Annotated in this window: 12 protein-coding genes (2 of these 12 running past the window's edge); all 12 read right to left on the reverse strand. The window is 68.1% G+C overall.

Annotated elements, in window-relative coordinates; genetic code table 11:
* A protein-coding gene (locus QCE88_RS26980; protein WP_309907938.1) for a cyclic peptide export ABC transporter crosses the window boundary here: on the reverse strand, window positions 1-1,645 show its 5' portion. 50 nt of this gene lie to the left of the window's left edge; 1,645 of the gene's 1,695 nt are visible here — the first part of the coding sequence; it begins with the start codon at window positions 1,643-1,645; the stop codon falls past the left edge of the window.
* A gap of 10 nt (window positions 1,646-1,655) precedes the next feature.
* Window positions 1,656-2,423 (reverse strand): ATP-binding cassette domain-containing protein, encoded by a 768-nt coding sequence (locus tag QCE88_RS26985; protein ID WP_309908785.1) that lies wholly within the window; start codon window positions 2,421-2,423, stop codon window positions 1,656-1,658.
* A gap of 103 nt (window positions 2,424-2,526) precedes the next feature.
* On the reverse strand, window positions 2,527-4,536 hold the full coding sequence (fhuB, locus tag QCE88_RS26990; protein ID WP_309907939.1) for a Fe(3+)-hydroxamate ABC transporter permease FhuB: 2,010 nt from the start codon (window positions 4,534-4,536) through the stop codon (window positions 2,527-2,529).
* The gene (locus QCE88_RS26995) at window positions 4,529-5,452 is read right to left on the reverse strand and encodes an ABC transporter substrate-binding protein (protein WP_309907940.1); all 924 of its coding nucleotides are present in this window, start codon (window positions 5,450-5,452) and stop codon (window positions 4,529-4,531) included. The genes fhuB and QCE88_RS26995 overlap by 8 nt, the downstream gene beginning before the upstream one ends.
* Window positions 5,449-9,015, reverse strand: coding sequence for a penicillin acylase family protein (locus QCE88_RS27000; RefSeq protein ID WP_309907941.1), 3,567 nt, complete (start codon window positions 9,013-9,015; stop codon window positions 5,449-5,451). Before QCE88_RS27000 ends, QCE88_RS26995 begins: the two co-directional genes overlap by 4 nt.
* Window positions 9,016-9,031: 16 nt before the next feature.
* Window positions 9,032-10,303: a diaminobutyrate--2-oxoglutarate transaminase gene (gene ectB, locus QCE88_RS27005; RefSeq protein WP_309907942.1), complete on the reverse strand. Its 1,272-nt coding sequence runs from the start codon at window positions 10,301-10,303 to the stop codon at window positions 9,032-9,034.
* Between the two features lie 35 nt (window positions 10,304-10,338).
* The gene (locus QCE88_RS27010; RefSeq protein ID WP_309907943.1) at window positions 10,339-23,694 is read right to left on the reverse strand and encodes a non-ribosomal peptide synthetase; all 13,356 of its coding nucleotides are present in this window, start codon (window positions 23,692-23,694) and stop codon (window positions 10,339-10,341) included.
* 89 nt (window positions 23,695-23,783) lie between these two features.
* Entirely contained in the window at window positions 23,784-26,045 is a 2,262-nt protein-coding gene (locus QCE88_RS27015) for a TonB-dependent siderophore receptor (RefSeq protein ID WP_309907944.1), read from the reverse strand.
* 181 nt (window positions 26,046-26,226) lie between these two features.
* Window positions 26,227-29,331, reverse strand: coding sequence for an AMP-binding protein (locus QCE88_RS27020; protein ID WP_309907945.1), 3,105 nt, complete (start codon window positions 29,329-29,331; stop codon window positions 26,227-26,229).
* Window positions 29,324-55,543 carry a non-ribosomal peptide synthase/polyketide synthase gene (locus QCE88_RS27025; protein WP_309907946.1) on the reverse strand — a complete coding sequence of 8,740 codons (26,220 nt, stop codon included), beginning with the start codon at window positions 55,541-55,543 and terminating at the stop codon, window positions 29,324-29,326. Before QCE88_RS27025 ends, QCE88_RS27020 begins: the two co-directional genes overlap by 8 nt.
* Window positions 55,544-55,621: 78 nt before the next feature.
* Complete coding sequence (locus tag QCE88_RS27030; protein WP_309907947.1) at window positions 55,622-56,512, reverse strand: YqcI/YcgG family protein; 891 nt, start codon at window positions 56,510-56,512, stop codon at window positions 55,622-55,624.
* Window positions 56,513-56,723: 211 nt separating this feature from the next.
* Window positions 56,724-57,671, reverse strand: partial view of a peptide synthetase gene (locus QCE88_RS27035; RefSeq protein WP_309907948.1) — the 3' portion only. Its footprint extends 486 nt past the window's final position; only the last 948 of its 1,434 coding nucleotides appear in the window; its start codon lies beyond the right edge, outside the window; it ends in the stop codon at window positions 56,724-56,726.

Genomic DNA, 57,671 nt, shown 5'->3' on the forward strand with positions numbered 1-57,671 from the left:
CCTGTTCCAGCCGGATAACCCGATCGGCCTGCTCGAAGTATCGATCGTCGTGCGAGATGACGATCAGCGTCTTACCCTGCCGCTTCAAATCCGGCAGCATTTCCGTGTAGAAGAAGCGGCGAAACGTCGGGTCCTGATCGGCGGCCCATTCGTCCAGCACCATCCACGGCCGGTTCTCGAGATAAGCGTGCACCAGCGCGAGCCGCTTGCGCTGCCCGGCCGACAGGTCGATGGTCGAGAACGCGCCGCCCTCGATGCGTACCTTGTGAGCCAGTTCCAGCTTCTCGAGATAGCCCTGCGCGCGCCTGACCGTGTCCGGATCGCTCGCAACGAGATCGTCGAAAAGGTGGTAGTCGGAAAAGACCGCGGAAAATTGCTGGCGATAATCGTCGAGCCGGTCGTCGGGAATCGGCCGGCCATCGGCAAGCAACTGACCTCGGCCCGGCGTATAGAGCGACAACAGCAGCTTCACCAGCGTGGTCTTGCCGCAGCCGTTCTCACCGACGATGAACAGCGTTTCTCCGCGACGAATCTCCAGGTCGACCGGCCCCAGTTGAAACGGCGCGGCATCGCCGACAGCCGGAAACGCATGAACCGCCCCACGCAGCGCAATGCTCTGCAGCGGCGCGACGGATGAAGCAGGCGACGCGATGTCGCGATCCAGCAGGCGCGGTTCGCGATTCTCGAACTGGGAAGACAACTCGGCGATGCGCCGGAACGACACGCGCGCCTGAATCAGCGCGGGCACGCCGCCTGCAATCTGTTCGATGGGCCCGCGAATGTAGAGCAACACGATCACGAAGCCGCTCACCACTTTGGAATCCACGCCGAGCCGGTCTTGCAAGACAAGAATGATCCCGATCACCATGAAGAACAGCGTCGTGCCGACCGCGCCCGTCGCATAAAAAAGCCGCATCGCGCGAATCTTCAGATCCGCGATGGTGTCCGCCGCCCCCGACAACTGCTCGCCATACACGCGCGCGCGCCGTTCGCGGCTCAGCCGCAATTCCTTCGCGCCTTCGGTGATCGCCCGGTACTGCTTCTGCAGCGCATCCTGCGCGCCGCGCACGCCCTGATAATGATGATCCCAGCGCAACGACGCGTAATGGTTGATGCCCAGTCCCCCGAGGATCGCTGCCAGCGCCAGCAGGAACAACAACGGCGACAGCACCAGCATGTACACGATGCAGCCCATCGCGATTGCCAGCGCCACTGCGAAGCTCGGAAAGTTGAAGGTGAACGCGCTCACGGTATCGACATCGCTGTTGAGCGTGGCCAGCAGCCGGTGCACCCGATAGCGTTCCACTGCCGCAATTGGCGCGCACACGATGCGCGCGGAAATATCCTTGCGCAAGGACGCGATGATCTTCTGTCCGATCATGCTGTTGCCCACGCCGGAAATCGCGTTTCCCGCCAGCGCAATCGCACACAAGCCGATAAAGGTCGCGACGGTGCGCCCGGAGATACCGCCCGGCGCGTGCAGGCCGTCGTTGATGGCGGCCAGCAGCCAGGCCGTCGCCAGACCCGCGAGGCCGCCCATCGTCGTGGCGAACAGGCTCAGGTGCCAGAACGGACGGAACAGCCGGAACAGCTCCCGTCCGAAGTGAACCTCGGGCTTGTCTTCGTGTTGCAAAGTGTCGCTCATGTAGAACCCTTTATCGGACCATGCACACCGGCTCGCCGGTATGCGGATGTGGCATGACTTCCATCGCGATGCCGTAAATTTCTTCGAGACGCGCCGCCGTCATGATCTCGGCCGGCGTGCCGCGCGCGCACAGCTTGCCGCCGCGCAGCGCGATGATTTCGTCGCAAAAGCGCACCGCTATGTTGATGTCGTGCAGCACGACCACCACGCCCAGCCCCCGCGCTCGCGACAACTCGCGCACTAGCGACATGACCTCGACCTGATGCGCGACATCCAGCGCCGAGATCGGCTCGTCGAGCAGCAGACAGTCCGCGTTCTGCGCGACCAGCATTGCCAGCCAGACACGCTGGCGCTCGCCGCCTGACAGCGTATCGACGAGACGGCCCGCGAAACGATCGACGCCGGTGAGCGCCATGGCCTCCTCCACCTTCTCGCGGTCTTCCCGCGAGAAACGGCCTAGCGCGCCATGCCAGGGATGGCGGCCGAAGCGCACCAGCTCGTGGACCAGAATGCCCGCGGCCGAAGGCGTGTACTGCGGCAGATAGGCAAGTCTGCGCGCGAGCGCGCGTCCCGGCCACCGGTCGAGGCGCTCGTGCTCGAAGCGGATCTCGCCCTGCGCCGGTTCATGCTGCCGCGCGAGCAGTTTGACGAGGGTCGACTTGCCCGAACCGTTGTGGCCGATCAGTCCGATCACGCGATGCGCCTCCAATGCGAGCGACAACGGATGCAGCAGCACGCGCCCCGGCACGGCGAAGCTGACATCGCGCAGCTCGAACATCGGCGACGGCGGCGGCGCACCGGGCGGCGCGGCGTCGTGGCGAGACGGGTCGTCGAGGACGGAAAGTAAAGTCATGAATGATCCGGATCATGTGAAAGGCGCATCAGGCGCGCTCTCGCCAGAGCAGCAGCAGAAAGTACGGACCGCCGACGAAAGTCGCGAGCAGCCCGGCGGGGATCTGATACGGAAACAGCAGGTTGCGGCCCAGCCAGTCGGCGACGACCAGCATCGCGCCGCCCAGCAGCGCCGCGCCGCTCACCTGGGCGACAGGCCGGCGCAGGCCGAGCAGCCGCGCGATGTGCGGCGCCATCAGGCCGATGAACGAGATCGGCCCGATGATGAGCGTGGCCGCGGCCGTCAGCATCGCCGCGAGCAGCAGCAGGGCCAGGCGTGTGCGCCCCACGTCGATGCCCAGGCTGCGCGACAGCGGCTCGCCCAGCGGCAAAATATCCAGCGCGCGAGCCGCGAGCAGCACCGCGGGCAACACGATCGCGCCAGCGCCGAGCGCCGCGAGGGCGTCGTGCATTTGCACGCGGTAGGTGGAACCGGCCATCCACACCATCAGGATCGACATGCGAGGGTCGCCGCTCGCCATCAGCAGCGACGTCAGCCCGCTGAACACCGTGCCAATCGCGATGCCCGTCAGCACCAGCCGCTCCGGCGAAAATCCGCTGCGACGCGACTGCATGAACAACGCGGCAAGTGCCAGCAGCGCGCCCGCCGAGGCGGCAGCGAACTGCATCGCGGCGCTCGGCGCGGCAACCGCGAACAACAGCACGATCAAGCCGAGCGACGCGCCCGACGAAATGCCGAGAATCTCCGGACTGGCCATCGGATTCGACGTCAGGCGCTGAATCACGATGCCCGCCACGGCGAGCATCGCCCCGGCGGCGAGCGCGCCGAGCACGCGCGGTGCGCGCAAGGCGGCGAGCGGTCCGAGCGTGTCGAAGGCATCGACATGCCAGCCGTCGAGTCCGCGCGATATCAGCAGCGCACCGGCAATCACCACGGCCAGGCCGAGCAACATCGCGGCGATGCGTCCGGCCGGCAGCGTGGCGCGCGTGCCCTGCGGGGGCGCATCGTTGCGAATGTCGTGCGGCGTGTCGTGCAGTTGGGGCAACAGCCATAACAGCAGCGGCGCCCCCAGCAGCGCGGTGGCCACTCCGGTCGGAATCTCGGTGAAGCGATGCGCGACGATCTGCACGGCCTGATCCGCCACCCACAGCAGCAGCCCGCCGACCAGCGCGCCCCAGCTGAGCCGCGCGCCCAGCGTGCGCGCCCCGGATAGCCGCGCCAGCGCGGGTCCGGCCAGCCCGATGAAGCCGATCACACCGAGCGCGCTGACCACCCACGCCGACAGCGCCGTACCCAATGCGAGCGCGCCCAGCCGCAGGCCTCGCAGCGAGACGCCCAGCCCGCGTGCGGCCGAATCGCCTACCGCGAGGACCGACAAGGGCCGCGCGAGCAGCATGATCGCCACGCAGGACAGTGCGACGCGCGGCAGCAGATGCAGCACGATCGACCAGCTATTTTGATTGAGCGCGCCCGATTGCCAGACGAACACGCTGATCAACCCGTCCGAGAAAACCAGCGACAGGACCGACCCCACCGCGCCGGCGCACAGCGTGATGACCAACCCCGCCAGAATCAGCACGAGCGGCGAAAGCGTATGCCTCCAGGCGATCGCGAATACCACGGCAAAGGCCGCCGCTGCGCCGCCCATGGCCACGGCGTCGCGGCCGTCGAGCAACAGCGACGGAAACCATATCGCCGCGGCCGTCACCGCGACGCTTGCGCCTGCGGCGACGCCGAGTGTCGTCGGCTCGGCGAGCGGATTGCGCAGCACATGCTGGAACAGCGCGCCCGCCAGCGCCAGCGCCGCGCCCGCCAGCAGCGACACCGCCAGACGCGGCAGAAACGAATACAGGATCACGACGCGATGCATGTCGTCGGCATCGGCGGAAGGCAGGAGACCGGCCCATCCTGCAGCGGGCAGCGCGGCGTGCAGATTCGCCCATGTCAGCGCGAGCGCCAGCGCGAGCAGCGCCAGCACGAGCGGCCATGGCGAGCGGGCGTGCCTGCGCGGCATCGTGGTGGCCGCCGTGCTAGACATGCCGATACTCCGGTCGTCGTGCGAGGCCCTGCAATCCCTGCAGAAAAGTATGGGCCGCCGGATACGAACTATAGAGATCGACCAGCGGAATGCGGAATACCCGCCCCCTGCGCACCATCGGCAGGCGATTCCAGAACGGGCTCGCCGCAAGCTCGGCGAGCGCGGCCGTGGTGCCCGCGCCGAAGTCGACGACGATGACATCGGCGTCCGGCGCTTCAGCGAGCGCTTCGACGCCCGTCACCGCGAAACCATAGGTGTTGGTCGGACGCGTCCACGCGTTCGGCAGGCCGAGGCGACGCATCACGTCGAACATCATGCTGTTGCGTCCGTACACGACCATCGAGCGTCCACCGCCATTCAGCGTCACCAGAAACGCCGGCCGCAGCGGTGCGCCTGCCGCGCCCAGCGCCGCGGCGGTGCGCTCTGTCAACGCATCGACGTCCGCCATGTAGGCCGTGGCCTGCGGCTCGCGTCCGGTTAATGCGGCTGCGCGTCGGAAGCCCGCTGCAGCGCGCTCGAACGCACCGGTCTCGCCGTTGTAGATCTCGAGATGCAGCACCGGCGCGATCGAGGCGATACGCTCACGCGCTGACGGCAGCGTCGTCACCGTCACACATTGATTGATCCGGAGCGCGAGCATCAGTTCGAGATTCGGTTCGTTGGGATCGCCGCAGTCGGCGATGCCCGGCGGCATGGGCGGCTGGCCGCCCATCGCGTCGTAGAACGACTTGTCGACGCCCGCCACCGGCTGCACGCCGAGCGCCAGCAACGTCGACGTGGCCGCGCGGTCTGGCGCCAGGATCCGCAGCGGCCCGACGCCGTTGAATACCCGCGCGATGGCGGGCGAAGGAACCGGCAAGGCCGAGCCGAGCGCCGCCGCGCACAGCAGGCGGCGTCTGGTCCGGGAAAGAGTCATTCGGTACGGCATGAAGCAGGCATTCCGTTGGTGTCGGTGAGTGTCGATGCGAGCCGTGCGCGCCAGACGCCGCGCTCCCGCACCGTGGCCTGCGGGGCCGGTGCAAAGCGCGCGAGCGCCACGCCCGCACGGTCGCTGAAGGTGATGGCATCGTCCGCGCCGGCCTGAGCCAGCACGATATCCGAGACCCGCAGATGCAGTGCGAAGTCGCGCGATTGCACGCTCAGCCAGCCGTCGCCGATATCGTGGACACGCGTGAGCCGCGCCGCATGCGACTGCACGGCGCCGTCGTTGGCGACACGGCTGGCGAGCGGCAGATGCGCGTCCAGCGCTGCAGTCAACAATGCCAGCGCCGCCAGCCGGGCATCCGGACCGCGTGCCTGCGCCGTGCAGCCGAGCACCGCACTACGCAACGCCACGCTCTGCAAGGCGGGAAGCGCCGCGTGTTCCCTATGCTCCGGCGTCGCGTCCGGATGAAATTCGGCCGATTGATCGTCGGCGCGATAAGTCGACACGAATGCGGCATACGCACCGGCGCGCGCGTCATCGACGACATGGATCTTGGCGACGTTGTGCCCCGCACCATCGAAGAACTGCAATTGGCGGTACGGTTCGCGGGTTGGGCCATAGTAACGCGTCACCGCGAACGCCTCCTTCCAGACGCCGGGATCGGGGCGCAAGTCGAGTTGCTGCGGATCGCGCGCGGCAACATGCAGCGGCCGGCCGCGCCGGTCGAAATACGGTGTCGTGGCATCGACCGTACGCTCGCTGATGCCGCTGTCGGTACGCACCATCACTTCCAGTTTGCCGAGCGTTTGCACATGGGCGAGCAGCGCGTCGATGTCGCGCGGCGACGCCCGCAGCCGCACGACGTCCCGCCCCACTTCAGTCGCGACCAGCGCGGCCTCGGGCGTGTCCAGCCACTGCGCCGCCTCGCGCGACGGCAGCCGCCCGCGCAGCGCCGCCCAGCGTTCGGCGAGCGACGCCGGCGCCACGGCGGAGGGCGCCGAACGCGCATCGACGATCAGCGGCGCGCCCGCATCCGATGCAGCGAACGACTGCGTGCTCCATTCCTGATCGGCGTAGCGCAAGAGCCCGTCGCCGTAACGCGGTGACGCCGGATCGTCCGATTGCGCGGCGGCCATCAGCGTTCTGGCATTGACTGCGCCGTCTGCCCCGAACGACACGACCTGCAAATACGTATTGGCGTTCGCGTGCGCATCCAGCACCTTGCCGCCCGTCTCGATGCGCCGCTCCGAACAGGCCGCCGTGAAGTAGCCGTCGCCGTCGCAGCCGCCGAACAGGCCGATCCGTACGCCGTTGCGCCGGACGAACAGCGTGTCTGCCCGCTCGGCGTCGATTGCGAAGCCGCCCTGCTCGATCCGCAGGACCGCAACCGCCAGCATGCGCGCGAGCGTCGCGCCGTCGACCTTGAGGCCAGCGGGCGTGTCGAGCGGACGCGCTGCATCGAACGGCACCGCGGCGCGGGCCGCATCGGGCAGCGTATCGATGCGCGTCCACCAGGCATCCCAGAGTGTCGCGCCGCGCGCATCGGCGCGTGCGGTGTCGTTCCAGTCCCGCAGCACGCGGCAGGCGGGCGCAATGTCGATATCGCGGGCCGCGATGTCCTCGCCGCCCGCCGGATCGCGGTCGACGCGCACTTCGCGGCGTCCCGCTGCATCGGCGCTGACCGCATTGCAGGCGGCGTCGAGCGCGTCGCGCTTGTAGAGCGTCGCGGACATCGAGCGGCTGTCGAGCGCCATCGACCGCAAGGTGGCGGGATTCGCGCCTCGTCCGGGCAATCCGTCCGTGCCGGCGATGCGCTGCTGCGCCATGCGCAGACCGAGGCGCGCGCGCAGGCCCGGGTCGCTGCGTTCTGCGCCAGTCACCGCGTCGTAGCCTGTCAGTGGCTGGGCCGGATTGGCCAGCCAGTGCGTATTGTTCATGTTCGCCACGAAGTCACGCCGCAGCAGTTGTGGCTGCCGGTCCGCTGGCATCGCGCCGGCCTGCGGCGAGCCCTGGTCGGTACGCCAGTCGCAGGCCGTGCGCGAGCCGTCGAGAAACGGCACGCCCGGCGCGCCCGCGGCAAACGCATGGCCGATGGGTGTCGTGCATGCCGCAGCGAGTGCATCGGGCACGTTCGGCACCGCGCCGATATCGGCGTACCACACGCGCGGATCGTCGCGCCCGATGGCGACCGTGTTCACCCACGGCACCGCCGCCTCGCGGGTCTGGATGGCACGGAACTCATCCAGCGAACGCGCCCGCCCCCAGGCCAGAAAATTCTCGAACACGCGATAGTTGGCCGCGTTGATGTCGCGGATCGCGAACGCCTGCCTGCCCTGCCAGCGCATCGCGGGCGAGTAGCCGGACAAATCAGCTATCGGACCGAACGCGGTCCGGTAGAGCGTGCGCCGCACCGTCGTCAGCGTGCCGTCGGGCGCGCGCGCCTGGACGGCGATCGGCACGGGCGTCATCGCGACGCGCTGGCCGTCGCGCAGATACGTCGTCGGCGAGTCGTCCGCGAGCGTCAGCTGAAACACGCCGAAGCGGCGCGCCGCCGACACCGTATGCGTCCAGGCGACGTCGCGGTTGAAGCCGATCATCACGACCGGCACGCCGAGCATCGCCACGCCGCTGACATCGAGCTTGCCCGGTAGCGACAGACGCATCTGATAGAACTTGTCCGGCCCTTCGAGGAACCAGTGCGGATTGCCGAGGAGAACCGCATGGCCATCGCTGCTGCCCTCCGCGCCGAAGGCCAGCGCATTGCTGCCGATGCCATGTCCGCCGCCGACCGCGAGCGATTCGCCCGCGACCGCGCGCGTGACGCCGGCGAGCGTCGCGGCGGCCGTTCCATCCGAGTGCTGCACGCCCTTGGCAGGAGACGCGGGCGCGCTATCCGGCTTGCCTGCCGAGGGCGGCCGGGCATTGGCGATGCGGGCGGCGAAACGCGCCTCGCCGCCCGCGAGGTTGGCGGCGAACAGGCGGCGGTACACATCGTCCGCGTCGATCTCGCCGACCCAGCCGGCGCCACGGCATGCCGCGTTTGCATGTGCAGCCGTGCCGCTGCGCCAGTCGCGCACGTAGCGGTTGTAGCCAGCGGCGAAGCCGTCGACCATCTCGCGGATCGCGGGCGGCTGCGCCGCGCGGTAGGCCTGCACTTTGGCGGCGTCATCGACCAGCCGAAAGTAGAAGTCGGAGTCGAGATTGCCGATGTCGCCGAGCGTCGACGCCGTCGGCTGCCTGGCGTCGGCCCCGAACCAGCGCGAGCGCTCCCCGCGATATGTGACAAACGCCGCTGCGAGCGTGCACAGATTGTCGGCCGCCTGCGCATACGCCGCGCCCCAGCCAAGACTGCCCCAATCGTTGGCGACGATGTGCGGCACCCCATCCGGCGCACGCGTGATTTCAGCCCGGTACGCCGGCGCGGACTGTGGCTGATCTCGCGCCGGGTCCTGCGCCGCAGCGGCTTCCTCGCGATGAGCGGCGCAGGCCGCAAGCCCCGCGCACAGGGTCAACGAGACGGCGAGTGTCAGCCACGGTGTGCTTGCCTCTTTCAATTCGATATCCTCGGATTCAGTTCGCGACAGCCGGGTCCAGCACTTCGGCAAGCGCCCGCTCGACGATGGCGAGGCCCTCTGCCAGCGCCTCTTCGCTCATGGTCAGCGCAGGCAGGAACTTGAGCACTTCACCCCGCGCCCCCGACGTCTCGATGATGACGCCGTGCCCGAATGCCCGCTGCGCGATGCGCCCGGCGAGCGCGAAGTCGGACGACGCCAGGCCGAGAATCATGCCGCGTCCGCGCACCTCGAGCGTCGCATCGGCATGCGCGGCGGCGATGCGTTCGAGCCCGGCGCGCAACGTCGCGGCGCGCGCGGCGATCTCGCGCGAGAATCGATCGTCGCTCCAGTAGTGCTCCGCCGCGGCAGCCGCGGTCACGAAAGCGAGGTTGTTGCCGCGGAACGTGCCACTGTGCGCGCCGGGCTGCCATTGGTCGATGTCCGGGCGCAGCAGCACGAGCGACATCGGCAGGCCGAAGCCCGACAACGACTTCGACAGGGTGACGATGTCCGGCCGGATGCCGCTCGCCTCGAAGCTGAAAAAGTCGCCGGTGCGGCCGCAGCCGGTCTGGATGTCATCGACGATCAGCAGCATGTCGTGCGCGCGGCACAGGCTTTCGAGCCGGCGCAGCCAGCGCGCGCCCGCTTCGTTGATGCCGCCCTCGCCCTGCACCGTCTCGACGATGACAGCCGCAGGCCGGTCCAGGCCGCTGCTCGGATCGCCGAGACAGGTTTGCAGATAGTCGAGCGTGTCGACGCCTGCGCCCAGATAGCCGTCATAAGGCATGAAACTGACGTTCCCGAGCGCGGTTCCCGCCGCGCCGCGAAACTTCTGGTTGGCCGTCGCGGCAAGTGCGCCTGCCGATACGCCATGGAAGCTGTGCGTGAACGCGACGATGTTATGCCTGCGCTTGACCTGCCGGGCCAGCTTGAATGCTGCCTCGACCGCGTTGGCGCCGGTCGGACCGGTGAATTGCAGCGTGTAGGCGAGGCCGCGCGGCGCGAGCACGGCACGCTCGAACACCTCCAGGAAACGCTTCTTGGCGCTGGTCGCCATGTCGAGCGCATGCGCGATGCCGTCCGATTCCAGATAGTCGAGCAGCGGACGTTTGAAGACCGGATTGTTGTGGCCGTAATTGAGCGTCCCCGCGCCGCTGAAAAAATCCAGATAGCGCCGGCCGTTCTCATCGTAGATATGCGAACCCTGCGCGCGCGCGAACACCACCGGAAAGTCGCGGATATAACTGCGCACCTGAGATTCCAGCCGGTCGAAAATATCGAGATCCATGGTCGTTTCCTGTCGAGGGTGGTTCGAAGCAGGCGTCATGCGTCGGCGGACAATGCCGCAACGCGCATACGCATACCTTCCAGAAATTCGGGATGACGCACGATGCCAATGTGATCGGCGTCGATCGTGGCAATCGAAAGCGTCGGCACGAGGCGACGCCAGTCGTCAGTCGTGCGTTGCGGCTCGCGATGGTCTGCGGCGAGCCAGAGTTGCGCGGCGGCATGCGTCGGACCGGCCGCGCTTGCGGGCGCGCGCGCCTTGACGGCGTCGAAGTGCTTGCCCAGCGCCACGGCCGCCGCGACCAGCCGCCGCCCCGCGTCGCCCGACGGGACGATGGCCTGCCAGCGCGCCTCGTCGCCCGCCATCTCGGCGAGCAGCGCGTCGATCTCGGCGTCGGTTGCGTCGATTCGGTCCAGTCCGTTGTCGGTGCCTGCTGCGCTATCCGCTGGCGCGACACTGACACTGTCGACCAGGCCCAGAAAGTCGACCGTCTCGCCCTGCTGCTCGAGCACGGCCGCGATCTCCCCGGCGATCCATCCGCCGCTCGACCAGCCGACGAGCCGGTACGGTCCGCGCGGCTGCACCTGGCGGATTCGCGCAGCGTAATCTTCGGCGAACGCGCGCATGGTCGCGGGACGCCAGTCAGGTTCGCCATGCCAGGGCGACTGCACGCCGTAAAGCACAGCCACGCCTTCGAGCGCGCGCGCCAGCGGACGGTACTCGCCAACCAGACCGTAACCCGGATGAATCGCGAACACGCGCCGGGGCGCGCTTACCGGGCCGAGCGGCAGCACGTTGGCGGGCGTGCCGTCGTCGAACGACAGACGCGCGGCCAGCGCCGCCACGGTCGGATGGGCGAACAGGCTCTCGATCGAAAATCCACGCATGCCGTGACGCGCAATGCGGGTGGCCACCTTGAGCGCATCAAGCGAGTCTCCGCCCAGTTCGAAGAAATGATCGTGAATGCCCACGTCCTCGCGACCCAGCACCTCGCGCCAGATGGCGAGCACATGAGCCTGTGCGGGGTCCATTGGGTTGGCCTCGCCGCCGCGCGCGGCAAGTGTGGGCGCGGGCAGCGCGGCACGGTCGAGCTTGCCGTTGGGCATCAGCGGCAAGGCGTCGAGCGCGACGAACGCCGCCGGCACCATGAACGCGGGCAGACGCCTGGAGAGGCCCGTGCGCAACGCCGCGGCATCCGCACTGCCGACGGTATAGCCGACCAGATGCCGGCCCTCGCCCTCGCCGCGCACTTCGACCACCGCCTCGCGCACTCCGGGCACCTGCCGCAGCGCCGCTTCGACCTCGCCCAGTTCGATACGCAGTCCGCGCAGCTTGACCTGCTGGTCGATGCGCCCCAGAAAATCAATACTTCCGTCGGCACGCTGCCGGCACAGATCGCCGGTGCGGTAAAGCCTGCCGCCGTCGCGGCGATGCGGGTCGGGGATGAACCTCTCCGCCGTTTGCGCGGGCCGGTCGAGATAGCCGCGCGCGAGCGTGTCGCCGCCGATGCAGAGTTCGCCGAGCGCGCCAGGCGGCAGTTCGTTGCCCGCGTCGTCGCACACATAGGCCGTGCGCGACGGATAGGGCTTGCCGATGCCGACAATTGCCTGCGCCGTGTGCTGCGCGCCCGTGCGCTGTGCCATGCAGGCAACGGTGGTTTCGGTCGGACCATACAGATTGTCGAGCGGAATATGGGCGAGCGGTCCGGCGCGCCACTGCCGCAACGCGTCCCCCGGCAGCCCTTCGCCGCCCACGGTGATCTGGCGCAGCGCCGCCAGCGACTCCGGCGCGGGCGGCTCGCGCAACCATTGCTGCCAGTACGCGGTCGGGATACGCGAGAACGTCACGCGTTCGCGGGCAAGCTGGCGGCTGGTCGTCGCCAGGTCCCAAGGCTTCGGCCCGCGCATTTCGACGCTGCCGCCCTGCATCAGCGCAGGCAGCATTTCATGCAGCGACACATCGAAGTTGATCGTCGACGATTGCAGTTGACGGTCGCCCGCGCCGATTCCGTAGGTGCCGATGAAATCGTCGAGATGCAGGCCCAGAGCGCGGTGGCTGATCGCGACGCCCTTCGGCCTGCCGGTCGAGCCGGACGTGTAGATCACGTAGGCCAGTTGCTCCGGATGGACGGATGCGTGTGCAGGCGCGAGTGCGGCGCCGGCAAGCGCGGTCACGTCGATGGTCTGGCAGGAAGCGAACAGCGCGCGCAACGTCTCCTGCGTCTGCGCGTCGGTAAGCACGCGTGTCACACCCGCGTCCTCGATCATGAAGGCCAGGCGTTCCGGCGGGTATTCGGGATCGAGCGGCACGAATGCAGCCCCGGCCCTGAGCGTGCCCAGCAGCGCCGACACCACGGCAACCGAGCGTTGCAGGCAAATGCCCACGCGCTCCTCCGCGCGCACGCCTGCGGTAACGAGCGCGTGCGCGACGCGGTTCGCGGCTGCATCGAGCGCGCGGTAATCCATGCGCTCGCCTTCGCAATGCAACGCGGGCGCAGCGGGGCTGGCGGCGGCGCGGGCCGCGATCCGGCGCGTCACGGGCTCGAAGGCGTAGGCCGCGCGCGGCGGCTCGGCACGGCAACCGCCGGGTGCGATGTCGCCGAGGGCAATATCGGCCGACGAAGCATCGGCTGACGCTTGCGCGATCGTCTCCAGCATCGCGACGTAATGATGGAGCATGCCCGACACCACCGCTTCGTCGTAGATATCGCGTGCGTAGGTCATCACAAGATCCGGCGTTTCACCGTCCATCACGTTGAGCACCAGGTCGAAACGCGCAGTGTCGTTTTCGGCACGCAGCGGCGTCACGCGCAGACCCGGCATGGGCGAGGTGTCCGCCGGTGCGGCGCCGTAGTTGAACATCACCTGGAAAAGCGGCGTCTGACCGAGGTTGCGGGCGGGTTGCAGCGCATCCACCAGACGCGCGAAGGGCAGCGCCTGGTGAGCCTGAGCCTCGACAAACCGTTCGCGCACCTGCGCCAGCAGTTCGCCGAAAGCGCCGATGCCCGCGAGTTCGGTCCGCATGACCAGCGTGTTGACGAAGAAGCCGACCAGCCCTTCCGTCTCGACCTGTTCGCGCCCGGCCACCGGCACCCCGACGCGCAGATCCTTCTGTCCGCTATAACGCGACAGCAACAGGTTGAAAGCCGCGAGCAGCGTCATGAACGGGGTCGCGCCGTGCGCGAGCGACAGACGCCGCAGCGCATCGGCGAGGGGCGCCGGCAACGTGCACGCGACGCGCGCACCCTCGTCGCCGCGCAGACCTGCGCGCTTGCGTGAGGCAGGCAGGTCGAGCGCCGGATGCTGATCGCCGAGGCGCGCGCGCCAGTAGTCGATCTCGCGGGCCTCGCGCTCGCCCGCATCGCGCTCGCGCTGCCACGCGGCGAAATCGCCGTAAGTGACCGGCAGCGCTGCGTTGGTCGCGGGACGACCCGCGCATGCGTCGGCGTAGGCGCGTGTGACCGTGTCCGCGATGACGCCGATCGACCACTCGTCCGAGACGATGTGATGCGTCGCGAAATGCAGAACATGCTCGCGCTCGGCGATGCGCATCAGCCCGACGCGCAGCAGCGGGCCGGCGGAAAGATCGAAGGGTTCTCTCGACCACTCGCGGAGTGCGCCGGTGAGCGCGCTCGGCGTGGCACGCAGGTCGCGCGTGCGCCAGCGATAGTCGGCCGCGCCCGGGACTTGCCAGACCGTGCCGTCGATCTCGACGAACTGCGTGCGCAGCACGTCCTGCCGCGCGACCAACACATCGAGCGCGACGCGCAGTGCCGCGAGGTCCAGTTCGCCTTCGAGCGAAAACGCGCCGGTCATGTTGTAGGCCGCGCTCGACGGGTCGAGCTTCCACAGGAACCAGAGGCGTTCCTGCGCGAGCGTCAGCGGTGCGCGTGTCGCGCTCGGACGATGCGGGATCGCGTTGGCGGCGCGCGCGGACGGTTGCATCGGCGCTTGCATCGGCATGGACGCGGCCATCGCGGCGAGCGTCGGCGAGCTGAAGAAGGCTTGTAGCGGAACCTCGATGCCGTGACGCTGCCCGAGCCGCGCGATGGCCTGCATGATAAGCAGAGAGTGACCGCCGAGCGCGAAGAAGTTGTCGTGGCGGCTCACGCGCCCGACCTTCAGCACTTCCTGCCAGACTTGCGCGAGCAAGGTCTCCGCGCCTTCGTACGGCGCTTCGTATTCCTGCGTCAGCGCATCCGGCGCGGGCAACGCGTTACGGTCGATCTTGCCGTTCGGCGTGAGCGGCATCGCATCGAGCTTCGCCAGCACGCCCGGCACCATATAGTCCGGCAGCGTCTTCGCCAGCGCCGCGCGCAGCGTTTGCGCCAGAGCCGTCCCGGTGTAATAGCCGACGAGCCGCGCATCGTTTGCGGTCACCACCGCTTCGCTCACGCCGTCCTGCGCCAGCAAGTGCGTCTCGATCTCCCCCGGCTCGATGCGAAAGCCCCGGATCTTCACCTGATGATCCGCACGCCCCAGGTAGTGCATGTCCCCGGCGCCGTTCACGCGCACGATATCGCCCGTGCGATACATGCGCGCGCCCAGCTCGCCATGCGGATTCGGCACGAAACGCTCCGCGCTCAAATCCGCGCGATGCAGATACCCTCGCGCAAGCCCTTCGCCACCGAGATACAACTCGCCCGCCACGCCTTGCGGCACCAGCGACAGATTCGCATCCAGCACCAGCGCCTGTGTCGCGGCAATGGCGGCGCCCAGCACCGGCTTGCCCTCCACCCGCCCCAGCAGCGACCAGATCGTCGTCTCCGTCGGCCCGTACAGATTCCAGAGCGCCATGCCGCGACCGCGCAACGCATCGGCCAAATCCTGCGGCAATGCCTCGCCTCCGCACAGCGCTTTCAACGCGGGCCACGGCCGCTCGCTTGCCAGCAGCATGCGCCAGGTCGCGGGCGTCGATTGCAGGATCGTGGCGCGTTCCTGTGTCAGCAGCCCGGCCAGCGCGACGCCATCGCGTGCCGTCGCGCGCGAGGCCACGATTACGGTCGCCCCCGCAATCAGCGGCAAGTACAACTCCAACGCGGCGATATCGAACGACAACGACGTGACCGCCACCCAGCGATCGCTCGCCTCGATGCCCGGCTGCGCGCGCAGGCTCAGCAGGAAGTTCGACAGCCCGCCATGACGCACCATCACGCCCTTGGGCTTGCCCGTGGAACCCGAGGTGTAGATCACGTAGGCGAGGTGATCGGCCGACACGTCGATGCGCGGATTCGCATCCGACTCGCCGGACACATCGAGCGTGTCCAGTTCGATCACGCGTGTATCCGCGTCCAGTGCGAGGCTTGACGTCAGCGCGCTCTGCGTGAGCACGAACTTCGCGCCGCTATGCGCGAGCATGTAGTGCACACGCTCGCGCGGATACTCCGGATCGACCGGCACGTACGCCCCGCCCGCCTTGAGGATCGCCAGCAAGCCGACGAGCATGCTCTCGGAGCGCTCCAGCACCAGTCCGACCGGCGCCTCCGCGCGCACGCCCAGCGCGATCAGACGATGCGCCACGCGGTTGGCCCGCGCGTTCAACTCGTCATAGCTCAGCGCCCGTCCCTCGAAACGCACCGCCTCGGCACGCGGCGTGCGGGCCGCCTGCGACTCGAACAGGCGATGCATCGAAGGCGCATCGGCGAAGCGCGTATCGTTGCGGCCGGCCGCGAGCAGCGCGGTGCGCGACGGCGCATCGAGCAGCTCGATGTCGCCGATCGCCAGCGCCCCGTCCGCTTCCGCGAACGCTTCCAGCAACGCCACGTAGTGACGTGCCAGACGCGCGATGGTCGAGGCATCGAACAGGTCGCGTGCGTAGCTGAAACTTGCATCGACGCTGCCGTCTTCCGCTTCGTTCACATTCAGCGTCAGTTCGAACTGTGCCGTCTGCTCGCCGATCGCGAAACCACTGACCGTGAGGCCGGGCAAAGCGGCCAGCACGCGATAGTCCTCGCGCTGATGATTGAACATCACCTGGAACAGCGGCGTATGACTGAGACTGCGCTCGGGCTGGAGCGCATCGACCAGCGCATTGAACGGCAGGTCCAGATGCTGGCGCGCCTCGTCGACGCGCGCGCGGACTTGCGCGATCAGCGCATCCAGCGTCGAGTCGTGCGTGACGCGCGCCCGCATCACTTGCGTGTTCACGAACATGCCGATCAGCCCTGCGATTTCAGGCCGCTCGCGATTGGCGACCGGCACGCCGACCCGGATATCGTCCTGACCCGTGTAGCGCGCAAGCAATGTCTGGAACGCCGCCAGCCATAAGGCGAACGGCGTCGCGCCATGGCGGCGCGCGCGCGCCTGAAAAGCCGGCAGCACGCGCGCGGGCACGGTGAACGCGTGGCGCGCGGCGCGATAGTCGCCAAGCGCGCGGCGCGGATGATCGGCCGGCAACGCCAGCACGGGCGCTTCGGGGCCGAGCGCGGCGCACCAGTAATCGAGTTGCCGCGCATGTTCGCCGCTGTCGAGGCGATGCCGCTGCCACACGGAGTAGTCCGCATAGTGCACGGAGAGCGGCGGCAGGTTCGCGACCTGGCCGGCGCAGGCAGCGCGATAGCCAGCGACGAATTCGTCGAGCAGCACGTCGATCGACCAGCCGTCCGCCACGATGTGATGCAGCGCCACGACGAGCGCATGCGCGCGCCGGTCTTCCTCGAGCGCGATGATGCCCACGCGCATCAATGGACCGTGTGACAGGTCGAAAGGCGTCGCGACGAATGCTTGCGCCCAGGCGTGCGCGTGGGGGCCGGTCGCGACGGTTTCGCGATAGTCGTAATGCGCCTGCGCGCGGATGCGCTGACGGGCGACGCCATCCGCGTCAGCTTGGAAGTGCGTGCGCAGACTCTCATGCCGCGCGACGATGGCGTCGAACGCGGCGCGTAACGCATCGCGATCGAGCGCGCCGTCAAGCCGCAGCGCCCCGGCGACGTGATAAGCCGTGTTGGCGGGCTGGAGATTCCACAGGAACCACAAACGCTCCTGCGCGGGCGACAGGCGCAACGCTTCGCGCGACTCGATGCGCGGGATCGGCGCGGGTGAATTCCGTCCATCGTTCGCGACCATCGCTGCGCACAGCGACGCGAGCGTCTGATCTTCGAAGACCTGACGCGGTGAGACGTTCAGGCTGCGGCGGCCTGCGGCGGCAACCAGTTTGAGGACGAGAATCGAATCTCCGCCGAGCGCGAAGAAGTTGTCGTGGCGGCTCACGCGCCCGACCTTCAGCACTTCCTGCCAGACTTGCGCGAGCAAGGTCTCCGCGCCTTCGTGCGGCGCTTCGTATTCCTGCGTCAGCGCATCCGGCGCGGGCAACGCGTTACGGTCGATCTTGCCGTTCGGCGTGAGCGGCATCGCATCGAGCTTCGCCAGCACGCCCGGCACCATATAGTCCGGCAGCGTCTTCGCCAGCGCCGCGCGCAGCGTTTGCGCCAGAGCCGTCCCGGTGTAATAGCCGACGAGCCGCGCATCGTTTGCGGTCACCACCGCTTCGCTCACGCCGTCCTGCGCCAGCAAGTGCGTCTCGATCTCCCCCGGCTCGATGCGAAAGCCCCGGATCTTCACCTGATGATCCGCACGCCCCAGGTAGTGCATGTCCCCGGCGCCGTTCACGCGCACGATATCGCCCGTGCGATACATGCGCGCGCCCAGCTCGCCATGCGGATTCGGCACGAAACGCTCCGCGCTCAAATCCGCGCGATGCAGATACCCTCGCGCAAGCCCTTCGCCACCGAGATACAACTCGCCCGCCACGCCTTGCGGCACCAGCGACAGATTCGCATCCAGCACCAGCGCCTGTGTCGCGGCAATGGCGGCGCCCAGCACCGGCTTGCCCTCCACCCGCCCCAGCAGCGACCAGATCGTCGTCTCCGTCGGCCCGTACAGATTCCAGAGCGCCATGCCGCGACCGCGCAACGCATCGGCCAAATCCTGCGGCAATGCCTCGCCTCCGCACAGCGCTTTCAACGCGGGCCACGGCCGCTCGCTTGCCAGCAGCATGCGCCAGGTCGCGGGCGTCGATTGCAGGATCGTGGCGCGTTCCTGTGTCAGCAGCCCGGCCAGCGCGACGCCATCGCGTGCCGTCGCGCGCGAGGCCACGATTACGGTCGCCCCCGCAATCAGCGGCAAGTACAACTCCAACGCGGCGATATCGAACGACAACGACGTGACCGCCACCCAGCGATCGCTCGCCTCGATGCCCGGCTGCGCGCGCAGGCTCAGCAGGAAGTTCGACAGCCCGCCATGACGCACCATCACGCCCTTGGGCTTGCCCGTGGAACCCGAGGTGTAGATCACGTAGGCGAGGTGATCGGCCGACACGTCGATGCGCGGATTCGCATCCGACTCGCCGGACACATCGAGCGTGTCCAGTTCGATCACGCGTGTATCCGCGTCCAGTGCGAGGCTTGACGTCAGCGCGCTCTGCGTGAGCACGAACTTCGCGCCGCTATGCGCGAGCATGTAGTGCACACGCTCGCGCGGATACTCCGGATCGACCGGCACGTACGCCCCGCCCGCCTTGAGGATCGCCAGCAAGCCGACGAGCATGCTCTCGGAGCGCTCCAGCACCAGTCCGACCGGCGCCTCCGCGCGCACGCCCAGCGCGATCAGACGATGCGCCACGCGGTTGGCCCGCGCGTTCAACTCGTCATAGCTCAGCGCCCGTCCCTCGAAACGCACCGCCTCGGCACGCGGCGTGCGGGCCGCCTGCGACTCGAACAGGCGATGCATCGAAGGCGCATCGGCGAAGCGCGTATCGTTGCGGCCGGCCGCGAGCAGCGCGGTGCGCGACGGCGCATCGAGCAGCTCGATGTCGCCGATCGCCAGCGCCCCGTCCGCTTCCGCGAACGCTTCCAGCAACGCCACGTAGTGACGTGCCAGACGCGCGATGGTCGAGGCATCGAACAGGTCGCGTGCGTAATCGACAACACCGCTTATCGCGCCTGCCGGCGTTTCGCTCACGTTCAGCGTCAGTTCGAATTGCGCCGCACGCTCGCGCCCTTCGTAATCGGTGATCTGCACGCCCGGCAGATCGTCCAGCACGCGGAAATCCTCGCGCTGGTGATTGAACATCACCTGGAACAGCGGCGTATGACTGAGACTGCGCTCGGGCTGGAGCGCATCGACCAGCGCGTCGAACGGCAGATCGCGATGCGCGCGCGCCGCATCGCTGCGCGCCTTGACCTGGTCGATCAGATCCGCGACGCTCGTGCGGGCGCCGACTTGCGCGCGCATCACCTGCATGTTGACGAACAGGCCGATCAGCCGCGCCGTCTCCGCGCGCTCGCGATTGGCGACCGGCACGCCGACCCGGATGTCGTCCTGACCCGTATGCCGGTACAACAACGCCTGAAACGCCGCGAGCAACACCACGAAAGGCGTCGCGCCGTGCGCCCGGGCGCGCGCGCGCAATTTGCCGGCAAGCGCGTCGTCGAGTGCGAAGGCATGCGCCTCGGCGCGATAGTCGCCGAGCGCGCGGCGCGGACGATCGGCTGGCAGCATGAGCGGCGGCGCATCGTCGCCGAGTTCGGCGCGCCACCAGTCCAGTTGACGTTGGCCTTCGCCGCTATCGAGCCGGTTACGCTGCCACGCCGCGAAGTCGGCGTACTGAATGGCGGGGGCCGCGAGCGCCAGCGGCTCGCCCGCCAGCGCCGCGCGATACGCGGTGACGAATTCGTCGAGCAGCACGCCGATCGACCAGCCGTCCGCCACGATGTGATGCAGCGCGATCAGCAACACGTGCGCGGGTTCGCCATCGCCCACCGCGCCGGGTCCGGCTCGATGCAGCACGCCCACGCGCAGCAGCGGCCCGCGCGTCAGATCAAACGGCCGGGCGCAGAATGCGCGCGCCCATTCGCGCTCTCCGACCTCGTCCACGACGCGCGTGGAGCGGAATGCGAAATCGGCGGCGGCGTGCACGACTTGCCGGAGCGCGCCGTCGTCATCGGCGCTGAAGGTCGTGCGCAAGCTTTCGTGCCGCGCGACGATGCTTTCGAACGCACGCCGAAGCGCGCTTTCATCCAGCGGACCGCGCCAGCGCATGCCGCCCGCGACGTGCCACGCATCGCTTTCGGGCGCGAGGTTCCAGAGAAACCACAGGCGTTGTTGCGCATGCGATGCCGGCAGCGTGTCGCGCTGCGCGAGCCGCGCGATGCCGTCTTCGGTGCGCGTGCCACCGGCGCGCGCCTGCGCGGCGAGCACGGGCATCTCGAAGATTTGCCGGGGCGTGAGCGCGATGCCCGCCTCCGCGGCGCGCGCGGCGAGCTTCAGCGTGAGAATCGAATCGCCGCCGAGGGCGAAGAAATCGTCGTGACGACCGATTTGCGATACGCCGAGCACATCGCGCCACACGGCCGCGAGCCGCGCTTCGACGCCGCTGCGGGGCGCTTCGAACGCGCTCGCGGCATCGCCGATATCCGGCAGCGCACGGCGGTCGATCTTGCCGTTGGACGTCAGGGGAAAGGCATCGAGCACGACGATGCCGGCCGGCACCATGTAGTCGGGCAGACACGCCGACAACGATGCACGGATCGCACCGCTGTCGCACGCCGCGCCCGGCTGCGGCGTGACATAGGCGACCAGCCGCGCTGCGCCCGCACTCTCCCGCGCCAGCACGAGGGCTTCGCGCACGCCCGCGCATGCCAGCAGCGCAGCCTCGATCTCGCCCGGCTCGATGCGGAAGCCCCGGATTTTCACCTGATGATCGATGCGGCCGAGATACTCGAGTTCGCCATCGTCGCGCCAGCGGGCGAGATCGCCGGTGCGATACAACCGTCCGCCGTCGGCGTCGAACGGATCGGGAAGGAAGCGCTCCGCCGTCAAGCCGGCCCGCTTCAGATATCCTCGCGCGAGTCCCGCGCCCGACACGTACAGTTCGCCCGGCACGCCGGTCGGCGCACGCGCGCCGGTTTCGTCGAGCACATACAGGCCGAGATCGTCGATGGCGCGGCCCAGCGGACTGCGTCCGCCCAATACGTCCGCCTCCGTGATGACACGGTAGGTCACGTGCACGGTGGTCTCGGTGATGCCGTACATGTTGACGAGCGCGGGACCGCCATCGCCGATGCCGGTGAACCATGGCGCGAGCGTGCGCGGATCGAGCGCCTCGCCGCCGAAGATCACGACGCGCATCGCAAGCCCGCCGTCATACACGCCTCGCGCGGACATCAGTTGCCGGAACGCCGATGGCGTCTGGTTGAGCACCGTCACGCGTTCGCGCCGCAGCAGGTCCAGGAACGCCGCTGGCGTGCGGCTCACCTCGAACGGAACGATCACGAGGCGGCCGCCGTTGCACAACGCGCCGAAGATCTCCCACACGGAAAAATCGAAAGCAGTCGAGTGAAACAACGTCCACACATCTTGCGGACCGAAGCCGAACCAGGCATCGGTGCGCGCAAGCAGCCGCGCGACGTTGCGATGTGTCAGCTGCGCTCCCTTGGGCAGGCCGGTCGAGCCGGACGTGTAGATCACGTAGGCAAGCTGGTCGGCATGCACGTTGACGGCAGGCGCATGCTCCGGCTCGGCGGAAAGCTCGAGCGTGTCCAGCAGCAGCACATCGACGCCATCGGCTTGCGGCAGTTCTTGCGCGAGCGCTGCACGCGTCAGCAGCAGCGCCACGCCGCTGTCCGTGACGATATGGCGCAGACGCGCCTCGGGATAGGCCGGATCGAGCGGTACATACGCGCCGCCTGCCTTGAGCACAGCGAAGATCGCGACGATCAGGTCGAAGGAACGGTCCAGCGCGATACCGACCTTCACTTCCGCGCCGACGCCCAGCGCCATCAGGCGATGCGCAAGCTGGTTGGCGCGCGACTCCAGCGTCGCATAGTCGAGGGTCGCGCCGCCGAGGCTCAACGCGGCCGCGTGCGGCGTGCGTGCGGCCCACGCCGATAGCGACCGATGCAACGGCGCCGCTGCCTCGTCCGCCGCGATCCTGGCTCGCTCGAAGCCGCCCGCGACGTCCGCCGCCGCTACGTCGAGCGCGGCCAGCGGGACGGAGGGCGCGGCGAGCATCGCCGTCAGCCAGTCGATGAAATGTTGCGCGAGCCGGCCAGCCAGCGCATCGTCGATGCGCTGGCGGTCGAATTCCAGCGAAATGTCGATGCGGGCCCCGTCGAGCCGCGCGTTGAACAGCAGATCGCACTGCGGGGTGTCGTTGTCGAGCGTGACGAGTTCGACGTCGATATCGCCGATGCGCAAGGCGCGGGCGCGCGCCACGTCCGCGACGTTGAACAGCGTCTGGAACGGCGCGGCGTGTGCGCGGACGCCGGGCGAACGCGGGAGCGCGAGTTCGTAGGGCACGTCGGCGTGATCGAGCGCGGCGACCGCTTCGGCGCGCACGGCTTTTACGCGCGCGTCGAAACTGTCGTGCGCCGCCGAGCGGACGCGAAACAGTTGGGTGTTGACGAAGAAGCCGATCAGGTCGTCGGCGCGTGCATGACGGCGTCCGTCGACGGGAACGCCGATCAGGAAATCGCCGTCGCGATGATAGCGGGTCAGCACATGCTGCCATGCCGCCATCAGCGCGACGAAAGGCGTGCAGCGCGCGTCGCGGCAGTACGCGTGCAAACGTTGGCTCGAGGGCGTGTCCAGCGTCAGCGTGCGCACGCCGAGACGGCCCGCGGCGCCGCGCGGCGACGGCGGCGGCAACTGCAACGGCGAGAACCCGCCGGCGAGATAGTCTCGCCAGTAAGCAATGCTCGCGTCGCGGCGGCCCGCGGCCAGCGCCTCGTGTTCCTGCCGGGCGAAATCGGCGTATTGATGCGTAAGCGGCGGCAGCGCGTCTGCCGGACGCTGCATCCGGCCGGCCAGGCTCATGCTGTCGGCCCGGGCTTCGTAGAGCGCCGCGAAATCGCGCGCCCAGATATCGTTCGACGCGCCATCCGACACGAGATGATGCAGCGTGAGCGCAAGCACGCTCTCGTCGTCGGCGAGACGGATATGGAGCAGGCGCATCAGCGGCGGCGCGCCGAGATCGAACGGCGCTCGTGCCTCAGCCGAGAGACGCGCGTCGAGTTCCCCGGTACGCGCCGCAGCGCCGCGAGCGCGCCAGTCCTCGCGCACCATGCGCAGCGGCACGTCGGGCAGCACGGTTTGTCGAGGCTCGCCATCGTGCTCGCCGAACGACGTCCGCAGTATCGCGTGGCGCTCGATCAACAGGCGCGCGGCCGCTTCGATGCGATCAGCGTCGACCCGCCCGTGCAACCTGAACACGCGCGCGATGTGATAGGCATCATCCGCCGCGTAGCGATGCAGGAACCACAGCCGCCGCTGCGCAAAGGACAGCGGAGCCGCGCGCGACGCCTCGGGCGATCGGCCTGTTTCCTCGTGTGACGGCGGTGCGGCTTCGGCGTCGAGCATCAGGAGGTCGAGCAGTTCGCGATCGAGGTCTTCCATATCCTTTCCAGTTCTTTGTTACGGTCCCGCCATACCGCCGGTGTGACCAGGAAAAACAGCGCGCACGCCGCGAGGGCGCGCGCCCGTGCTCAGAACCCGGTGCGCAGGGTCAGCAAGGCCACGCGCTGCATGCCGCGTGAATAAGCGCCCGCGAAATAATCCCGGTTGAACGCGTTGTTCACGTTCAGCGTGAGCGAGGTCTTCTTGGTGAACGCGTAGGCAAGCGAAGCATCGGCCGTGACGTAGGTGCCCTGATGCACGTCGATGCCGTAGCGCACCGCGTCCGTCGGGCTGAACAGTGTCATGCCCCCGCCGAGCGTCAGACCATGCAGCACGCCCGGGAACGTGTAGCTGGTCCACAGCTTCACGGTGTGCTTCGGCGCGATCGACGGGAATGGCGAGGCAACCTGGTCCACGCTGTCCTGATCGTCGAGCAGTTGCGCGTCGGTGTAGGTGTAGCTTGCGAACAGACGCCAGCCGGGCAGCACCTCGCCGTTGGCCGTCAGCTCGACGCCGCGGCTGCGCGCCTTGCCGAGTGCGACGGAATACAGCGGATTATTCGGGTCCGTGGCCGCCCGGTTCTTCTGATCGAGCTGGAACAGCGCGAGCGAGGTGGTGAGCCTGCCGCCGCCGTATTCGCCCTTGACGCCCACTTCGTACTGGCTGCCGGTGATCGGCTTGATCATCTTGCCGTCGGCGGTGAGCGTGTCGTCCTGCGGCTGGAAAATGCTCGTGTAGCTCGCGTACACCGAGTACGTCTGGTTCAAGTCGTAGACAAGACCCGCATAGCCGGTGAACTTGCCGCTGTTATTGAGCGAATACGGCGTGTATTGGTCGTAGTTGTAGACCGAATCGGGCGACAACTTCGACTGGTACCACGACACGCGTCCGCCGACAATGAGGGTCAGCGGATCGGTGATCGAAATGCGCGTTTGTCCGTAGAAGCCGAACTGCCGCGAGTAGGTGTGCAGGATGTCGGTGTCGGTGGGGAGATTCAGCCAGTTGGGGAGCGGATAGACGATATTGCGCACGTCGACAGGCTTGAAAAAGAAGTCGTCGCCGTCAGGGCCGAAGTTCTGCTTGTTCCAGTCATTGAGCTTGGCATAGTTGACCCCGATCACCGCCTCATGCTTGCGGCCGAACAACGTATACGGACCTTGCGCGGAGAGATCGAAGTTGAACTTGCTTTCGCTGGCGTGATTGTTGGTTGCCGCCATGTTGCCGATATAAGTCGTCGGGTCGACGCCGCCCGCGATGTTCGATTGCAGGATCGACGAGCGGTCGTACTGGTAATCGAACACGGCTTTCGTGGTCCATCCGCCGCCGAGCTTCTGGTGGATTTCGGCGAACACATCGGTACTCTGGTAGCGGTCACGGTTCCAGCCTGCGCCGTAATAGTGGTCGCGCGGCAGGTTGCCGTGGGTGCCGTCGCTATAGACCGGCCACAGCCAGGGATCGGTTGTCTTCTGATCCTGATAGCTGATGCCCGCGCGAACCAGCGTTGAGTCCGTCACGTCGGCTTCCAGCGTGCCGTATAGCACCTTGCTGCGCGACAGCGTGCCGTCCTGGATGCCGTCCGCGCCGGTATAAGAGCCGACCACGCGGCCCCGCAAGGTGCCTGCCTGGTTCAGCGGGCCGCCCACATCGAGCATCACGCCATTGTTGCCCCGCGTCCCGGCGGTCACTTCGGCGGTCGCGGAGAACTCTTTCTGCGCGTGCTTGCGCACCAGATTCACGGCGCCGCCGGGTGATCCAAAACCATTGAAGAGGCCCGATGGGCCCGTCAGGATTTCGACGTTTTCATAGATGGCGAGGTCCGGCGAAAACGTCTGCGCCGCCGACGACATGCTGTTGTTGAAGATCAGCGGTGTGCCGTCGATCAGAAACGATCCGATTGGAAAGCCGCGCGCATAGTACTGCGTGCGGCTCGAATCGCTCTGGAACACCGATACGCCGGGCGCGTAGTTCATGGCGTTCTTGAGCGTGTCGAAATGCTGCTCCTCGATGCGCTCTTGCGGGATCACCGTGACCGACTGCGGGACCTCACGCGCCGTGACCGGGATCTTCGAACCGACACTCGTCTTCGGATTCAACGCCTCGGCAACCGGATCGCGTTGCCCCGTCACCACGACCTTCGGCAGCGTGGCCGTGTCGCTGTTGGCGCCCTGGGTCTGAGCGCCCTGGGTCTGAGCTCCTTGCGTCTGCGGCGTCGTGACCGGCTGGTTGTCCGCCTGTGCGTAAGCGTGACCGGCCATCTCCGACAACACCATGCCTGCAATGACGATGCTCAGTTTGCGTTTCTTCGGTGCGACTGCGGGCCTCCCGGCCTTTGCTTTCTTGTTCGACCTCATTGCTTCCGCTCCCCTCACAGTTATTTTTTGCTTCGATGGCGGTTTCGCCCCGCCCGGCGACAACGAAACGTGTTGGCACGAGGCCGAACGCGCGAAATATTAACCTGAATGCGTATGATTCTCATTTGTACAGACATAAATTTTGCTGCATCGCGCGCGCAGATACGTTTCGACGCTGGATTCAGCGCGTCGCCGATGCTTCGCCGTGTGCTTTCCTGCGGGCCTGTTCGAGCATGGCGGCGCGAGCCTCCGGGGTCATCGCATCGAGCTTCAAACGCGCCTGTGCGAGCCGCTCGAGCCCGTCCGGGTCAACCTGCGAGGCTTGCAGCGCCGTAGCGAGCGCACGCACATTCGGATGCGCGAAAACCAGCCCAGGCAGCATCTCGACGCGCAAGCGTTCGGCGACGCGCGACACGAGCCGGATCACCAGCAACGAGTCGCCGCCGAAGGCGAAGAAGTCGTCCGTGACACCTATCCGGGTACGCCCGAGCAGTTCGGCCATCGTCCGCGCGAGCACAGTCTCGATGCCGCCGGCTGGCGTCACGCCCGTTGCCGCCGCCTGCTCCGGCAGCGGCAACGCGCGGCGGTCGATCTTGCCGTTCGCGAGCCGTGGCAAGGCGGCAGCGATCATTACATGCGCCGGCACCCACGCATCGGGGAGCGCCTGCGAGAGCGCGTGCCGCAGCGTCTGCACGTCGAGTTGGGCACCGGATGCCGGAACGCACCATGCGGCGAGCACGCGCGAGGACGCTTCGCCGATCGGCATGACGACCGCCTGCGCGACGTCCGGCAGCGAACGGCACGCCGCCTCCACTTCGCCCGGTTCGATGCGGTGACCACGGATCTTGACCTGATCGTCGGTACGTCCGAGCCATCGCAGTTCGCCCGACGGCAAGCGCAGCACGAAGTCGCCGGTGGCGTAGAAACGCTCGCCGGTTGCCGCCTCGGTGACGAATGCGTCCGGGTTCGCTGCGCCGAGATAACCGGGCGTCAGCTGCCGGCCGCCCACCTGCAATTCGCCAGCCGCGCCCGCCGGCGCCGGCTTGCCATCCTCGTCGACGACACGCACCAGGTTGTTGGCGAGCACGTGCGTGAGCGGCAAGGCCATGCCGGGATCGCCATCGAACAATGCGTCGAGCGGCACTTCATGCACCAGCACGCCGACCGTCGTCTCGGTCGGCCCGTAGTGATTGAAGAGGCGCACCGACGGCTTTGCCGTCCGCAGCTTTGCCAACAGCGCGGGTCGCGCGGCTTCGCCGCCGAGCACCACGGTGGCCGGCACATAGGCGGGCGCGTCGCCCAGCAGCGCGTCCAGATGCGATGGCACGAACTTTACGCAGTCGACCTGACGCGACGACAGAAAGCGCCCGAACGAGGGCGCGCTCGCCATGTCGTCCGCCGTCGCGACTGCGATACAGCCGCCGGTGACGAACGCACCGAAAAGCGTCGTGTTGCCGAGATCGGCGGCGAGCGTCGAGGTCGCGGCAAAGACGCGGCAGCGTTCGAACCCGGCCGCTTCGCTGACGGCAGCGGCGTAGTTGGCGAGCGCTTCGTGCGTCACCGGCACGCCCTTGGGCGTACCAGTCGAACCCGACGTAAACATCACGTACGCGTTCGCGCGATCCGCGACGGGCGGCAGGTCCGCGCCGTCCGGCTCGCCGGGTTCGTGCCCGAACGCGTCCAGCACGAGGCGCGGCCGCGCGCTCGTGACGATGGCGTCACGCCGTCCGTCCGGCCAGCCCGGTTCGATCGGGAGATATGCCGCGCCTGCCCGCATGACGGACAGCAGCGCCAGCACCTGCCGGCCCGAGCGCGGCATCGCAATGCCGACCACATCGCCCGGAACGACGCCGCAGCGCCGCAGACGGCGTGCCCCGGCTTCGACGGCTGACCACAACGGCGCATAGCCGAGCGTCAGGTCGTCGGCACGGAGGGCAGGCGCATCGGGCGTGGTCCGGGCATGGCGTGCTATCGCGTCGAGGATCGTGGCATCCGGGAACGCGCGCACCGGGCCACGCAACTCGCCGGGGCGGTCGACGGAGGCATCGCCGAGCGGCAGGCGCGCGACGGTCGCCGCTGCGTCGAACGGCAGCCGCGACAGCGTGCTGGCGTACTGGTCGAGCAGCACGCGCGCCGTCGCGGCGTCGTAGCGCGAAGTGTCGTAGGCGAGCGAAAGCACGAGTGGCCCGCCCGATGCTCCCGCGCACGCGAACAGCGCGAGTTCGGACGGATGGCCCGCAGCATCGAAACGTTCGATGTCGCCGGCCGCCCACGCAGGCATGTCGGCATACTCGAAGGACGCACGCAGAAACCTTGCGAGCGCCTCGGACTCGGCCTCGGCCGGACAGCATTCCTGCCATTGACGATGCGCGTCGAGCAGCGCATCGCGCTGGCGCAGCACTGCATCGAGCGTGCTGTGCCGGTCGATGTCGAGCATGAGCGGCAGCATGCGCCGATACACACCGATCGCGCCCGCCAGCGGCTCGTAATCGTCGCGGCAATCGTGGACGGTTGCGCCGGCGATGCGCGACTGCGCGCCGATGCGCGCGAGCAGCATCCACCAGACCCCTTCCAGCGCATCGCCCGGCCGATAGCCGTGCGTGCGGCAGAATTCGCTCCAATGCGCGGCGGCGGTATCGTCGAGGATCGTGTGTACGCGATCCGGCGCTGACGGCGCGTCTTGCACCGGGCGCATGCGGCGCAACGGCAGCGCGAGCGCATCGCCGGTTGCCGTGCGCGTCAACCAGTCGCGCCAGTAGCCGACGCCCTCCGGACGGCTCTCGTCGTCCTCGAGCGCATCGCGCCATTCGAGCAGATGGCCATACGGCAACCCGTCGTCCGCCCGTTCGGCACTTGCGCCCGCCACGCGCTCGAGCGCCTCGCCGACGATGACGCACAGGCTCGGCGCATCGAGCCGCAACGGCGAAGCCGTCACGCCGAGCCGGGCGCGCGTATCGTCGATGCGCCGCCAGCGCAGTTGCAGCGCGGCGCGTGGGGGCGTGTTGTCGTCGTGCTCGCGCCACTCGACGCGCGGTCCGGAACCGCTCGTGCCGATCCAGCGCAAGCCGCGGAATCCGGCCACGGGTCCGATATCCGCGTCGAACACATCGTGCCCGGCGCAGCTCGCCTCGAAGGCGTCGAGCAGCGTATCGCGCGACAAACCGGCGGGAAGCGAGAACGCGAGCATCAACGGCGCGCGCGCGTTCGAGCCGTCGAGCAGCAGTTGTTGTTCCGCCGCAAGGGGACGGCTCTCGTCGCCGTTCCAGTCAAGACCTGTATCAGACATCGAACGATTCCCCCGTGGAAGTCAGCGTGCTTGCTTCGGCGGGGTTCCCGCCGATCTCGACGCAGCGGCCCGCGCCGTCCAGCCGGTACATCTCCGCCATTGCCACGACGATGCGGCGCGGCTCCTCGTAAGGATCGCGGGCATGCGCGGCGAGCATGTTGTCGACCATCAGCACGTCGCCGCGCTGCCAGTCGAAGCGGATGGCGCAAGCCTCGTAGGCGTCGCCGATCAGCCTGACGGCGGCCTCGTCGATGGGCGTGCCATCGCCGTAGCAGACGTTGCGCGGCAGGCGCGAGACGCCGACGAGTTCGAGCAGATCGCGCCGCACGGCGGCATCGAGGAAATACGGGTGATGCAGCTGGATCTGATTGAAGAAAACCCGCTCGCCGGTGAAGGGATGCGTGATCACCGCGGGTGCGCGCGTGCGGGTCTGCAACACCTCGCCGAACCACTCGAAGGCGACTCCCCCCGCGCGGCAACGGGCTTCGACCTCGGCGGCATCGCTCGTCCTGAAGAAGTCCTGCCATGAGACGTCGAGATCGGGTGTGAAAGTGCGGACATAGAGCAGTCCCTTCGATGCGAGCTTGTCGACCAGCGCCGCCGGCAGCGCCCGCAGCATGTCGCGCCCGTCGGCGACCGGCGTCGCGCCGCCGGTTCGGGACGGCAGCTCGCAATAGAACCACTGCTTGTACGGCCAACGTCCGGTGTGCGAACTCTCGTTGTGGTAAAGGATCATTTCGCGCTCGGGATACGGCGTCGAACGATAGGTGTTACGGCCGCCCTCCTTCTTCGGCAGATCGCCGTACGCTCCATACAGACGCGGCGACATCGCCTCCACGAAAGCCTCGAACTGCTGCGGATCGTTCAGCGCGAAGCCGCGAAACAGAATTGCGCCATGCTCGCCAAGCAGCGTGTCGATCTGCGCGCGATGCGCCGCCGCCCAGACCTCCGGATCCAGATCGCGGCGCAACGGTTCGACCAGCGCGGGCAATCGGCGGCCAGGCTGCAACTCGCCGATCCGCACGAGTGCGCGCGGTGCGCGACCGGCGGCGGGTGTCGCGGGCGTAGCGGTTGCCGTGGCAGTCGCGGGGGCATGTCGGGCGCGAAGCGCCTTGAGCTTGTCCAGCTTGCCGAGCGTGTTGTCGCGGGGGCGGATCGCGTCGGCGGTGGACCGGTCCGCCTGAACCGGCGGGGTCATGAGCGTGTCGAGCGCCTTGTCGGGATCGTTCACGAGTTCCTCCAGAAGTTGTGTCCACGCCGATAGCTGGCGGGCGATGGCCGTGCGCTCGAACAGAGGCGTCGCGAACACCCATTCGCCGCGCCAGCCGTGCGTGCCGCGATGCACGAAGAGCGCCATGTCGAATTTCGAATGACGGCTCGGCACGTCGAGCGTGCGCACGGCGAGACCATCGAGCGAGAGCGCGTCGGATGGCGTGTTCTGCAAGACGAAAAGCGCCTGCACGAGTGCGTTGCGCGACGGGTCGCGGCGCACGCCCGCCGCCTCCACGATCCGGTCAAACGGCAGCGCCTGATGCGCGAACACGTCGAGCAGTTCGTCCTGACGCTTCGCGGCATACGCGCCGAAACCGTGCGTGTGCCCGCCGCTCCAGCGCGAACGCAACGGCAGCACGTTGACGAAGAAGCCGAGCATGGATTCGAGCTCGACGCGCTCTCGTCCCGCGACATCGGTGCCGAGCAGCAGATCGTGCATGCCGGTGACGCGATGCAGATGCAATTCGAAGCTCGCCAGCAACGCCGCATAAGCGGTGATGCCGCGTTGGGCGGCGAAGTCGTCGATACGCGCCGACAACGCCGCGGGTAGCGCGAACGCGATGGCGTCGCCCTGCTGCGATGCGACCGGCGGGCGCGCGGCGGCATCGCGCCACTGCAACGCACGCGGTGCGCCGTCGAGATAGCGCTGCCAGTAGACGCGTTCCGCTTCGCCCGCCGCGCCGCTCAGTGCGGCCTCCTGCCATGCGGCGTAGTCCGCGTATTGCAGCGGCGGAGTCTCGATTGGCTGCCGCGCGCGATAGCGTTCGGCGAAGGCCTCGACCAGCACGCTCATCGACCAGCCATCCGAAATGATGTGATGCGTCGCGAAGGTGATGACATGCCGCGACGCGTCACGCCGCAGTACGGCGACCGCGAAAAGCGGTCCATCGGCGAGCGCGAAACGAGTGTGCTGCGCCGCCTCGATCGCCTCGCTGACGCGCGCCTCGGCGTGCGCGTCGGTCAGGCCGCGCAAGTCCGTGAACGGCACCTCGACGTGTGCCTCATGCGCCGGCGCGATGCGTGCGTAAGGCACGCCGTCGTCGTCGGGATAGGTCGTGCGCAGGATTTCATGCTGCGCGACGAGTTCGGCAAGCGCGCGCTCGACACGCGCGATCGACAGCGCGCCCGTCACCTCGACCGCCGCGGCGATCGTGTACGACGCCGAGCCGGGCGCGGCAAGGCGCTCGGCAAGCCACAGGCGATACTGCGCCGGCGACAACGGCATGCGCGCGGTCCGTGCGACGGCCTGCAAGGCGGGCGCATCGCTGACTTGGGCCCGCGCGACATGCGAGGCGATCGCGGCGAGTGTCGGCGCGGTGAACATCGAGCGCAGCGGCGGCGCAGCGCCGAAGCGCGCGCGGATCCGCGACATGACCTGCATTGCGCGCAGCGAATCGCCGCCGAGCGCGAAGAAGTTGTCGTCGCGTCCGATGCGCTCCACACCCAGCACGTCGCTCCAGATCGCAGCAAGCTGCTGCTCCGTCCCGCCCTGCGGCGGAGTGGATTCGCGCGGCTCCCAATGCGGCTGTGGCAGCGCCTTGCGATCCAGCTTGCCGTTGGGCGTCATCGGCATCGCGTCCAGCACCATCACCCCTGCCGGCACCATGTATTCCGGCAAGACTTCGGCCAGTGCGCGGCGCAATGCATCGCCATCGAGCGCGTTGTGTCCCGTCACATAGCCGATCAAACGCTGCGATATCCCACTGCCCTGCGTCGAGACCACCGCTTCGCGCACCCCTTCCTGTGCCAGCAAACGCGCTTCGATCTCCCCCAGTTCCACCCGGAAACCGCGCAGCTTCACCTGATGATCGATACGACCCGCGTATTCGAGTTGTCCATCCTCGCGCCAGCGCACCAGGTCGCCCGTGCGATACATGCGCGCACCCTCGCCCGCGAACGGGTCCGGCACGAAACGCTCCGCGCTCAGCCCCGCGCGATTCAGATACCCGCGCGCCAGCAATTCACCCCCGATCGCCAGTTCGCCGATCGCGCCGCGCGGCGTCAAACTCATGTCCGGCCCCAGCACGTACAGCGCGCGCGCGCCCAGCGCCCGGCCGATCGGCACCAGCCCCGGCAGAGCGTCGAGCGTCGCCTCCGATGCCTCGAACGCGCTCGCGGTGATCGCCGTCTCGGTCGGACCGTACGTGTTGAGCAGACGGATCGGCGCAAGCGTGGCGCTCTCGCGCCAGCGGCGCAGACCCTCCAGCGGCATCGCCTCGCCCGTGGCGTGTACTTCCCGGAGCGTTTCCAACGCGTCCTGAACCTCCTCGCCTCGCGTCAACTCCTGCACCAGCACATGCCAGTACGCCGTCGGCAGATCGGCCACCGTGATGCCGTGGCGTTTCACGCGCACCGCGAACTCCTCGCTGCTCCACAAGTCCGCCCCGCGCAACACCACCGCCGCGCCCGCGCACAGAGAGGGAAACAACTGCTCGATGAAACCATCGAAGTTGATCGTCGAGAATTGCAGCACGCGATCCCGGCTCGACAAGCTCGCAAAGTCGATCGACACCTGCGCGTGGCGCGCCAGCGCATCGTGCGAGATCGCCACGCCCTTGGGACGCCCCGTCGAACCCGACGTATAGATCACATACGCCAGTTGTCGATCGTGAATGCGCACGTCCGGCGCATGCGACGGCCCCGCTTCGTCCTCCACTGACACATGGCGCACATCGAGTGCGGGCAGTTTCGCCAGCACGCGCGTCTCGCTCAACAACAGGCCGATGCCGCTGTCCTGCACCATGTAGGCAATGCGCTCGGCCGGATAGTCCGGATCGAGCGGCACATACGCGCCGCCCGCCTTGAGAATCGCCAGCAGCCCCACCACCATGTCAAGCGAGCGTTCCAGCGCAATGCCCACGCGCGTCTCGCCGCGCACGCCCTGCGCAATCAGCCGATGCGCCAGACGATTCGCGCGGGCATCAAGCGTGGCGTAATCGAGCGTGCTGTCGTCCAGAATCAGCGCGTGTGCATCCGGCGTGCGCGCGGCCTGCTGCGCGATCCATTCGTGCACCGGCGCACGCCGATGAACCTCGTATCCACGGCCCATCTTCAGTAGCGCTGTCGCTTCGCTCGTATCGAGCAGAGCGATATCGCCGACGCGAACCGATCCGTCCGCCGTCATCGCATGCAGCAGCGTCTCGTATTGACGCATCCAGCGCTCGACGGACTGCTCCGGCCACACCGCGCACGCATAGCTCATCTCGGCGATCAGTCCATCCGTGGCCGACTCGGTGACATTGAGCGTCAGGTCGAACTGGGCATCGCCATCGCCGATCGTCAGCGCTTCCACTTCCAGCCCCGGCCATTGCGACAGCGCGCGATAGTCGGTCTTCTGGTGATTGAACATCACCTGGAACAGCGGCGTCGACGCGAGGCTGCGTTCCGGCCGCAGCGCCTCGACCAGCGCCTCGAACGGCAAGTCCTGATGCGCCTGCGCGCCCAGCGCAGCGCGGCGCGTCTGCTCGATGAGCGCATCGAGTGTGAGGTCCGTGTCGAAACGCGCACGCATGACCTGGGTATTGACGAAGAAGCCGATCAGCGGCGCGACCTCGGGCCGTTCGCGATTGGCGACCGGCACGCCGACGCGTATGTCGCGCTCGCCGCTCAAACGATGCAGCAGCGCATGAAACGCGGCGAGCAGCACGACATAAGGCGTCGTGGCGCGCGTCGCGGCGAGCGCCCGCACCCGCTCGCTCAACGCCACCGGAAGTTCGTGCCGCAGACGCGCGGCGCGCGCATCGCCCTCGGCGCGACGCGTTGTGTCGGCAGGCAATTCGAGCACCGGATGCGCGGTGCCCAGCGCATCGCGCCAGTACGAGAGCTGACGCTCACGCTCGCCGTCGTCCAGCCAGCGGCGCTGCCATACCGCATAATCGCCGTACTGCACCGGCAAAGCCGGCAGGCGCGGTGCGCGTTTCGCCGTCGCTGCGGCATAAAGCTCGACGACGTCATCGAGCAGCACTTGCACCGACCAGCCATCCGACACCGCGTGATGCATCGACACGACCAGCACGTTCCGATGCGCCGCTTCCCTGACGAGCGCCGCGCGCAGCAACGGTCCGCGCTCGAGATCGAAGGGCGTCGCCACGAAAGCGTCGGCGGCCGAACGCAGGTCGTCCGACTCGACGATCCGGAACTCCGGCGCAAGCGATGCATGCACGATCTGGCACGGCCCCGCGCCTTCGATTTCGCGCAAGGTCGTGCGCAACGCTTCGTGACGCGCGACCAACTGCGCCAAGGCCGCGGCGAGCGCATCGAAATCCAGTTCGCCATGCAATCGCACCGCACCGCCAATGTGATAGGCGCGGCTGTCGGGCTCCAGATTCCACATGAACCACAACCGCTGCTGCGCATGCGACATCGGCAGCACGCGCGCGCCGTCCGCCGCCGCTTCGCTCTGCACCGGCACGAGCGCCGGTACGCGCGGCGCCTCGACACAGGCGCGCGCCAGCGCCGCGATGTGCGGATGCGCGAACAGCAGACGCGGCGTGACGGGCAGCCCCGCAGCCACGGCTTTCGCCGCGACGCGCAGACTCAGGATCGAGTCGCCGCCGAGCGCGAAGAAATCGTCGTTGCGTCCGACGCGGTCCAGTTGCAGCGCCTCGCGCCAGATCGCGGCGAGCGCGTGCTCGGTTTCGCCTCGCGGTGCGTCGTAGTCTGCGGCGCCGTCGTCGGGTGCGGGGAGCGCACGGCGATCCACCTTGCCGTTCGGTGTGAGCGGCAAGGTATCGAGCGCCACGATCGCGCCGGGAATCATGTAGCCGGGCAGGCTGTGCGCGAGCGCCGCACGCAGCCGGGCCACATCCGCAACCACGGCGGACGCGTGTTGCCGATGCGTGATATAGCCGACCAGACGCATGCCTCCCGGACCTTCGCGCGCGACCACCACGGCCGACCCGACGCCTTCGCACGCCGCCAGCGCTGACTCGACCTCGCCCAGTTCGATCCGATAACCACGAATCTTGACCTGATGATCCATCCGGCCGAGATAGTCGAGCGTGCCGTCATCGCGCCAGCGCACCAGATCGCCGGTGCGATACAGGCGCGCGCCGCCGCCCGCGAACGGATCGGGCACGAAACGCTCGGCGGTGAGCGGCGCGCGCCGCCAGTAGCCGCGCGCAAGTCCTTCGCCACCCAGGCAGAGCTCGCCCGGCACGCCCGCCTGCACCAGTTCGCCCTCGCTATCGAGCACGTACGCGCGAGTACGCGACATGGCGTCGCCGAGCGTCAGCGCAGCCGGATCGGTCACGGGACCGAGCATCGACCAGATGGTCGTCTCGGTCGGGCCGTACATGTTCCACAGTTCGACGCCATGCGCGAGCAACGCCTGCGCGAGATCCGGCGGCAAGGCTTCGCCTCCGCACAAGCCCTTGAGCGCGGGCCACGGCGCGCCGCTCGCGAGCAGCATGCGCCAGGTCGCCGGAGTCGATTGCAGCACGGTCGCACGTGCCTCGCGCAGCAGCGCGGCGAGCGCCGCGCCATCGCGGGTGGTCTCGCGCGGCGCGACGATCAGCGCCGCACCCACGGTGAGCGGCAGATACAGTTCCAGCGCGGCGATATCGAACGACAGCGATGTCACCGCCACACATCGATCGTCAGCGTCGAGGCCCGGACTGCACGCCGTGCTCGACAGAAAATTCGCCAGCCCGCCATGACGCACCATGACGCCCTTGGGTTTGCCCGTCGAACCGGACGTGTAGATGACGTAGGCGAGATGCTCGCGATGCACCGTGATCGCCGGTGCGTGTGAAGGCATCGATGCATCGCCCGCTGCGACAGGGTCGAGCACGGCGATTCCATCATCGAGAGAAGGCAGTGCGACGTCACCGGAGCGCAGCACGAATCGCAGTCCGCTGTCTTCGATCATCCATGCCAGACGTTCGGCGGGATAGTCCGGATCAAGCGGCACATACGCCGCGCCGCACTTCAACACGGCCAACACGGCGACCACCATGTGCGCCGAACGCGTCAGCGCGATGCCCACGAGCATTTCGCTGCCGACGCCCGCTTCAATCAGCCGATGTGCCAGCCGGTTGGCGCGCGCATCGAGTTCGTCGTAGCGCAGGGCGTCGCCGCCGCAAACCAGCGCGATCTTTTCCGGCGTGAGGCGCGCCTGGGCGGACACGCGCTCGTGTACGAGTGCGGCTTCGCCGTCCCCCGCCGCGCCATGACCCCGTGCAAGCAGCGCGTCGCGTTCCGCCGGCGGCAGCATCGCGGCTTCGGCCACGGCCTGGTCCGCGTCACGCAGGAAGCCGCGCAGGATCGCGCCGAATCGCGCCAGCAGACGCCCGGCCTGCGCGGCGTCGAAGGCGTCGGTCCGGTAACTCAGCCGCACGCGCAGACTTGAGCCGTGCAATACCGTGAGCGTCAACGGGTAATGGGTTTCTTCCTCGTTGACGTAGTTGTCGAACGATAACCCGCCCGGCGCGGACGACTTCAGCACTGCATCGACGGGGAAATTTTCGAACACGACGATGTTGTCGAACAAGGGCGCTTGCCCGCACGCCGCGGCCTTCTGAATGTCGCCGAGCGGCGTGTGCTCGAATTCGCGAGCGGCAAGCGCGCGCTCCTGCAAGGCGCGCAGCCACGCGCCGACTCGCATCGACGGCGCTCGCGTGCTGGTCACCGGCAAGGTATTGATGAACAGGCCGATCAGGGTGTGCGCCTGCGCGAGCTCGCCCGGACGACCGGCGACGGTCGCACCGAAGCTCACCGTGCGCTGTCCGGTCTGCTGATGCAGCAGTTCGGCCCACGCGCCCTGAACAAGCGTATTCACCGTGACGCGCTCCTGCTTGGCGAACGCGTTCAACTCGGCGGTGAGCGCCGCGTCGAAGCTCTCGTGCAGACGTGCAAAGCTCGAATCCACGCTGGTCGGCGGTGTTTCGACGCGCGCCAGCCGGGTCGGTCCATCGACCTCAACGAGCGCGCCGCGCCAAAACGCGTCGCTTGCGCGAGCATCTTGCTTCCCGAGCCATGCGATGTAGTCGCGGAAGCGCCCCGGCACGGCGGGCAGCGTCTCGCCGGCATAGTGACGCAGCACCTCGCTCATCAGTTGCGCGGCACTCCAGCCATCGAGCAGCAGATGATGGCTGGTCCAGATCAGGTGATGACGCCGATCCCCGATGCGTGCCAGCACGAAGCGTTGCAGCGGCGGGCGCTCCAGATCGAAGCCTGCTTCCAGTTCACGCCGCGCGAGCGCGTCGAGAACGGCGGTGCGCTCGGCATCGCCACGCAGGTCCAGATGCTCGAACGGTGCGACAGCGCGTTTCGAGACCCATTGGAGCAACTCGCCGCCGCGTTGCAGAAAGCCGGTGCGCAGGATGTCGTGCCGCGCCGTCACTGCGCGCCAGGCGGCTTCGAAGCGCGCCGTATCGAGTCCGTCGATATCGACGCGCGCCTGATTCAAATAGACCGACGCCTGCGCATCCAGCATCGCGTGGAACATCATGCCGGCCTGCATCGGCGAAAGCGGATAGAGGTCGTAGACGTCGCGCCACGGCAGCGCGAGACTGTCGAGGGCCGCCGTGTCGAGGGCCGCCAGCGGGAAGTCGGACGGCGTGGCCGCGCCTGCCGTTTCGGCGCACAGGTCGATCAGCGCCAGCAGTTCGCGCTCGACGTGCGCGGCCAGCGTTTCAATCGTCGCCGCGCGATGACGCGCGGCGCTGTAGCCGAACGCGATCGACAAGCGGCCCTGCGTCACCTTGGCATCGACGGACAGCGCGTGCGTGAGCGGCGCGCTGGCCGCGAGCGTCGAACCGACGGACTCGCCCGCAATGGCCCAGCCGTCGTCCTGCGCATCGAATGCCGTATCGAACTGACCGAGGTAATTGAACACGACCTGCGGGCGCGCAAGGCCAGCCATGACGGCGCGATCCCCAGGCTCGCCGACGTAACGCAGCAGTCCCGCGCCGATACCGTGGCGCGGGACTGCACGCAGCATCTCCTTGACGCGCCGCAGCGCCGTCGCACGCTCGCCGCACGCCGCAAGCGCGACCGGGAAGACGCTCGTGTGCCAGCCGACGGTGCGGCTCAGATCGACATCGTCGAACAGCGGCTCGCGTCCATGACCTTCGATGTCGACCAGCACGGCATCGTGCCCGGTCCAGTCGCATAAGGCGCGGCCAAGGGCCGTCAGCAGCAGGTCGTTGATATGCGTGCGGAACGCGGCGGGCGTGTCCTGCAACAGGCGGCGGGTTGCTTCGGCGTCGAGGACGCGTTCGATACGCGCGCTGTCGCCGACGCGCGCGGGTCCGCCGCTCGTGTCGCCCGGCACGTCGGCCGGCAAATTGGCGGGCGCATCGAGCGCGCGCCAGTAAGCGAGTTCGGCGCGTGTCTCGGCGCTGCAGGCGTGCGCGGGCAGGCGGCGGGCCCACGTCGCGAAGGACGATCCGCGCGGCGCGGGCGCGCCGCCTTCATAGACGCGTTGAAGATCGTCGACGATCACGCGCCACGACACACCATCCACCACCAGATGATGCGCGGTGAGCAATAGTCTCGGGGAGCCATCTGGAAGATGCACGAGCATCGCGCGCAGCAGCGGGCCGTGCGTCAGATCGAGGCTCGCATGGGCGGTTTCGCACAGCGAGGCCAGCGAAGCCGGATCGTCGAGATGACGCTCCCATAGCATGTCCGCCGTGGCCGCATCCTGTGCGTGAGTCTGGGTCCAAACGCCATCGCGTTCGACGAAACGCAGACGGAACGCCGGATGATGCCCGCTCACCGCGAGCAACGCGCGACGCAGCCCGTCCACGTCGACCTTCGGCGGGGTGCGCAGCAGGATGGCCTGGTTCCAGTAGTGGCGCTCGGGCACATCCATTTCGAAGAAGTCGCGCTGGATCGGCAACAACGGCAGGTCGCCTTTTGGTGCATCGTCTGCGACGATGCGCGACTCCGCGTGCGACACCACTTGCGCGAGCAGCGCCACGGTCTGCGCGTCGAACAATTGCCGGGGCGTAGTTGACAGGCCGATCTGACGCATACGCGCAATGATCTGCAGGCTCAGGATCGAATCGCCGCCGAGCGCGAAGAAGTTGTCGTCGCGTCCGATGCGCTCCACACCCAGCACGTCGCTCCAGATCGCAGCAAGCTGCTGCTCCGTCCCGCCCTGCGGCGGAGTGGATTCGCGCGGCTCCCAATGCGGCTGTGGCAGCGCCTTGCGATCCAGCTTGCCGTTGGGCGTCATCGGCATCGCGTCCAGCACCATCACCCCTGCCGGCACCATGTATTCCGGCAAGACTTCGGCCAGTGCGCGGCGCAATGCATCGCCATCGAGCGCGTTGTGTCCCGTCACATAGCCGATCAAACGCTGCGATATCCCACTGCCCTGCGTCGAGACCACCGCTTCGCGCACCCCTTCCTGTGCCAGCAAACGCGCTTCGATCTCCCCCAGTTCCACCCGGAAACCGCGCAGCTTCACCTGATGATCGATACGACCCGCGTATTCGAGTTGTCCATCCTCGCGCCAGCGCACCAGGTCGCCCGTGCGATACATGCGCGCACCCTCGCCCGCGAACGGGTCCGGCACGAAACGCTCCGCGCTCAGCCCCGCGCGATTCAGATACCCGCGCGCCAGCAATTCACCCCCGATCGCCAGTTCGCCGATCGCGCCGCGCGGCGTCAAACTCATGTCCGGCCCCAGCACGTACAGCGCGCGCGCGCCCAGCGCCCGGCCGATCGGCACCAGCCCCGGCAGAGCGTCGAGCGTCGCCTCCGATGCCTCGAACGCGCTCGCGGTGATCGCCGTCTCGGTCGGACCGTACGTGTTGAGCAGACGGATCGGCGCAAGCGTGGCGCTCTCGCGCCAGCGGCGCAGACCCTCCAGCGGCATCGCCTCGCCCGTGGCGTGTACTTCCCGGAGCGTTTCCAACGCGTCCTGAACCTCCTCGCCTCGCGTCAACTCCTGCACCAGCACATGCCAGTACGCCGTCGGCAGATCGGCCACCGTGATGCCGTGGCGTTTCACGCGCACCGCGAACTCCTCGCTGCTCCACAAGTCCGCCCCGCGCAACACCACCGCCGCGCCCGCGCACAGAGAGGGAAACAACTGCTCGATGAAACCATCGAAGTTGATCGTCGAGAATTGCAGCACGCGATCCCGGCTCGACAAGCTCGCAAAGTCGATCGACACCTGCGCGTGGCGCGCCAGCGCATCGTGCGAGATCGCCACGCCCTTGGGACGCCCCGTCGAACCCGACGTATAGATCACATACGCCAGTTGTCGATCGTGAATGCGCACGTCCGGCGCATGCGACGGCCCCGCTTCGTCCTCCACTGACACATGGCGCACATCGAGTGCGGGCAGTTTCGCCAGCACGCGCGTCTCGCTCAACAACAGGCCGATGCCGCTGTCCTGCACCATGTAGGCAATGCGCTCGGCCGGATAGTCCGGATCGAGCGGCACATACGCGCCGCCCGCCTTGAGAATCGCCAGCAGCCCCACCACCATGTCAAGCGAGCGTTCCAGCGCAATGCCCACGCGCGTCTCGCCGCGCACGCCCTGCGCAATCAGCCGATGCGCCAGACGATTCGCGCGGGCATCAAGCGTGGCGTAATCGAGCGTGCTGTCGTCCAGAATCAGCGCGTGTGCATCCGGCGTGCGCGCGGCCTGCTGCGCGATCCATTCGTGCACCGGCGCACGCCGATGAACCTCGTATCCACGGCCCATCTTCAGTAGCGCTGTCGCTTCGCTCGTATCGAGCAGAGCGATATCGCCGAGCCGCTCCGCGTCGCCGCTCAAAGCGCGCAGCAAACGCTCGAATCGCTCCGCGAGTTGCTGCGCGCGATCACGCCCGACGCGCGCGCTATCCACGCTCCATTCGAGGCTCAACTCCGGTTGGGTTGAGACGGTCAGCGTCAGCGGATAGTGCGTGCGCTCGAACGCGCGTGCAGCGCTTACTCGCAAGCCGTCGCCGGCTTCGCGCAAGCTGGCATCGACTGGATAGTTTTCGAACACGAGCAGCGAATCGAACAGTTCTCCGCCTGTGCGTCCGAGCCATTGCTGCACCGACGCCAGCGGCGTGTGCTCATGCTCGCGCAACGCCACGTTGGACGCCTGAAGTCCGCGCAGCCAGTCGCCGCATGCCGCGCGGCGCGGCACGTCCGCATAGAGCGGCAAGCTGTTGATGCACAGCCCGAGCATGCGTTGCACGCCCGGCAACGCCGCCGGACGGCCCGCCACCGTGACGCCGAAGACCGCGCGCTCGCGTCCCGTCGACTGCGCGAGCAGCAGCGCCCACGCGCCCTGTACCAGCGTATTGAGCGTGACCTGATGACGTCGCGCGGCGTCTTCCAGGCGCGAGACGAAAGCCGCATCGAGCGTCCGCTCGAAGTCGAAGGCCGGCGCCGCCGCACCGTCCGTTCTGGTCGATGGCATGTCGGTGAGCGTGCCGCAGGCGTCGATATCGCCCGCCTGAGCGACCCACCATTCGCGCGACGACGGTTGCGCGTCGAGCCAGGCAACGTAGCGCGCGTACTGCACCGGCGGCAGCGGCACATGCGTCACGCCGCCGCACGCGGCGCGGTACGCGTCCATCACCTCGCTCATCAGCAAGGCGCTGCTCCAGCCGTCGGTGATCGCATGATGGCCGGTCCACACCAGATCATGACCGCCATCGGGCCGTTTGAAGAGGTTCACGCGCACGAGCGGCGCGCACTCGATGTCGAATCCTGCGCGCAGATCGTCGTGCAGCCAGCTATCGAGCGCCGCTTCATAGGCCGGCGGGTCGCGCGGCATATCCTCATGGACGGCGAAGGGCAACTGCGCGCGCGGCGATACCACTTGCAGCACGGGACCGCCGTAGCGCCATTCGAAGCGCGTGCGCAACACCTGATGCCGCGCCGCGGCGTCGAGCCAGGCCCGCTGCATGGCACGCGCGTCGAGCGCGCCGGCGAGCGTGATGCGCTTCTGCGTGACATACAGACCTGCGTCGGGCTGCGCGAGCCCGTGAAAAATCAGCCCTTGCTGGACGGGCGTAGCCGGATAGATATCTTCGATGGCATCGGCCGGACCGGACGCCAGGCCCAGGCGCGCCCATTGTTCGGGCGTCACGCGCAGCATCGGGAAGTCCGACGCGCTCAGCACGCGGGCCGCAATGTTCAGATGCGCGAGCGTCGCGCGCAACCGCGCCTCGAAACGCGCGGCGATCTCGCGCGCACTGACCACGCCGATGACATCGGGATCGAAGTCCCAGCGAATCGACAGCGCGCCGTCCTGCACGCGCGCATTGATGTCGAGTGCGAACGGGGCGGCGGCCGCCGCCGTCATCTCGCCGCAGTCCTCGTCGGCGAACGCGAACACGCCCGACGCCGGCAAGGTCTGATCGAGATTGCCGAAGTAGTTGAAACCGACACGCGGCGCTGGCAGCGCGCCCGCCTCCGCACGCACGGCCGCATCGGGCGAGTGCGCCAGCAGGCCCCATTCGAAACCCTTGTCCGGCACCGCGCGCACGCACGCCTTGGTGTCGAGGAGGCTCCGCGCGAGATCGTCATGTGCGGCGAGCCGCAGCGGATGACGCGTCGTGAACCAGCCGACCGTGCCGCTGATATCGAGCTCCTCCGGCAGCGACTCGCGGCCGTGACTTTCCAGCGCGACCAGCAACGCGCGCTCGCCCACGCCGAGTGCATGCGGCAGCGCCGCGAGCAGCACTTCGTCGAGCGGCATGCGATAAACCCGCCGGGCCTCGTCGATCAGTTCGCGCGTCGACTGCGCGCCAAGCGCGGTCGTGAGCGTCTGACGCGGCGCGCCGCGCGACTCGGCCTCGAACGGTGCGACGGCCGCGCCGATCCTCTCGCGCCACGCGCCGAGCGACGCCTTCACGCGCGCCGATCCGGCGTATTCATGCAGCGCCTCGACCCATACGCTCCAGGGCGTGGCGGGCGGCAGCGTCGACGTTTCGCCATGCAGCGCGGCCGCGTACAACTGTTCGAGTTCGTCGAGCAGAACCCGCCACGACACGCCGTCCACCGCGAGGTGATGAATCGTCAGCAGCAGACGCGCGCCGCCCGGCACCTGAAAGGCCGCTGCCCGCAGCAACGGGCCGTGTGCAAGATGCAGGCTTCGGTGAAGACGCGTCGCCGTGCCCGCGAGCGCGGCGCGCCAATCGGCATCGGCGCGTAGATCGAAGGTATCGAGCAGGGCGTGCGGCTCGTGAGCGACGACCCGCTGCTGCCAGCCGTCGTGCCGGACGAAGCGCAGACGCAATGCGTCGTGGCGGCGCACCAGCGTATCGAGCGCGCGGCGCAGCGCACCGATGTCGAGCGATGCGGCGCGCAGCAGCACCGCCTGATTCCAGTGCGCCTCGCCCTCGGGATGACGGTCGAAGAAGGTCGCCTGGATCGGCGTGAGCGGCAATGCGTGGTGGCGCTCTTCGGTCGAGGTGGCGCGCACCGGCACCGCCAGCGCAGCCAACCGTTCGATATCGGGGGCGTCGAAAATCTGTTTCGGCGTGAGCTTCAATCCTGCCTGCGCCGCATGCGCGATGATGCGCAAGCTGAGAATCGAATCGCCGCCCACTTCAAAGAAATTATCGGTCACGCCGATGCTCTCGCGGCCGAGAACCTGACGCCACACGGCGACCAGCGCTGCCTCATTGGCGGTGCGCGGCGCAACGTGCTCGCGTGCGCCGGCATCGGGCGGTTCGGGCAATGCGTTGCGATCGGTCTTGCCGTTCGGCATGACCGGCATCCGCGCGAGATGCACGAAGCACGAGGGCACCATATGCCCCGGCAGCTTGCCTTCGAGCGCGCGACGCAATGTCACGTCGGCGATGCCGGCGCTCTGCGCGGCGACGACGTAGCCGACCAGACGACTGCTCTCGCCCGTGCCGCGCAGCGCGACGACCGCTTCGCGCACGCCGTCGATCTGACGCAGCACGGCTTCAATCTCGCCCAGTTCGATGCGCAGGCCGCGCAGCTTGACCTGCTGGTCCAGCCGCCCGAGGAAATCGATACGGCCATCCGCGCGGCGACGGCACAGATCGCCCGTGCGATAGAGCCGCGAGCCGTCATTGGCGAACGGATCGGGGATGAACTTTTCCGCCGTGAGCGCGGGCCGTTCCAGATAGCCGCGCGCCAGCGTCGCGCCGCCGATGACGAGTTCGCCCAACGCATCGACCGGCGCGATCTGTCCGTAGGCATCGACAACGTGCACGCGCCGCGACGCGTAGGGCGCGCCGATCGACACCACCGCGCAGTCGATATCCGACGCGCGCGTTTCGCGATACATGCACGCGACCGTGGTTTCGGTCGGGCCATAGAGATTGTCAAGACGGATATGAGCGAGCGGACCGTCGCGCCACTGCCGCAGCGCGTCGCCCGGCAAGCCTTCGCCGCCGACCGTGATCTGGCGCAACGCGGCGAGTTCGCTCGCGGGCGGAGGATTGCGCAGCCATTGCTGCCAGTAAGCTGTCGGAATGCGTGAGAACGTCACGCGCTCGTCAGCGAGATGACGGCTCGTCGCGGCGAGATCCCATTGTTGCGGGCCACGCATCTCCACTTGGCCGCCCATGCACAGCGCCGGCAGCATTTCGTGCAGCGCGACGTCGAAATTGATGGTCGACGATTGCAATTGCTTGTCGGCCGAGGTGATCCCGTAAGCACCGATGAAGTCGTCGAGATGCTGGCTCAGGCTGTCGTGACTGATCGCCACGCCCTTGGGACGGCCGGTCGAACCCGATGTGTAGATGACGTAGGCAAGCTGGTCGGGATGAACCGTTGCGATCTCGCGTGGCCCGTGGTCCGGACGACGCGCACGTGCAGCCATATCGCCGGCGCTGCCGGTCTCGATGACCACGCGCGTCTCCAGAACGCCCGCAAGCGCCCGGGCAGTGTCCGGGTCCGCCAGCACGCAGCGCACGCCCGCGTCGTCCATCATGTAGGCGAGGCGCTCGGCGGGATAGGCCGGATCGAGCGGCACGAAGGCCGCACCTGACTTGAGGATGCCGAGCAGACCCGCGACCAGCGCGCCCGAACGTTCGATGCAGAGCCCGACGCGTTCGTCGGCGGCCACGCCGTGCGCGAGCAGTGCGCGTGCGACGTGATCGGACGCGCCGTCGAGTTCGCCGTAGCTCACGCGTTCGCCTTCGCAATGCAGCGCCGCGCGCAGCGGGTCGAGCGCGGCTTGTTCGGCGATGCGCGTCATTGCGGGACGGAAGGCGTGGCGTACCGGCGCGGTGACGGTTGCATCGGCTGCGCCGTCTGGCGGCAGGGTGATCGCTCCGACGCGCAAGGTGTTCTCGTCCGCGTCATCCGCGAGCGTGGCGAGCTGGGCGAGAATCGCGCCATACGCGGCACGCAGCCTGGCAAGCGTCGCGGCATCGAGGCGTGCAAGCTGGTGTTTCCAGCGCAGCGTGGTTGCGCCGCCCGCCTCGCCCGGCAGCACAGCCAGCACGAGGGGATAGTGAGTCTGCTCGATGACGGCGAAATGCGTCAGCGAAAGCGTCGAGTCATGACGGCGGATCGCCTCGCCGATCGGGAAATTTTCGAGCACGAACAGGGTGTCGAAAAGCGCGTCGCCGCTGCGCCCCGACCACTGTTGCACATCCCGCAGCGGCGTGGCTTCGTGTTCGCGCAGCGCGCTCGCCTCCTGTTGCACCGTGCGCAGCCAGCCCGCGACGGACGCCGCAGCCGGCACGTCCACCCACATTGGCAGGCTGTTGATGAACAGACCGAGCATCGCGCCGGTGTCGGCCAGTTCGTTTTCGCGGCCGGAAAGCGTCACGCCGAACGCGACCTGATCGCGATTGCCATGGCGTGACAGCAGCAAGGCCCAGGCACCCTGCAGCAGCGTGCCGAAGGTGACGCGGCAACGCTGCGCCGCCGCGCGCAGTCGCTGCGCAAGCGTGGCGTCGAGCGTCTCGTCGAGTTGCGTCACGACCGTGCCATGCGCCTGCACGGCCGCGCTCGACAAGTCCGCCGACGGCGCGGGCAGGCTCGCGGTGAGCGTGGCGGGATCGTCGAGCGTGCGCAGCTTCTCTTGCCACCAGGACGCGGAACCGGCACGCGCGGCAAGCCAGTCGACATAGCGTCGATACGGCACGGCGGGCGCCAGGACGGCCACGCGTTCCTCAGTCGACGCGCGCACGGTTTCCAGCACTTCGCCGAAAAGCTGCGCCGCGCTCCAGCCGTCGAGCAACACGTGATGATCGGTCCAGACGAGGTCGTGCTCGCCGTCGGGTCGCGCGAATACGTTGATGCGCAGAAGCGGCGCGCACTCCAGCGAGAAGCCGCGTGCGAGATCGTCGGCAAGCCATGCCTGCAGGCGCGCGTCGTAGGTTGCTTGCGGGCCGGCGGACCAGTCGTGGGCGGCATAAGGCGTGGCAACCGACTTGCGCACCACTTGCAGCGCGTCGCCGCCATGCGCCCAGGTGAAATGCGTGCGCAGAATCGGATGACGCGCCGTGGCGCTCGCCCAGGCGTTCCGCATCGCCGCGTGATCCAGAACGCCGCGCAAGGTCAGCCGTTTCTGGTTGACGTACACGCCGCGCCCGGCTTCGAGCAGGCTGTGGAACAGCAGACCGCCTTGCAGCGGCGTGGCCGGATAGATGTCCTCGATGTCGTTCCACGGCAGATCGACGCCCTGCTGACGCAGCGCGCCGCCATCGAAGCCGCGATGCGCGGGTGCATCGGATTGTTCCGGCTGGGCCAGCGCCGCGAGCGCGGCCACCGTCTGCGCCTCGAACAATTGCCGCGCGGTGATCTTCCACCCCGCGCGACGCATGCGCGCGACGACCTGCAGGCTCACGATGGAGTCGCCGCCGAGCGCGAAGAAGTTGTCCTGCCGCCCGACGCGTCCGGCGCCGAGCAACGCTTGCCAGATTTCCGACAGCGCCGTTTCGACGACGCCGCGCGGCGCTTCGTAATCGGCCGCGCTGAAATCCGGTGCAGGCAACGCGCGCCGGTCGACCTTGCCGTTCGGCGTGAGCGGAAAGCGCTCGAGCACGACGATCGCGCCCGGCACCATGAAATCCGGCAGGCGCGCGGCGACGGCGGCGCGCAGCGTCTGCGCGTCGGGCGCGGCATTGCCCTCCGTGTCCGTCGCGAGCGTCACATACGCCACCAGCCGCTGACCCGCCGGCCCATCGCAGGCGCTCGCGACGGCTTGCGTCACACCGGAAAGCGAGCTCAGCGCCGCCTCGACTTCGCCCAGTTCGATGCGATGTCCACGGATCTTCACCTGATGGTCGATCCGTCCGAGATAGTCGAGCGAACCATCGGCCCGCCAGCGCACCTGATCGCCGGTGCGATAGAGCCTGCCGCCGTCCGTGGCGAACGGATCGGGTACGAAGCGCTCAGCGGTGAGCGCGGCGCGGCCGAGATAGCCGCGCGCCAGCCCTTCTCCGCCCAGATAAAGTTCGCCCGCCACGCCCTGCGGCACCAGCGCGGCAGCATCGTCGAGCACGTAGGCGCGGGTACGGGCGATGACGCGTCCGAGCGGCACGGCGTCGCGTCCCGCCTCGACTGGACCGAGCAGCGACCAGATCGTCGTCTCGGTCGGGCCGTACATGTTCCACAGCGCCACGCCGCGATCGAGCAGCGCATCGGCGAGCTCACGCGGCAGCGCCTCCCCGCCGCACAGCGCCTTGAGCGCGGGCCACGGGGTATGGCTCTGCAGGAGCATGCGCCAGGTCGACGGCGTCGCTTGCAGCACCGTCGCGCGGGAAGCGTCGAGCAGGCGCGCGAGCGCCGCGCCATCGCCCGCGGTCTCGCGATCCGCGACGATCAGCGTCGCGCCGGTCATGAGCGGCAGATAGAGTTCGAGCGCCGCGATGTCGAAGGACAGCGACGTCACGGCGACCCAGCGATCGGTCGAATCGAGTCCCGGACAGCCGTGCATGCTCGCGAGAAAGTTCGTCAGGCCGCCGTGACGCACCATGACGCCCTTCGGCTTGCCGGTGGAACCGGACGTATAGATCACATAGGCCAGATCGTCGGCTTGCAGCGCGACCGACGGCGGCGTGGCAGGTTCGTCGTCGAGCCGGACGGTATTCACGTCCAGCCGCATGACACCGTCGACCGCCGGCAGCGCAACGCCCGCTTCGGCGTCGGTGAGCAGCAGCGCGAGGCCGCTGTCTTCCATCATCAGTCTCAAGCGTTCGCGCGGATAAGCCGGATCGAGCGGCACATACGCCGCGCCGCTGCGCAGCACGGCAAGCAGCGCGACCACCATCGCCACCGAGCGCTCGACGGCCACGCCCACCATGATCCCGGGCCGCGCATCGAGCGCACGCAGCCGATGCGCGAGACGGTTGGCGCGCGCATCGAGTTCGCCGTAGGTCATCGACTGCGCGCCGCAGCGCACCGCGATCGCCTGGGGCGTGGCCGCCGCCTGCGCGCCGATGTGCGCCGCCACGTCGACGAAGGCCTGCGGAGCGCGCGCCGGTTCGGGCTCGCGCCCGAGCGCCAGCAGTGCGGCGTGCTCGGCCGCATCGAAGAGCGGCGCGTCCCCGAGCGCGCGGCTGTCGTCGTCGACAAAGCTCGCGAGCATGGCCAGATAGTGCCGTCCCATACGCTCGACGGTGCCCGCATCAAACAACTCGCTTGCGTACGTCAGCGCCGCCGTGAGGGAGCCGTCGTGATGTTCGGTCGTGTCGAGCATCAGTTCGAACTGGGCGCTGCGGACGCCGTCATCGAGACGCTCGACGCGCAAGCCGTCGAGCGTGTTCAGTACGCGCCTGTCGACCTTGTGATGGTTGAACATCGTCTGGAACAGGGGCGAGCGGCTCAGGCTGCGCTCCGGTTGCAGCGCTTCGACCAGCACGTCGAAAGGCAACTCCTGATGCTGCTGCGCTGCCAGCGCGCGCTCGCGCGTTGCGGCGAGCAACGTGGCGAGCGTCGCGCGCGGTTCGACGTCGGCGTGCAACACCTGCGTGTTGACGAAGAAGCCAATCAGATTGGCGACTTCAGCGCGCTCGCGGTTGCCCACCGGCACGCCGACGCGGATCGCGCGCTGCCCGGTATGCCGGTGCAGCAGCGCGTGATAGCCCGCCAGCAGCACGGTGAACAGGGTCGTGTCGTGCGCCTTCGCGTAGGCATGCAAACGGTCGCCGAGCGCCGCCGGGATCGTCAGGTCGTGGCGTGCCGCGCGATAGTGCGCCAGCGGGCGGCGCGGCCGGTCGACGGGCAGCGCCAGCGCTTCGACCTGTGCGCCGAGCGCTTCTCGCCAGTACGCGAGTTGACGCTCGCGCTCGCCCGCCTCCAGCCAGGCGCGTTGCCAGGCGGCGTAATCGGCGTACTGCACCGGCAGCGCGGCCAACTGCGGGGGGGCGGCGTGGCGCGATGCCTCGCCTGAGGCCCGGTAACGGGCGACGAATTCGTCGAGCAGGACATCGAGCGACCAGCCGTCCGAGACGATGTGATGCATCGACAGCAGCAACCAATGAACGCCCTCGCCCATCCGGACGACCGCCACGCGCAGCAGCGGCCCCGCGCGCAGATCGAAGGTTTCCTGCATGAACGCATCGGCAAAAATGCGGGCATCGGCTTCAGCGGGTGCATCGAACTCGCGGAACGCATGCGGCAACCGTGCATGCACGATCTGCGTGGCTGCGCCGTCCTCGTCATCGCTGAACGTGGTGCGCAGGATGTCGTGCCGCGCGACGATGCCGTCGAACGCGGCACGCGCTGCGCCGATGTCGAGCGCACCCGTCAGGCGCAGGCCGCCCGCGATATGGTAAGCCGTGCTATCCGGCTGGAGATTCCACAAGAACCAGAGCCGCTGTTGCGCATGCGACAAGGGCAAGCACGTGCGGTCGGCGAGCGGTTCGAGCGGCGGCGCGGCGGGTGTGGCCGGGTCCGGAACGGCGGCGGCAGCAAGTGCGTCCGCAAGCGCGGCGACGCTCTGGTGCCCGAATATCTGCCGCGGCGTCAGCGGCAAGCCTTCGCGCGTGGCGCGCGCGGCGACCTTCAGCGTCAGGATCGAATCGCCGCCGAGCGCGAAGAAGTTATCGTGCCGTCCGACGCGGGCGACGTCGAGCGCCTCGCGCCAGATGGCCGCAAGCCGCGTCTCGATGCCGGAGCGAGGCGTTTCGTAGCTTTCGGACTCGAACACGGGCGCAGGCAGCGCACGCATGTCGACCTTGCCGTGAGCGGTGAGCGGCAGCGCGTCCAGCCGCACGATCGCGGCAGGCACCATGTAGTCGGGCAGCACGCGTGCGAGCGCGGCGCGTAGCGCGGCGGGGTCGGCATCGCCACCGATATGCGCGATCACGCGAGCGCCGGACGGTCCCGCGTCGGTCGTAGCCACCGCCTCGCGCACGCCGTCCTGAGCCAGCAGGCGCGCTTCGATTTCGCCCAGTTCGATGCGGTGTCCGCGAATCTTGACCTGATGATCCAGACGTCCGAGATAGTCGAGCTCGCCGTCGGCGCGCCAGCGGGCGAGATCGCCGGTGCGATACAGGCGGCTGCCGTCGGCGGCGAACGGATTCGGCACGAACCGGCTCGCGGTGAGCGCCGCGCGGCCGAGGTAGCCGCGCGCGAGTCCCGCGCCCGCGACATGCAGTTCGCCCGTCACGCCGATAGGCGCAAGTGCGCCGTGCCCATCGAGCACGTACAGGCCGAGGTCGGCAATCTGCCGTCCGACCGGGCTGCGGTCGGCATCGGCATCCGCGCGCGTGAGCGGACGGAACGTGACGTGAACGGTCGTCTCGGTGATGCCGTACATGTTGACCATGCGTGGCGATGCATCGCCGAAATGCGTGAACCAGCGGCGCAGCGTGGCCGTTTCCAGCGCCTCGCCGCCGAAGATCACCACGCGCAGCGCGAGGTCCCGGGCTTCGAACAGAGCGGACTGCTGCGTGAGCTGGCGAAACGCCGATGGCGTCTGATTCAGCACCGTGACGCCCTCGCGTCGCAGCAGTGTGAGGAACTCTGCGGGCGCGCGACTCACGAGATAAGGCACGATCACCAGCCGCCCGCCCAGACAGAGCGCGCCGAACATCTCCCACACGGAAAAATCGAATGCATAGGAATGGAACAGCGTCCAGACGTCATCCGGGCCGAAGCGGAAGTCAGCAGCGGTGGAATCCAGCAGACGGCCGACATTCGCGTGCGTGATGAGCGCGCCCTTCGGTTGCCCGGTCGAACCCGACGTGTAGATCACATACGCCAGATGCGATGCGTCCACGGCCAGATCGGGATTGGCCGTGTCGTTGTTGCCCGCGAGCGCGGCGTCGGCGTCGATATCGAGTACGGCGACACCCGGCGTCGCGGGCAGCGACTCGCGCAGCGATGCTTGCGTGAGCAGCAGCGTCATGCCGCTGTCGGTCATGAGGAAAGCGAGGCGTTCCGCCGGATAGCGCGGGTCAAGCGGCACATAAGCGCCGCCCGCCTTGAGGATCGCCAGCACGCCGATCACCAGTTCCGCCGAGCGGTCCAGCGCCAATCCGACGCGCGTTTCGAGACCGACGCCATGCTGCACAAGCCGACGCGCGAGACGATTGGCGCGGGCGTTGAGTTCGCCGTAACTGACGTTCACGCCTTCGTACACGAGGGCGACAGCCTGCGGATCGCGAGCCGCGTGCGCCTCGATACGCCGGTGCAGCGGCATGCCGCCGGCGCAATGCCCGCGCGGCGCGCTCCATTCGAGAAGGCTTGCGGTTTCGCCTGCCGTGAGCATCGGCACGTCGCGCGGCGTACGCGCCGTATCGTTCGTGAGCGCTTCGAGACAGGCGACCAGATGCGCGGCGTAACGCGCCACGGTGGCGGCCTCGAACAGCGCCTCCGGATAGATGAAGCGCGCCTCGAAGCCGTGCGTGCGCGACTCCTGAATGTCGAGCGTGAGATCGAACTGGGCATCGGCAGGCAGCAACAGGTCGATGCTCGCGCTCAGGCCGGGCCAGCGCGAACGGGGCGCAGACTCACCGACGACGTGATTGAACATCACCTGGAAAAGCGGCGTTTCGTCGAGCGCGCGGTTCGGGCGCAACGCTTCGAGAAGCACGTCGAACGGCAAGTCCTGATGTGCGTGCGCATCGATGGCGGCGCCGCGTACGCGCCGCAGCGCGTCGCTCAACGGCTGCGTGCCGTCGAACGCCATGCGCAGCACAAGCGTATTGACGAAGAAGCCCGCGATGTCCTGCGTGCGGGGCCGGTGCCGGTTCGCGACCGGAATGCCCACGCGTACGTCGTCGCTTGACGTATGCGCCCGCAGCACCAGACCGAGCGCGGTCAGAAACAGCATCGACGGGGTCACGTCGTGCGCGCCGGCGACCCGGCGGATCGCCTGATCGAACCCTGGCGGCAGTTCGATGGCGTGCTGCGCCGCCTTGCGCGAACCGCGGCTGCCGTCGATCCGGCGCGGCCGGTCGGTCGTCAGCGCGGGCGCGGGCTCGGTGCCGAGCGTGCGACGCCAGTAGTCGAGCTGGGACGTATGCTCCGCGCCGCCGATCCATGTCCGCTGCCACGCGGCATAGTCCGTGTATTGCAGCACGGGACCGGGAAGCGCAGGCGCGCGCGCTTCGACGCCCGCGCTGTACAGTTCGGCTAATTCGTCAACGAAGCGCTGCATCGACCAGGCATCGCAGACGATGTGATGCAGCGCCAGCACCAACCGGTGACGGTCGTCGCCCAACGACAGCAGCGCCGCGCGCAGCAGCGGGCCGTGCCGGAGGTCGAACGGCTCATCGGCGAGGCGGCGTGCGGCATCTTGCGCCGTTGCGTCAGCGTCGGGCGCCGTGCGCAGATCGAGCCGCGCGATGCTCACGCTTGCGTCGGCATCGACGATCTGCTGCGGCTCGCCGTCGGCATCCTCGCTGAAGCGTGCGCGCAGCACAGGGTGACGCGCGATGAGCGCGGCGAGCGCGTCGTTCAGGGCATCGGCCTCGAGCGAGCCTTCCAGCGTAAGCGTCCCGGCAACGTTATAAGCGGTGTCGGACGGATCGAGCCGCCATAACGCCCACAGGCGGCGTTGCGCATGGCTCAACGGCGAAACCCGGTCGAACGCGGGCTGACGTTCGATGGCCGGCAGCGCGCTCGCGCCGCCCTGCCGCGCGCGCAATCGGTCAATGCGCTCGGCGGCATCGGACAGCCGGGGCGCGTCGAACAACTCACTCACACCGTAGCCGGACGCGAGCGTCGCCGCGACCCGAGCCACCACCCGCACTGCCTGGATCGAGTCGCCGCCCAGACGGAAAAACTGGGCGTCGCGAGTCGTCACATCGCAGCCGAGCACCTCGGACCAGATCGCCGCGAGCGCGCGTTCAGTTTCGCTGGACGCCGCGAGCGAGGCAGCAGGAGATGCATCCGGAGGCGTCGCCGTCAGACCGTCGCCAGCCTGCCAGGTGATCCACGCATCGAGCGAGCCATTCTGCCAGCCGCGCAACACCGCAGTGCGCTGGAGCTTGCCGCTCGAAGTCTTGGGCAGCGCACCCGGATTGAGCAGCACCGCGACCGACAACGGCTCGCCGGTCAGCGACGACACCAGCGCATCGAGCTCGTCGATGATCGCCTGCGGTGCAACCAGCGACTGCGTCCGCCGCGCGATTTCCGCCGCGATGCCGATGCCCTCGCGGCCGTCGATCTCGACCGCGAACGCCGCCACGCGGCCCTTGCGCACGAGATCGAGTTCATCCTCGACGCGCTGCTCGATATCCTGCGGATAGACGTTCAGGCCGCGTACGATGATCAGGTCCTTCACGCGCCCGGTCACATACAATTCGCCGCCGACCATCATGCCGAGATCGCCCGTGCGCAGCCAGCGTCGTCCGAATCGCTCGACGAACGTGGCAGCGGTCGCCTGGGCGTTGCGCCAGTAGCCGGCCGCGACGCTCGGTCCGCTGACCCAGATCTCACCGGTGTCGCCCTCGGGCAGCACTTCGTCTCCCGAGCGCGCGACGATGCAAATGTCGTGTGAGCCCGGCACGCGCCCGCAGCCGACCAGCCGCTTGCCAGCGACACGCGCCGTTTCGTCTCCCGCGACGGGCGCGGCCATCGAAACAACGCCCTGGCCGCGCTCGCCACCCGTCACGAGCAGCGTCGCCTCGGCCAGTCCGTAACATGGATAAAGCGCGCCGCTGTCGAAGCCGAACGCGCCGAAACGCTCGACGAAAGCCGACAGCGTGTCGAATCGCACCGGTTCGGAGCCGGAGAAGGCCACGCGCCAGGAGGACAGGTCGATGTCCTTCATCTGCGCATCGCGAATGCGTTCGCTGCACAGCCGGAACGAAAAGTCGGGACCACCGGAAATCGTGCCGCGATGCCGGCTGATGGCCGCGAGCCAGCGCACCGGCTGCTCCAGAAAATGCGCGGGCGACATCAGCACCAGCGGAATGCCGCTGAACACCGGTTGGAGCAAGGTGCCAATCATTCCCATGTCGTGCGGCAGCGGCAGCCAGCTGACGAACACGTCGTCGTCGCCGACGCCCAGGCGTTCGCGAATCGCGATTTCGTTGGCGATCAGATTGCCGTGCGTCACCATTACGCCCTTCGGCTCTGACGTGGAACCCGACGTGTACTGCAGAAACGCAATGTCCTCGCCTTCGAGTTCAATGACCACGTCGCCTTCGTCGCGCAGCGCTGCGTCGACGAGCACAATTTCCGGACAGCCCGGCATGCCATCGAGCAGCGCGCGCACGCGCTCCTCGAACACGGCGGTCACCAGCACGAACTCCGCCCCGGCATCCTCGATGATGAGCCGCAGGCGCGCCGCATACTGTTCGCGCGCGCGATCGGGCGCAAATGCCGGCACGGCGAGCACGCCCGAATAGAGACAACCGAAGAACGCCGTGAAGTAGTCCACGCCGCTGTCCATCAGCAGGAGCGCCCGTGCACCCTTGCGCGCGCCGCCGCCCAGACGCGCAGCGAGCGCGTGCGCGCGCCGGTTCAGTTCGCCGTAGCAATAGGTGCTGTCGCCGGCTTCATCGACGCACACGAGTGCGCGCGCGTCGGGACGTTCTTTGGCAAGCGACTGGAGGCGCTCGGCCATATGCTTCGGAGTTTGGAACATTGCGTATCTATCGAACGGTGCACGGGGGCCGCTGTCCGGCAGGACTGCGGCGCTGCAAGATGCGGACGGGGATGCGCGTCAGTCGGCGTCGTCGTCGGACGGGCCGCTGGCTGCGCGCGCCAGCGGGCGCGTGTCACCCTTGGCCGCGTGCGCGGTGTCCTGGCCGTCGGACACGGGCCGCCACGTCTGGGCGCGCTGCTGCCGGCGCAGAAACGGGCAGCGGTCGGAGGCTGGCAGGTTTTCGTCTTCGAGGAAGTACTGCTTCCACTCGAGATTGCCGGGATCGCCGTAGAAGCCCAGGTCGGGATGCGGATCCACGTCGTCCCACTTGCGCAAGCGTTCCCGCACCTGATTGCGCGCCTCGCGGCCGATCACCTTGTTGGTGATGGTGTCGACGAACACCGCGCGCGGCTGAAACAACAGCACCATGCCCGGCCCGAGATTGCGGCTGTGACGGCGCGCAAACGAAGGACACGCGCAGACGACGAACATCTGCAAGCCGCCGAAGCCGAATTCCCATGCTTCGTCCGACGGTTCGGGCTGGAGGTGGGCTTGCGGATCGGGATCGAGGTCGTGAAGTTGTTGAAGCGCGCGCCAGAAGCGGTCGTGATAGGCGCGATGCGAAAGCGGCACGCGATCCGGCTTGAAGAACACCGCCAGATTGTGGCGGCGATATTCGGGCTGCGCCGCGAGGCGCGTGAAGGCGCTCATGGCCGACACCAGATTGCCGCTGTCCTCGTCCTCCACATACGCGTAGAACATCTCCCCGCGACGCTCGGCGATCGTGCCGAAGAAGCACGGATATTCCGGGTGCAGCACATGTGTGCGCAAGGTCTCGTAAGAACTGCCCAGCCATGCGGGAGTGTCGGTCACACCGACCCGTCCGCCGTGCAGGACACGCGCGCGCCAGTCGCTGACCGGGCGTTTGGAGTTGTCCTTCACGGCGCTGCCGTTGTTATCAGCCTGCATGAAACTCTCCGTCAGAAACGCGGTTGTCCGGGCGAGCCTTTCCTGCGCCCGCTGTTCGCAGTCGACGCAAAAAAGGCAAGCCCGCTGGCCTGCGTATGCGGGCCAGTGTCTCGTTGGATATTCCGGATCGTTCTGATGCAGAACGGGGCTGGGTAGGAGGGTGCTGCGTGCCTGGCGGTCATCCGGTCCGATGCTGCGAAACTGCGCGGCGTCAGCTCGCCGATGGCGAAGCGCGAAGTTCCTGTTGCAATTCCTCGATCCACTCGTCGGGGATGATGGGCTGGTCGTAGGTACATTCCTCCGACAGCACGGTCGAACCGTGCAGCCGTCCATCGGGAATCAGGACCATGTCGCCGTGGCTCATCTCGTGGCGCATGCCGAGATTGCCCCAAAACAGCATGCGGCCCTCCTCGTTGCGAATCACGACGAGCCGGTGATCGTTGTGTACGTGTGTCGTCGAGCACATGTCGCGCGGCTCGATGAACGTCTCGCGATCAATGCCGGGACACTCGACGGCCACGCGCTGATCGATGCGATGCGCGAACTCGACATAGCGGTCGATCGCGGACAGCCACTTCAATTGCTCGCCCAGATCCCAGCGGGCACGTTCCGCGATGCGCGCGCCCGCCCCGATGCCCTGTGCCGCGCGAAACAATCCCTGCGCGCCGAAGTCGCGCTCGACACCCGCCAGCGCGCGTGAGCACCGGGCGCCGAGTGCATGGGTGGCGGCGGCCGCGTCGAACGGCGGCGACTCGGGCGAAACCAGATGGGGGCATGCCTGCGTGAGCGCCGCCATGAACGCGACGCCTTCGGCCTCGGCGACAAAGGCCGCTCCCAGCAACGCGAACGCACGATCCGGCCGCGAGCCGAGCGCGTAGAGCAAATTCGCTTTCGCCATGCTCGTCGGCAAATAGAACTGCCAGTACGAATGCTCGCGCCGGATCACACCCGAGGCCTGCGCGACGCGCGCCAGCAATGGAGCGAGTGCTTGCGCGGAAAGATCCGGCCGGTCTTCGGCCGGTACGCTGCCGAAGAATCCCGAGGCGGCGGCACGCTCGATCGCCATGCGGCGCGAAGGCGCGAGGCTGTAGCGCTGGATCATGATGAAGCGCAAGCCTTCGACGAGATAATCGTTGTCCGTCAAGAGCGCAAACATCTC

The organism is Caballeronia sp. LZ035 (assembly GCF_031451175.1).
GTDB lineage: Bacteria > Pseudomonadota > Gammaproteobacteria > Burkholderiales > Burkholderiaceae > Caballeronia.

What these genes read in the sequence shown, in the direction of transcription:
- QCE88_RS26985 (WP_309908785.1), bottom strand. Translation starts at nt 2,423, where the DNA reads ATGTTCGAGCTGCGCGATGTCAGCTTCGCCGTGCCGGGGCGCGTGCTG.
- fhuB (WP_309907939.1), bottom strand. Translation starts at nt 4,536, where the DNA reads ATGTCTAGCACGGCGGCCACCACGATGCCGCGCAGGCACGCCCGCTCG.
- QCE88_RS26995 (WP_309907940.1), bottom strand. Translation starts at nt 5,452, where the DNA reads ATGACTCTTTCCCGGACCAGACGCCGCCTGCTGTGCGCGGCGGCGCTC.
- ectB (WP_309907942.1), bottom strand. Translation starts at nt 10,303, where the DNA reads ATGGATCTCGATATTTTCGACCGGCTGGAATCTCAGGTGCGCAGTTAT.
- QCE88_RS27010 (WP_309907943.1), bottom strand. Translation starts at nt 23,694, where the DNA reads ATGGAAGACCTCGATCGCGAACTGCTCGACCTCCTGATGCTCGACGCC.
- QCE88_RS27015 (WP_309907944.1), bottom strand. Translation starts at nt 26,045, where the DNA reads ATGAGGTCGAACAAGAAAGCAAAGGCCGGGAGGCCCGCAGTCGCACCG.
- QCE88_RS27020 (WP_309907945.1), bottom strand. Translation starts at nt 29,331, where the DNA reads ATGTCTGATACAGGTCTTGACTGGAACGGCGACGAGAGCCGTCCCCTT.
- QCE88_RS27025 (WP_309907946.1), bottom strand. Translation starts at nt 55,543, where the DNA reads ATGTTCCAAACTCCGAAGCATATGGCCGAGCGCCTCCAGTCGCTTGCC.
- QCE88_RS27030 (WP_309907947.1), bottom strand. Translation starts at nt 56,512, where the DNA reads ATGCAGGCTGATAACAACGGCAGCGCCGTGAAGGACAACTCCAAACGC.